The organism is Pengzhenrongella frigida (genome assembly GCF_004168625.1).
Classification (GTDB): domain Bacteria; phylum Actinomycetota; class Actinomycetes; order Actinomycetales; family Cellulomonadaceae; genus Pengzhenrongella; species Pengzhenrongella frigida.
Genome location: NZ_SDWW01000020.1, coordinates 1 through 57,671, shown reverse-complemented (window position 1 = coordinate 57,671; position 57,671 = coordinate 1). Strand labels below are relative to the sequence as shown.

At 71.1% G+C, this 57,671-nt stretch carries 47 protein-coding genes; 26 read left to right on the top strand and 21 right to left on the bottom strand.

The window, feature by feature from the left end; genetic code table 11:
- Window positions 1–105 precede the first annotated feature (105 nt).
- The 7 genes from EUA98_RS09860 to EUA98_RS09830 all read left to right on the top strand — a co-directional run bounded on the left by EUA98_RS09860 (window position 106) and on the right by EUA98_RS09830 (window position 7,706).
- Complete coding sequence (locus tag EUA98_RS09860; RefSeq protein WP_130102509.1) at window positions 106–777, top strand: DUF2291 family protein; 672 nt, start codon at window positions 106–108, stop codon at window positions 775–777.
- Window positions 774–2,366, top strand: coding sequence for a sugar ABC transporter ATP-binding protein (locus EUA98_RS09855; protein WP_242511378.1), 1,593 nt, complete (start codon window positions 774–776; stop codon window positions 2,364–2,366). Before EUA98_RS09860 ends, EUA98_RS09855 begins: the two co-directional genes overlap by 4 nt.
- Entirely contained in the window at window positions 2,363–3,484 is a 1,122-nt protein-coding gene (locus EUA98_RS09850) for an ABC transporter permease (RefSeq protein ID WP_130102508.1), read from the top strand. The genes EUA98_RS09855 and EUA98_RS09850 overlap by 4 nt, the downstream gene beginning before the upstream one ends.
- 122 nt (window positions 3,485–3,606) lie before the next feature.
- Window positions 3,607–4,599 carry a D-ribose ABC transporter substrate-binding protein gene (locus tag EUA98_RS09845; RefSeq protein ID WP_130102507.1) on the top strand — a complete coding sequence of 331 codons (993 nt, stop codon included), beginning with the start codon at window positions 3,607–3,609 and terminating at the stop codon, window positions 4,597–4,599.
- 214 nt (window positions 4,600–4,813) lie between these two features.
- Window positions 4,814–5,812, top strand: coding sequence for a sugar phosphate isomerase/epimerase family protein (locus tag EUA98_RS09840; RefSeq protein WP_130102506.1), 999 nt, complete (start codon window positions 4,814–4,816; stop codon window positions 5,810–5,812).
- On the top strand, window positions 5,809–6,741 hold the full coding sequence (locus tag EUA98_RS09835) for a transketolase (RefSeq protein WP_130102505.1): 933 nt from the start codon (window positions 5,809–5,811) through the stop codon (window positions 6,739–6,741). Before EUA98_RS09840 ends, EUA98_RS09835 begins: the two co-directional genes overlap by 4 nt.
- Window positions 6,738–7,706, top strand: coding sequence for a transketolase family protein (locus EUA98_RS09830; RefSeq protein WP_130102504.1), 969 nt, complete (start codon window positions 6,738–6,740; stop codon window positions 7,704–7,706). The genes EUA98_RS09835 and EUA98_RS09830 overlap by 4 nt, the downstream gene beginning before the upstream one ends.
- A 55-nt stretch (window positions 7,707–7,761) precedes the next feature.
- Here EUA98_RS09830 and EUA98_RS09825 read toward each other — a convergent pair whose 3' ends face one another.
- Complete coding sequence (locus EUA98_RS09825; RefSeq protein WP_130102503.1) at window positions 7,762–8,763, bottom strand: LacI family DNA-binding transcriptional regulator; 1,002 nt, start codon at window positions 8,761–8,763, stop codon at window positions 7,762–7,764.
- Window positions 8,764–9,046: 283 nt separating this feature from the next.
- On the opposite strand from EUA98_RS09825, the gene EUA98_RS09820 reads away from it, so the two are divergent.
- The 6 genes from EUA98_RS09820 to EUA98_RS09795 all read left to right on the top strand — a co-directional run bounded on the left by EUA98_RS09820 (window position 9,047) and on the right by EUA98_RS09795 (window position 15,593).
- Window positions 9,047–10,054 (top strand): nucleoside hydrolase, encoded by a 1,008-nt coding sequence (locus EUA98_RS09820; protein WP_165372785.1) that lies wholly within the window; start codon window positions 9,047–9,049, stop codon window positions 10,052–10,054.
- A 114-nt stretch (window positions 10,055–10,168) separates the two neighbouring features.
- A complete protein-coding gene (locus EUA98_RS09815; RefSeq protein ID WP_130102501.1) occupies window positions 10,169–11,440 on the top strand; it encodes an ABC transporter substrate-binding protein in 1,272 nt (423 codons plus the stop codon).
- An 83-nt stretch (window positions 11,441–11,523) separates the two neighbouring features.
- On the top strand, window positions 11,524–12,498 hold the full coding sequence (locus EUA98_RS09810) for a carbohydrate ABC transporter permease (protein WP_130102500.1): 975 nt from the start codon (window positions 11,524–11,526) through the stop codon (window positions 12,496–12,498).
- Entirely contained in the window at window positions 12,498–13,394 is an 897-nt protein-coding gene (locus EUA98_RS09805; protein ID WP_130102499.1) for a carbohydrate ABC transporter permease, read from the top strand. Before EUA98_RS09810 ends, EUA98_RS09805 begins: the two co-directional genes overlap by 1 nt.
- A gap of 68 nt (window positions 13,395–13,462) precedes the next feature.
- The gene (locus tag EUA98_RS09800) at window positions 13,463–14,455 is read left to right on the top strand and encodes a sugar-binding transcriptional regulator (RefSeq protein WP_242511377.1); all 993 of its coding nucleotides are present in this window, start codon (window positions 13,463–13,465) and stop codon (window positions 14,453–14,455) included.
- A gap of 37 nt (window positions 14,456–14,492) precedes the next feature.
- Window positions 14,493–15,593, top strand: coding sequence for a Gfo/Idh/MocA family protein (locus EUA98_RS09795; protein WP_130102498.1), 1,101 nt, complete (start codon window positions 14,493–14,495; stop codon window positions 15,591–15,593).
- A 24-nt stretch (window positions 15,594–15,617) separates the two neighbouring features.
- On the opposite strand, the gene EUA98_RS09790 is transcribed toward EUA98_RS09795, so the two are convergent.
- The 10 genes from EUA98_RS09790 to EUA98_RS09750 form a co-directional block, all read right to left on the bottom strand.
- Window positions 15,618–16,850, bottom strand: a complete 1,233-nt coding sequence (locus tag EUA98_RS09790; protein ID WP_130102497.1) for an alpha-hydroxy acid oxidase — start codon at window positions 16,848–16,850, stop codon at window positions 15,618–15,620.
- Between the two features lie 52 nt (window positions 16,851–16,902).
- A complete protein-coding gene (locus EUA98_RS09785) occupies window positions 16,903–18,942 on the bottom strand; it encodes a bifunctional aldolase/short-chain dehydrogenase (RefSeq protein ID WP_130102496.1) in 2,040 nt (679 codons plus the stop codon).
- A 98-nt stretch (window positions 18,943–19,040) separates the two neighbouring features.
- The gene (gene rhaI / locus EUA98_RS09780) at window positions 19,041–20,207 is read right to left on the bottom strand and encodes an L-rhamnose isomerase (protein ID WP_130102495.1); all 1,167 of its coding nucleotides are present in this window, start codon (window positions 20,205–20,207) and stop codon (window positions 19,041–19,043) included.
- Window positions 20,204–20,623 carry an L-rhamnose mutarotase gene (locus EUA98_RS09775; RefSeq protein ID WP_130102494.1) on the bottom strand — a complete coding sequence of 140 codons (420 nt, stop codon included), beginning with the start codon at window positions 20,621–20,623 and terminating at the stop codon, window positions 20,204–20,206. The genes rhaI (EUA98_RS09780) and EUA98_RS09775 overlap by 4 nt, the downstream gene beginning before the upstream one ends.
- The gene (locus EUA98_RS09770; RefSeq protein ID WP_130102493.1) at window positions 20,607–22,061 is read right to left on the bottom strand and encodes an L-fucose/L-arabinose isomerase family protein; all 1,455 of its coding nucleotides are present in this window, start codon (window positions 22,059–22,061) and stop codon (window positions 20,607–20,609) included. Before EUA98_RS09770 ends, EUA98_RS09775 begins: the two co-directional genes overlap by 17 nt.
- Before the next feature lie 105 nt (window positions 22,062–22,166).
- Window positions 22,167–23,234: a rhamnose ABC transporter substrate-binding protein gene (gene rhaS, locus EUA98_RS09765; protein ID WP_130102492.1), complete on the bottom strand. Its 1,068-nt coding sequence runs from the start codon at window positions 23,232–23,234 to the stop codon at window positions 22,167–22,169.
- A gap of 56 nt (window positions 23,235–23,290) precedes the next feature.
- Window positions 23,291–24,343 carry an ABC transporter permease gene (locus EUA98_RS09760; protein WP_242511376.1) on the bottom strand — a complete coding sequence of 351 codons (1,053 nt, stop codon included), beginning with the start codon at window positions 24,341–24,343 and terminating at the stop codon, window positions 23,291–23,293.
- A gap of 4 nt (window positions 24,344–24,347) precedes the next feature.
- Window positions 24,348–24,797, bottom strand: coding sequence for an ABC transporter permease (locus tag EUA98_RS20445; protein ID WP_350339494.1), 450 nt, complete (start codon window positions 24,795–24,797; stop codon window positions 24,348–24,350).
- Window positions 24,683–25,369 (bottom strand): ABC transporter permease, encoded by a 687-nt coding sequence (locus EUA98_RS20440; RefSeq protein ID WP_255424295.1) that lies wholly within the window; start codon window positions 25,367–25,369, stop codon window positions 24,683–24,685. The genes EUA98_RS20445 and EUA98_RS20440 overlap by 115 nt, the downstream gene beginning before the upstream one ends.
- Complete coding sequence (locus tag EUA98_RS09750) at window positions 25,366–26,898, bottom strand: sugar ABC transporter ATP-binding protein (protein ID WP_130102526.1); 1,533 nt, start codon at window positions 26,896–26,898, stop codon at window positions 25,366–25,368. Before EUA98_RS09750 ends, EUA98_RS20440 begins: the two co-directional genes overlap by 4 nt.
- A gap of 345 nt (window positions 26,899–27,243) precedes the next feature.
- On the opposite strand from EUA98_RS09750, the gene fucO reads away from it, so the two are divergent.
- The 4 genes from fucO (at window position 27,244) to EUA98_RS09730 (ending at window position 32,197) form a co-directional block, all read left to right on the top strand.
- Complete coding sequence (gene fucO / locus EUA98_RS09745; protein WP_130102490.1) at window positions 27,244–28,395, top strand: lactaldehyde reductase; 1,152 nt, start codon at window positions 27,244–27,246, stop codon at window positions 28,393–28,395.
- Between the two features lie 181 nt (window positions 28,396–28,576).
- The gene (gene rhaI / locus EUA98_RS09740; RefSeq protein ID WP_130102489.1) at window positions 28,577–29,743 is read left to right on the top strand and encodes an L-rhamnose isomerase; all 1,167 of its coding nucleotides are present in this window, start codon (window positions 28,577–28,579) and stop codon (window positions 29,741–29,743) included.
- Window positions 29,744–29,748: 5 nt separating this feature from the next.
- Complete coding sequence (locus EUA98_RS09735; RefSeq protein WP_130102488.1) at window positions 29,749–31,272, top strand: rhamnulokinase; 1,524 nt, start codon at window positions 29,749–29,751, stop codon at window positions 31,270–31,272.
- Between the two features lie 100 nt (window positions 31,273–31,372).
- On the top strand, window positions 31,373–32,197 hold the full coding sequence (locus EUA98_RS09730; RefSeq protein ID WP_130102487.1) for a class II aldolase/adducin family protein: 825 nt from the start codon (window positions 31,373–31,375) through the stop codon (window positions 32,195–32,197).
- 63 nt (window positions 32,198–32,260) lie between these two features.
- Here EUA98_RS09730 and EUA98_RS09725 read toward each other — a convergent pair whose 3' ends face one another.
- The 5 genes from EUA98_RS09725 to EUA98_RS09705 form a co-directional block, all read right to left on the bottom strand.
- Window positions 32,261–33,277, bottom strand: a complete 1,017-nt coding sequence (locus tag EUA98_RS09725; protein ID WP_130102486.1) for a LacI family DNA-binding transcriptional regulator — start codon at window positions 33,275–33,277, stop codon at window positions 32,261–32,263.
- A 137-nt stretch (window positions 33,278–33,414) separates the two neighbouring features.
- Window positions 33,415–34,074 (bottom strand): 3-oxoacid CoA-transferase subunit B, encoded by a 660-nt coding sequence (locus EUA98_RS09720; protein ID WP_130102485.1) that lies wholly within the window; start codon window positions 34,072–34,074, stop codon window positions 33,415–33,417.
- Between the two features lie 33 nt (window positions 34,075–34,107).
- Window positions 34,108–34,824, bottom strand: coding sequence for a CoA transferase subunit A (locus EUA98_RS09715; RefSeq protein WP_207219033.1), 717 nt, complete (start codon window positions 34,822–34,824; stop codon window positions 34,108–34,110).
- Between the two features lie 298 nt (window positions 34,825–35,122).
- On the bottom strand, window positions 35,123–36,199 hold the full coding sequence (locus tag EUA98_RS19740) for a hypothetical protein (protein WP_165372784.1): 1,077 nt from the start codon (window positions 36,197–36,199) through the stop codon (window positions 35,123–35,125).
- A gap of 152 nt (window positions 36,200–36,351) precedes the next feature.
- Window positions 36,352–37,113 carry an SDR family NAD(P)-dependent oxidoreductase gene (locus EUA98_RS09705; protein ID WP_130102484.1) on the bottom strand — a complete coding sequence of 254 codons (762 nt, stop codon included), beginning with the start codon at window positions 37,111–37,113 and terminating at the stop codon, window positions 36,352–36,354.
- Between the two features lie 191 nt (window positions 37,114–37,304).
- On the opposite strand from EUA98_RS09705, the gene EUA98_RS20530 reads away from it, so the two are divergent.
- The 7 genes from EUA98_RS20530 to EUA98_RS09670 all read left to right on the top strand — a co-directional run bounded on the left by EUA98_RS20530 (window position 37,305) and on the right by EUA98_RS09670 (window position 47,529).
- The gene (locus EUA98_RS20530; RefSeq protein WP_130102483.1) at window positions 37,305–37,892 is read left to right on the top strand and encodes a hypothetical protein; all 588 of its coding nucleotides are present in this window, start codon (window positions 37,305–37,307) and stop codon (window positions 37,890–37,892) included.
- Between the two features lie 109 nt (window positions 37,893–38,001).
- Window positions 38,002–39,813 (top strand): putative bifunctional diguanylate cyclase/phosphodiesterase, encoded by a 1,812-nt coding sequence (locus EUA98_RS09695; protein WP_130102482.1) that lies wholly within the window; start codon window positions 38,002–38,004, stop codon window positions 39,811–39,813.
- A gap of 88 nt (window positions 39,814–39,901) precedes the next feature.
- The gene (gene glp, locus EUA98_RS09690; RefSeq protein ID WP_130102481.1) at window positions 39,902–41,122 is read left to right on the top strand and encodes a molybdotransferase-like divisome protein Glp; all 1,221 of its coding nucleotides are present in this window, start codon (window positions 39,902–39,904) and stop codon (window positions 41,120–41,122) included.
- A gap of 44 nt (window positions 41,123–41,166) precedes the next feature.
- A complete protein-coding gene (locus tag EUA98_RS09685; protein ID WP_130102480.1) occupies window positions 41,167–41,697 on the top strand; it encodes a molybdenum cofactor biosynthesis protein MoaE in 531 nt (176 codons plus the stop codon).
- A gap of 179 nt (window positions 41,698–41,876) precedes the next feature.
- Window positions 41,877–43,019: a GTP 3',8-cyclase MoaA gene (gene moaA, locus EUA98_RS09680; protein ID WP_305038284.1), complete on the top strand. Its 1,143-nt coding sequence runs from the start codon at window positions 41,877–41,879 to the stop codon at window positions 43,017–43,019.
- A 36-nt stretch (window positions 43,020–43,055) separates the two neighbouring features.
- Complete coding sequence (locus EUA98_RS09675) at window positions 43,056–44,027, top strand: aldo/keto reductase (protein ID WP_130102479.1); 972 nt, start codon at window positions 43,056–43,058, stop codon at window positions 44,025–44,027.
- A 103-nt stretch (window positions 44,028–44,130) separates the two neighbouring features.
- The gene (locus tag EUA98_RS09670; RefSeq protein ID WP_130102478.1) at window positions 44,131–47,529 is read left to right on the top strand and encodes an EAL domain-containing protein; all 3,399 of its coding nucleotides are present in this window, start codon (window positions 44,131–44,133) and stop codon (window positions 47,527–47,529) included.
- Here the strand turns inward: EUA98_RS09670 and EUA98_RS09665 are convergent.
- Window positions 47,526–49,319 carry an ABC transporter ATP-binding protein gene (locus EUA98_RS09665; protein WP_130102477.1) on the bottom strand — a complete coding sequence of 598 codons (1,794 nt, stop codon included), beginning with the start codon at window positions 49,317–49,319 and terminating at the stop codon, window positions 47,526–47,528. The genes EUA98_RS09670 and EUA98_RS09665 overlap by 4 nt on opposite strands.
- Before the next feature lie 154 nt (window positions 49,320–49,473).
- Here EUA98_RS09665 and mmuM point away from each other — a divergent pair, with 154 nt between their 5' ends.
- Window positions 49,474–50,487, top strand: coding sequence for a homocysteine S-methyltransferase (gene mmuM, locus EUA98_RS09660; RefSeq protein ID WP_242511375.1), 1,014 nt, complete (start codon window positions 49,474–49,476; stop codon window positions 50,485–50,487).
- Between the two features lie 56 nt (window positions 50,488–50,543).
- Here mmuM and EUA98_RS09655 read toward each other — a convergent pair whose 3' ends face one another.
- The 4 genes from EUA98_RS09655 to EUA98_RS09640 all read right to left on the bottom strand — a co-directional run bounded on the left by EUA98_RS09655 (window position 50,544) and on the right by EUA98_RS09640 (window position 55,036).
- Entirely contained in the window at window positions 50,544–51,026 is a 483-nt protein-coding gene (locus EUA98_RS09655) for a DUF4395 domain-containing protein (protein WP_130102476.1), read from the bottom strand.
- Window positions 51,019–51,570: a thioredoxin family protein gene (locus EUA98_RS09650; RefSeq protein ID WP_130102475.1), complete on the bottom strand. Its 552-nt coding sequence runs from the start codon at window positions 51,568–51,570 to the stop codon at window positions 51,019–51,021. The genes EUA98_RS09655 and EUA98_RS09650 overlap by 8 nt, the downstream gene beginning before the upstream one ends.
- 361 nt (window positions 51,571–51,931) lie before the next feature.
- Entirely contained in the window at window positions 51,932–54,322 is a 2,391-nt protein-coding gene (locus EUA98_RS09645; RefSeq protein WP_130102474.1) for a putative bifunctional diguanylate cyclase/phosphodiesterase, read from the bottom strand.
- Window positions 54,323–54,397: 75 nt separating this feature from the next.
- Window positions 54,398–55,036, bottom strand: coding sequence for a nucleotidyltransferase family protein (locus EUA98_RS09640; RefSeq protein ID WP_130102473.1), 639 nt, complete (start codon window positions 55,034–55,036; stop codon window positions 54,398–54,400).
- Between the two features lie 149 nt (window positions 55,037–55,185).
- Here EUA98_RS09640 and EUA98_RS09635 point away from each other — a divergent pair, with 149 nt between their 5' ends.
- Window positions 55,186–57,645, top strand: coding sequence for a DMSO/selenate family reductase complex A subunit (locus EUA98_RS09635; protein WP_130102472.1), 2,460 nt, complete (start codon window positions 55,186–55,188; stop codon window positions 57,643–57,645).
- The last annotated feature ends 26 nt before the right edge of the window (window positions 57,646–57,671 follow it).

The window sequence follows — 57,671 nt, the reverse complement described above, 5'->3', positions numbered from 1 at the left end:
CCCGAACGACAGCGTGACCTGAACGACAGCTCGACCTGAACGACAGCTCGACCTGCACGTTCGACTGCGTGACCTGCACATTCATCCTCAAGGGAGAGGTACCCGATGGCGACCAATGTTCCGCCCCGGCACATTCCGGTGTGGCGGCGGCCTGTCGTGATCCGCGCGGTGATCGCGCTCGGGATCGTCGGCGCGATGGCGGCGACGACGACCACGATCTCCGCTGACGACACGGAGGCGGCCTCGGTGGGCCAGCACGTGTTCGATGCGGTCGAGTACGCGACCGCGAAGTACGACTCCGAGGTCGTACCGGCGATCACCGACAACGCGATCGAGATCACCGAGCTGGTGCCGCAGATCATCACCGACCCGCAGGCGGCCGGTGAGCAGTTCGGTCACCACGACGGGCCGACGTCACCGTTCGCCTACCCGGTGACGGGGACCGGTGTGGCGGGCCCGGTCGCCGGCACCCTCCTGCCGGTCACCATCGCCGGCATGCCGGCGGGCGTCACCGTGATGCTCCAGATCGGTCCGGCGATCAACGGGACGGCGCTGCGCGACGCGACCGGCCTGATCGACTTCGGCGACTTCCTCAACCAGATGGAGTACGCCAACGCCTCCACCGAGCTCAACACCCTGGTCAAGTCCGACGTCCTCGCCGGCTTCGACGCCGCCGCGGCCGAGGGCAAGACGGTCACCTTCACCGGTGCGTTCGCCTACGGGAGCAACCCGGCCGTGCTCCAGGTGACCCCGGTCGAGCTGGCGGTCACCCCGTGACCGCCCCCGCCGTCGCGACGGACACCCACCCGGTGGTGATGCGCGCACGCGACATCACCAAGGTGTACGGCGGCACGCACGCCCTGCGCGGGGTCGACTTCGCGATCCGGGCCGGCTGCGTGACCGCCCTGTTCGGGGAGAACGGCGCCGGCAAGTCGACGCTGATGAAGATCCTCGCGGGGGTCGAGACCCCCACCACGGGCACGCTCGAGCTGTTCGGTGAGGCCGCCGTCTTCGCCTCGCCGGTCGAGGCCGTGGACCGCGGCGTCGCGATCATCCACCAGGAGCTCAACCTCTGCCCGAACCTGTCGGTCACGGACAACCTGTTCATGGGACGTGAGCTGATCCGGGGCGGGCTCTTCGTGAACGAGGGGGCCCAGAAGCTCATCGTGGCGGACGTGCTGGCCCGGCTCGAGGAGAAGATCGACCCGAACGCGCTGGTCAGCGAGCTGCGCCTCGGGCAGCAGCAGGTGGTCGAGATCGCCCGGGCGATCTCCTTCGAGGCCCGCGTGCTGATCATGGACGAGCCGACGTCGGCCCTGTCGGCCGCCGAGGTCGAGGTGCTGTTTCGGGTCATCCGCGAGCTGACGGCCACCGGGGTGGCGATCGTCTACATCTCCCACCACCTCGAAGAGGCGCTGCTGATCGCCGACGACGTCGTCGTGCTGCGTGACGGTGCGCTGGTCGCGGTCGCGCCCGCGGACGAGGTCGACATCGCCTGGGTCGTCGCCAACATGGTGGGCCGCAACCCCGACGACCTGTACCCCGAGATGGGCGCGCCCGTCGGCGAGGCGTTGCTCGAGGTGCGCGGCCTGAGCGTGGCCGACCCGGCCAACCCGGGCCGGATGGCGGTCGCCGATCTCGACCTGACCGTCCGTGCGGGGGAGATCGTGTGCCTGTACGGGCTGATGGGCGCCGGACGCACCGAGCTGCTCGAGACCCTGGCCGGCCGGTTGCCGGTGCAGAAGGGGTCCGTGCACGTCGACGGCCGGGACGTCACCGCGGCGTCGATCGCGGACCGGATCGAGCTCGGGATGGCCCTCGTCCCCGAGGACCGGCAGCGCGACGGCCTGGTGCAGACCATGTCGGTCGGGGACAACCTGTCCCTCGCCTCGATCCGGTCGTTCCTCAGCGGGCCGTTCGTCTCCGGTCGTCGCGAGCAGGTCGCGGTGAAGCGGACCATCGTCGACGTCACCGTCAAGACCCTCGGACCCGGCGCCGCGATCGGGTCGCTGTCGGGCGGGAACCAGCAGAAGGTCGTCATCGGCAAGGTCCTGCTGACGGCGCCGCGGGTGCTGCTGCTGGACGAGCCGACGCGCGGCATCGACGTCGGCGCGAAGGCTGACATCTTCACCCTCATGGCGGAGCAGGCCCGATCGGGCCGCGCGGTGCTGTTCGCGACCTCCGAGCTCGGTGAGGCGTTGAACGCGGCCGACCGCGTTCTCGTGATGCACCGCGGCCGGGTGGTCCGCGAGCTGGACCCCCGCACCACGACCAAAGAAGACCTCATGGCGGCGTCGGACGACGCGGCATCGCCCCCAGAAACGACCAACGACGTCAGCGACGACGCGAACGGAGCCCTCGCATGAACCGCTCGGCACAGCAGCCGGCCCAGCGCCCGGCCTGGTCCCTCAGGGTCGGTGACGTCCTGCTCGAGCTGCGGGCGTTCATCGCCCTGGCGGTGATCATCGTGATCTTCGCGGCGCTGTCGGACAACTACCTCAACCCGTCGAACCTCATCACGATGTCCCGGCACGTCGCGATCAACGCGATCCTCGCCCTCGGCATGCTGCTCGTGATCCTCACCGGCGGGATCGACCTCTCCGTCGGATCGATCGTCGGTCTGTCCGGCATCGTGGCCGGCGTGCTCCTGCAGGGGTGGGAGATCACCTCGTTCAACGTGATCCTCTTCCCGCAGGTCTGGGCCGTCATCGTCATCTCGCTCGTGGTCGGCACGGTGGTCGGCGCCTTCAACGGGATCTTGATCACAAGATTCAAGGTCGCACCGTTCATCGCCACCCTCGGCATGCTCTACGTCGCCCGCGGCACCGCGCTGCTGATCTCCAACGGCGCGACCTTCCCCCGGCTGGGCGGCTCGCCCGAGCTCGGCAACACCGGGTTCAGCTTCCTCGGCACCGGCCGGATCGGGGGCATCCCCGTCTCGATCTGGCTGATGGTGCTGTTCGCGATCGTGATCTGGGTGCTGATCCGCAAGATGCCGTTCGGGCGCTGGCTGTACGCCACGGGCGGCAACGCGCGGGCGGCGGAGCTCTCCGGGGTGCCCGTGAAGAAGGTCACGACCCGCGTCTACATGGTCTCGGGCCTTTGCGCCGCGATGGTCGGGTTGATCATCGCCTCCGAGCTCACCTCGGCCGCTCCCCAGACCGGGGAGACGTTCGAGCTGAACGCGATCGCCGCCGTCGTGATCGGCGGGGCCTCGCTGGCCGGTGGCCGCGGGACCGTGCGCGGCGCCCTCGTCGGGGCGTTCGTGATCGGGTTCCTGTCCGACGGGCTCGTCATGGTCGGGGTCTCCACCTTCTGGCAGATCGTCATCAAGGGCGCGGTCATCGTGCTCGCCGTGATGCTCGACCAGGGCCAGCAGAGCCTCAAGCGCTCGCAGGCCGCGGCTGTCGCCGCAGCGAGCGTCCGCCATTCCGAGCCGCCGGCGTCCACGCCCGCCCCGCCCACTGCCCCCGTCGCCGTGTAAGTCACGGCCTCGGAGCGCACCGCACGACCTCGACCGCACGACCGCACCACCCGCACCACCCGCACCACCGATTCGCACGACCCACCTGTTCGACAACGATGTCTCTCTTGGAGGTCTGGTTCATGTTCCGTACTGCAACCCTGCGGCTGGCCACGGTGCTCGCCGCAAGTGCTCTCGTCCTCGCGGCCTGCTCCTCCGGTTCGGGCGACGACGCGTCCACCGATGCCGCAACGACCGCGGCGAGCGAGGCCGGCGGCCTGATCGCCGTCATCACGCCCTCGCACGACAACCCGTTCTTCAAGGCCGAGGCTGACGCCGCGGTCGCCAAGGCGGAGGAGCTCGGCTACACGACCACCTCCGCGTCGCACGACGACGACCCGAACAAGCAGTCCGAGCTCATCGACGCCGCGATCTCCGCCGGCGCCAAGGCGATCGTCCTCGACAACGCCGGTGCCGACGCCTCGATCGGTCCGGTACAGAAGGCCGTCGACGCCGGCATCAAGGTCTTCCTGATCGACCGGGAGATCAACCAGACCGGCGTGGCCACCGCGCAGATCGTCGCGAACAACTCGCAGGGCGCGGCCCTCGTGGGCGAGGAGTTCGTCAAGGCGCTCGGCGGTGCCGGTGACTACGTCGAGCTGACCGGCAAGGCGTCGGACACCAACGCCGGCGTGCGCTCCAGCGCGTACGCCAGCGTCATCTCGCAGTACCCCGACATGAAGCTCGTCGCGCAGGAGACGGCGAACTGGGACCAGCAGGAGGGCTTCACGAAGACCGAGACCATCCTCCAGAGCAACCCCGGGGTCAAGGGCATCATCGCCGGTAACGACACCATGGCGCTGGGGGCCGTCGCCGCAGTCGAGGCCGCCGGCCTCACCGGCCAGGTCATCGTCGCCGGCTTCGACGGCAGCCCGGACGCGGTTGCCGCGATCGTGGCGAACAAGCTGCTCGCCACGGGCCTGCAGCCGGCCGTCAGCATCGCGGAGCTCGCCGTCGAGCAGGCGGACGAGTTCCTCACCACGGGCAAGTCGTCGCAGCCCGAGAAGCAGTCCGTCGACTGCGTGCTCATCAACGCGGCCAACGCGTCGTCGTACACCCTGTTCGCCCTGAAGTAGCAGCGCCCAGAGGTACTCAGCACAGAGCACGAAGTGGAGCTCGGAGCGACTCGTCGTCGGGCCTCCGCCCGGACCGCTGGCACAGGGTCCGGGCGGGGTGCCCCGCCGGAGAGTGCGCCAGCCCGGTCTCCGGGCACCGAGCCAACCACCCCCTATCCAACTGCCGGGCCGTCTGTTATCGTTTAAGTGAATCTACGATCGGAGTTGACTGAATATGTCGAACAGCAACGAACCGCGCTTCGGAGCCGGGCTGTGGCACTTCGCGAGCTATGTGGACCGGTACGCCACCGACGGCTACGGTGCACCGCTGAGCACGATCGACACGATCGAGCTGGCCGGGTCGGTCGGTGACCTCTCGGTCGTCGACCTCAACTACCCCTTCACCCCGGGGGTCGGCCTGAGCGAGGTCAAAGACGCCCTCAAGGCGACGAACCTGACCGCGATCGGCATCACGCCGGAGATCTACACGCGGCAGTGGCGCAAGGGCGCGTTCACGAACCCGGACGTCAAGGAGCGCATCGCCGCGATCGACCTCATGCACGAGTCGGCCGGCGTCGTGCGCGAGCTGGGTGCCGACTACGTGAAGATCTGGCCCGGCCAGGACGGCTGGGACTACCCGTTCCAGGTCAACCACCACGACCTGTGGAAGCTGGCCGTGGACGGCATGCGCGAGCTCGCCGGGGGACACCCCGACCTGAAGTTCGCCATCGAGTACAAGCCGCGCGAGCCCCGCGTCAAGATGACCTGGGACTCCGCCGCGCGCTCGATCATCGGCATCCAGCAGATCGGTCTGGACAACGTCGGCGTGCTGCTCGACTTCGGTCACTCGCTGTACGGCGGGGAGTCCCCGGCCGACGCCGCCCAGCTGCTCATCGACCACGGCATGTTGTACGGCATGGATGTCAACGACAACCTGCGCGGCTGGGACGACGACCTCGTGGTGGGCACCGTGCACCTCACCGAGATCTTCGAGTTCTTCTACACGCTCAAGATCAACGGCTGGAACGGCGTGTGGCAGCTCGACCAGTTCCCGTTCCGCGAGGACGCCGTCGACGCCGCACGCACCTCGATCCGGTTCCTCAAGGCGCTGCACAAGGCGCTCGACGTGCTGGACATCCCGGCGCTCCAGGAGGCGCAGGAGCGTCAGGACGCGATGGCCGCCCAGCGGCTCGTCCAGGACGCGCTGCTCAGCTGCATGGCGACGGACAAATGACCACCGCACCCGCGCCGGTCACCGTCTCCGCGTCCGCCCCCGTCGCCGGCCTCGTGCCGGCGACGGGCGGCGGGCTGCCCGTCGGGCGGATCGGGGCCGACGCCGGCCGCGACGCCGTGATCGCGCACCTGCGCGAGGGCGCCCGCCTCATCCGCCGCAGCGACATCCAGATGGTGCACGCTGCTGGCCTGGGCCACATCGGTGGCGAGTTCTCGATCACCGACGTGCTCGCCACGCTGTACCTGCACGTCATGAAGGTCTCCCCGGACCAGGTCGCCGACCCCGAGCGGGACCGCCTCATCCTGTCCAAGGGGCACGCGGCCGGCGCGCTGTACACGACCCTGGCCGCCGCGGGCTTCATCCCGCCGGACCAGCTGGCCACCTTCATGCAGCCGATGTCCATGCTCAACGGCCACCCCGACCGCAAGAAGATCGCCGCCGTCGAGGCCAACACCGGTCCGCTCGGGCACGGCCTGCCGATCGCCGTCGGGACCGCCATCGCGGCGAAGCTCGACGGCTCGCCGCGGCGCACGTTCGTGCTGCTCGGCGACGGCGAGCTGCAGGAGGGCTCGAACTGGGAGGCCATGATGACGGCGTCGCAGTACGGCCTGGCAAACCTCACCGCCGTCGTGGACCGCAACCGCCTGCAGCAGGGGGCCCGGGTGGTCGACACCAACGACCTCGAGCCGCTCGCCGACAAGCTGCGGGCGTTCGGCTGGGAGGTCGTCGAGGTCGACGGCCACGACCACGGCGCCCTTCTCGACGTGTTCGCCGCGGTCCCGGCCGCCTCGGGCAAGCCGACCTTCGTCATCGCCCACACGTTCAAGGGCTACCCGATCTCGTTCATGCGCGACAACGTCGCGTGGCACCACAAGGTGCCGTCCGCCGAGCAGGTCGCCCTCGCCCTCGCCGAGCTGGAGACCTCATGACCGCCCTCACCGCGTCCGCGCCCCGCGCCGAGCGGGCCCTGCACGACTGCCGGGACGCCTACGCGGCGACGCTGATCGAGCTCGCCGCCGCGGACCCGCGCGTCGTCGTCGTCGTCAACGACTCCACCGGCTCCAGCAAGCTCGGTGAGTTCGGCAAGCAGTTCCCGGACCGCCTGATCAACGTCGGCATCGCCGAGCAGGACATGGTGGGCGTCGGGGCGGGGCTTGCGAACGGCGGCAAGATCCCGTTCGTCTCGGCGGCGTCGTGCTTCCTGACGGCGCGTGCGCTCGAGCAGATCAAGGTCGACGCGGCCTACTCGAACAACAACATCAAGCTCTGCGGCATGAGCCCGGGCATGGCGTATGGCGAGCTCGGTGCCACGCACCACTCGATCGAGGACCTCGCGTGGCTGCGCGTCATCCCGAACCTCACGGTGATCGTCCCGGCCGATCCGGTCGAGACCGCGCAGGCCCTGCGCTGGGCGGCCGAGCACACCGGCCCGGTGTTCGTGCGGGTCAGCCGCATGGGCGTGCCCGACGTCAACCCGGCCGGATACGAGTTCGTCCCCGGCCGCGCCGTCACGCTGCGCGAGGGCACCGATGTCACGATCATCGCGACCGGCACGGTCGTGTCGCGTGCGCTCGACGCCGCGGACGACCTGGCGCTGGCCGGCATCTCGGCCCGCGTGCTGTCGATGCCGACGATCAAGCCGATCGACACCGACGCCATCGTGGCCGCTGCGCGGGAGACCGGCGCCATCGTCACCGTCGAGGAGGCGCTGACTAGCGGCGGCCTCGGGGGAGCCGTCGCCGAGACCGTCGTGCGCCACCACCCGGTGCCGATGCGGTTCGTGGGCGTGCCCGACGCGTTCGCGCCCACCGGATCGACCTCGTGGCTGTTCGACCACTTCGGGATCTCGGCGGCCGGGATCGACGCCGCCGTCCGGGACGTGCTGGACCGCTGACCTCGCCGGTGCACCGGAGCCCTGCTCCGGTGCACCGCGCGGTGGGCGGCGCCGCCTACGCGACCGGCTGGCGGGCCGCCGTCGACTCCCGGGCGACGAGCACGGGAGCGATCACGCGCCGCTCTAGCCGCTCGCCGGTGCGGATGCGCTCATGGATCATCGCGAACGCCGTCGCCCCCAGGCTGGTGAAATCGAGGAAGACCGAGGACAGCGGCGGCGCGAAGTACTTGGCATCGGGCATGTCGTCGATGCCGATGATCGAGTAGTCCTGTGGAGCGTGCAGGCGTCGGTCCCGCAGGGCGCTCATGAACCCCAGTGCCATCTGGTCGTTGCCGGCGAACACGGCCGTGAAGTCGGCCGGGTCGACCGCTTGCCCCGCGGCGTGCCCGGACGCGGCCGTCCAGTCGCCGCGCACCAGCGGGAGCGCCTCGAGCCCCGCCTGGGCGAGGCCGTCGCGGTAGCCGCGGTCCCGATCGAGGGCTTCGATCCGGGTCTCCGGACCGGCCAGGTGCAGGATCCGGCGATGCCCGAGCCCGGTCAGGTGCTGCGTTGCCAGCAGGCCGGCGGCGTACGAGTCGGCGGTCGCCGAGTCCGCGCTCGACCAGGGTCGACCGGAGACGCTCACCACCGGGATCGTGTCCCAGATGTGGTCGAGAAGCTGCTCGGTGCCATGGAACGGGGTCGAGACGATGATGCCGTCCACGTGCGAGGACTGGAACCCGTCGAGGGTGTGGCGGACCACCTCGAAGGCGTTCGGGGCCTCGATGTCGATGTCGAGCTGGGCGATCAGCAGCGAGTAGTCGGCGAGCCGGGCCGACCGGCTCAGCCCGTCCAGGATCGACCAGAGTCCGTGGTTCGACTGCCCCATGGCGAGGACGCCCACGGTCTGGGTGCGGTTGGTCCGCAGGTTGCGGGCGGTGTGGTTCGGCCGGAAGTCGAGCTCGGCGATCGCCGCCTCGATCCGCAGCCGGGTGTCGGCCCTGACGTAGCCGGACCCCGTGAAGAACCTCGAGACGGTCTGGGCCGAGACGTCGGCGAGGCGGCCGACGTCGGACATGCTCGGCCGCGCTCGTGCACGGCGTCCTGGGGGGCTCGACACGTCGGCAGCCTTCGGGAGGTGAGGGTGGGTACGGGCGGCGTCGACGCGCAACGACGGTGCGTCGACCTGGCTGAACTCTACTGACGAACTGGTGTCGCTGGGGTCTTGCCACACCAACAAGTTATCGATAACCTAGTTCTCATTCGGCAACGAATAGGTATGCAGTGCACGATCACGTCCGCCGTCCGGTGCTCAGGTGCACGGACGCCGACCACGTCCGACTTCGATGGAGAAGACCGCAATGACGCAAGCGACCTGGGCCCTGGGCGAGACTCCGTGGCTCTTCGGCGACGGGGGCCATCCCGCTCCGCGAAGCCGCGTGATCATCGACAACGACTTCTCCGGGGACCCGGACGACCTGTACCAGGTGGTCCACCACGTGCTCTCGCCGTCGGTCGACATCCGCGCCATCATCGGCTCGCACCTGCGGCCCGACGACCCGTTCGACAGCGGCCCGGACACCGCAGCCAACGCCTGCCAGCGGCTCCGCGAGCTGTTCGCCGTGATGGGGCTGGACGCCGAGGACCGCATCTTCCAGGGGGCCGACGTCGCGCTGAAGGACCGGACCACCGCGCACGACACCCCGGCGGCGCGGGCCATCATCGCCGAGGCGATGCGCGACGACACCGACACCCCGCTGTTCGTCGTGTGCGGCGGCGGCCTGACCGACCTGGCCAGCGCGTGGCTGCTCGAGCCGCGCATCGCCGAGCGCCTCACTGTCGTGTGGATCGGCGGCCCGGAGTACCCCCAGCTCGCCGCGGAGCCGCCGGGCATCACGAACCCCGAGTACAACCTCGCTATCGACGTCGTCGCCGGTCAGGTGCTGTTCAACGACTCGCCGCTGGACCTGTGGCAGGTCCCGCGGAACATCTACCGGCAGTGCCTGGTCTCGGACATCGAGCTGCGCCTGCGCGTGGCTGGCCGTGGCCCGCTCGGCCGCTTCCTCTACGACTCGATCTCCGTGGTCGACCGCCACGTGTGGGCCACGGGCGCCTTGCGCGCGGAGACCTACGCGCTCGGCGACTCGCCGCTGGTCCTGCTCACGGCCCTGCAGTCGTACTTCCAGCCGGACTCGTCCTCGAGCGACCACGTCGTGCTGCCGGCGCCCCTGCTGGACGACACCGGCGCGGCGACCCCGCGGCCGGACGGGCGACCGATCCGCGTCTACACCCGGGTCGACACCCGCCTGATGTTCGAGGACATGTTCGGCAAGCTCCAGGCCTTCGCCGACTGGCGCACCGAGCGCTGACGCCGCCGGGCCCCTGACTTCCCCGGCGGTCAACACCGCCTCGGAGCGCACCACCGCACGACCCGGTAGTTCCCACCAGCAGGACCCGCACGTACCGAGATGATGGAGGCAAGGATGCGTTACACACGATCAACGGCGCTCGCGGCAACCGCGGCAGCGGCGCTCATGGCGCTCGCCGGTTGCAGCAGCAGTGGCGACGACTCGGACGGCGCGGGTGGCGGCGACGTCGACCTCAAGGTCTGGATGGCGACCCAGGAACCGACCCAGAAGGAAGCGATCGACACCGTCATCGCCGACTTCGAGGCTGCGAACCCCGGCATCACGGTCACGCTCGAGGAGCGGGCGGTCGACTCCCACAAGGACGCGCTGCGTCAGGTCGCCGGCACGGACTCCGGTCCGGACATCTACTGGTACTGGGAGGGCCCCGGGCTGGGCGGCGAGCTCGTCGAGAACGGGATGAGCCTGGACCTGACCGAGTACTACGACCAGTACAAGTGGGAGGACCGGTTCAGCGACGCCGCCCTGGCGGGCATCACGCAGTACGGCGGCTTCGACGGCATCCCGTGGACCATGCAAGGCGAGGCGATCTACTACAACAAGACGCTGTTCGAGCAGGCGGGGATCAGTGAGACCCCGGCCACCTACGAGGACCTCGTCGCCGCCGCCGACAAGCTGGTCGCGGCCGGCATCACGCCGATCCAGTTCGGCGGGACGGTCAACTGGCACGTCATGCGCCTGCTCGACGCGCTGATCGAGACCAAGTGCGGCGCGGACCTGGCCGACACGCTCAACACCACCCAGGCGGGGTGGGACACCGAGGAGTGCGTCACCGAGGCGTTCACGGAACTCAAGACCTGGGGCGACACGTACCTCAACGAGGGCTTCATGGGTATCAACAACGACGACTCCAGCCAGCTGTTCTACACGGGTGAGGCCGCCATGGCGTTCGAGGGCACCTGGTTCGACTCGAACGTCGCCGAGAACGGCATGAACCCCGACGAGGTCGGCATCTTCACATTCCCGACCGACACCGGCCGGCTCTACGGCTTCGGTGAGGGCTTCTACGTCAACGCCACCACCACGCACGCCGACGAAGCCGCGAAGTTCCTCGACTTCGGCACCGCCACGGCGTCGCAGGAGAAGGTCGTCGGGGCCTGGGCCGCGATGTCGGTCAACAACGAGGTCGACCCGTCCACGGACAACGCCCTGCACGGGCTGTGGCCGGACATCTTCAACGCGGCGACGGGTCTGTACGTGAACAACGACCAGAACCTCTCGCTCGACCAGACGACGGAGTACTGGCGCATCCAGAACTCGGTCCTCACCGGCGACATCGCCCCCGCGGACGCCGGCGCCGAGTTCCAGAAGTTCGTCGACGCGAACTGACGTCTGACGCATCGACGCGAGGGTGCGGGGGGCGTTCCCCCGACGGTCCCCGCACCCTCGACCAACCTCCCCGAAGGACGCACATGTCGGTCATCGAGCACAAGGAAGCGCCCGAAGGCAGCCCTCGCCGGGCCCTGGCGCGCCAGACCAAGCCGGGGCGCCGCCAGCGCGGGGCCCACCGGAACACGTTCATCGCGGCGCTGCCGTACCTGGTGCCGACCGCCCTGCTCTACGGGTACTTCCTGCTCTACCCCATGCTCGACTCGGTCCGGATCTCGTTCTACGAGTGGTCCGGGTTCCGCACCCAGGAGCCGACCTGGGTCGGGCTCGAGAACTACGTCCGCCTGTTCACCGGTGCGGACCCGGTCTTCTGGAAGGCGTTCCAGAACTCGGTGATCTGGGTGGCCCTGGCAGTCCTCATCCCGATGACGTTGAGCCTGCTGCTCGCGCTCGCGCTCAACCGCAAGATGATCGGGCGCAACCTGTTCCGCTCGGTGTTCTACATCCCGGCCGTGTTCGCCTCCATCACCGTCGCGGCGATGTGGCGCTGGATCTACAACCCCACCCTCGGCGCCGTGAACCAGGTGCTGGAAGGCATCGGGCTCGACTCCTGGACCCAGCAGTGGCTCGGCAACCCCAAGATCGCCCTGTACTCCATCTTCGTCGCAGCCGTGTGGCAGGGCGTCGGCTTCAACATGGTGCTCTTCCTCGCCGGCCTGCAGCAGGTCCCGCCCGAGCTCGTGGAGGCGGCCAAGCTCGACGGTGCCCGCGGCCCGCAGATTTTCCGCCACGTCACCGTCCCGGCCCTGCGCCCGACGTTCGTGGTGGTCCTGATCCTCACGATCATCAACTCGCTCAAGGTCTTCGACCTGGTCGTCGGCATGACCGGGGGTGGCCCGGCCCAGTCCACCCAGGTCCTGGCGCTGTGGTCGTACTCGCAGTCGTTCTCCAACCACAACTTCGGCCAGGGCGGCGCGGTGGCCACCGTGCTGCTCGTCATCTCCCTGTGCCTGGTCGTTCCGTATCTGATCTGGGCCCTGAAGGGAGAGGAGGACTGATGGCCGCCACGACCGTCACCACCGCACACGCCGCCCGTACGCACCTCGGTCGGGAGGCGGGCCGCCGCAAGCCCCGTGACTGGGTCGGCATCGGCCTGTGGATCGCCTTGCTGCTGTCCGCGCTCGCCTGGGCGATGCCCTTCATCTTCATGTTCCTCACCTCGGTCAAGAGCAAGGCCGACATCAACGCGCTGTCGACCTGGGACCTGCCGACCACCTTCCTGTGGGCGAACTACGCCGACGCGATCGACACCGGCAACCTGTGGGAGACCGGCGCGAACAGCCTGCTCATCGCCCTGGTCAAGGTCCCGCTCGGCCTGCTGCTCGCTTCCGGTGCGGCCTTCGCGCTGGCCCGGCTGCGGTTTCGGCACCACAAGGTGGTCCTCGGCCTGTTCGTGGTCGGCTCGATGGTGCCGATCCAGGTCGCTCTCGGGCCGCTGTTCAACACCATGCTCCGGCTGGACCTGCTCGACTCCCGGGCCGGCCTGATCCTGCCGTACCTCGCCTTCGGCATCCCGTACCAGGTGTTCATGCTCTACGGGTTCTTCAAGGCGATCCCGGACGAGCTCGACGAGTCGGCCCGGATCGACGGCGCCTCGACGTTCCGGGTCTTCTGGCAGATCTGCCTGCCGCTCGCCCGGCCGGCCCTGGCGGCGCTGTTCATCCTCGATTTCGTCGCGACCTGGAACGAGTACGCGATGGCCACGACGCTGCTGCAGAGCCAGTCGAACTGGACCATCCCGCTCGCCGTCCAGAGCTTCAGCTCCCAGCACGCGACCGATTACGGCTCGCTCAACGCCTTCATCATCATGTCGGCCGTCCCCGTGCTGATCGTCTACCTGATGTTCCAGCGCTACTTCGTCCAGGGCGCCTTCGCCGGCGCCGTCAAGGGGTAGGCAGGAGGAGGTTCATTGGCCATAGAATTGCAACGACGATTGAACATTCGCACAAGGGGGCGCTCCCAGTGGCCAACGACTTTGGCTCTCACCTCGCGGGGAACCGCTTCGGGCACTCCGAGGACCAGCTCCGGCTGATGGCGAAGATCGCGCGGATGTACCACGAGCGCGGCATGCGCCAGGCGGAGATCGCCGCCGAGCTGCACGTCTCCCAGCCGCGGGTGTCCCGGCTGCTCAAGCGCGCCGGCGAGGTCGGGATCGTGCGGACCACCGTGTCACTGCCGTCCGGGGTGCACACCGACCTCGAGGACGCCCTCGAGGCGCGCTTCGGGCTCACCGAGGCCGTCGTCGTCGATGCGGGCGGGGCCGACGACGACGTCACGCCCGCCCTGGGCGCGGCCGCGGCGGTCTACCTCGAGACCACCCTGACCGGCGGCGACACGGTCGGGATCTCCTCGTGGTCGGCGACCCTGCTCGCCGCCGTCGAGTCGATGCGGCCGTCCCGCACCCCGGTCGTGACCACGGTCGTGCAGGTCGTCGGCGGGGTGGGCGACCCCCGCGTGCAGATGCAGGCCACCCGGCTGATCGGGATGTTCGCCGAGAACACTGGCGCCGCCCCGGTGTTCATGCCCGCCCCCGGCATGCTCGGGACCGTCTCGGCGCGCGACTCCCTGGTCGCCGACCCCACGGTCCAGGCCGTGATGGACGTCTGGTCGAAGCTCACCATGGTGCTGGTCGGGATCGGCTCGCTCGAACCGTCGCCGCTGCTGCGGGCGAGCGGCAACGCCCTGGCCGACGCCGATCTCGCCGTCCTGCGCGACGCCGGCGCGGTCGGCGACATCTGCCTGCGGTTCTTCGACGGCGCCGGCGAGCCCGTGAAGTCCGCCGTCGACGACCGGGTCATCGGCATCACGGCCGACCAGCTCCACCAGGTCCAGCGCCGGGTCGCGGTGGCCGGCGGCGCGAACAAGCACTCGGCGATCCGCGCGGTCCTGGCCGGCGGCTGGATCACGGTGCTGATCACGGACGTCGACGAGGCCCGCCGGCTCCTCGCCGACTGATCGCGCCACACTGCACGTGACGCCAGGGAGGGATCTCATGACGACCAGGGCCGGGATCGGGATCGTCGGGGCCGGGGACATCAGCGGCCAGTACCTCTCGATGCTCACCCAAGCACCCGACGTCGAGGTGCGCTTCGTCGCGTCGCGCGACCTGGCACGAGCCAGGGCGAAGGCGGACGAGTTCGGCGTCGCCGGGTCGGGCTCCTACGCCGAGCTGCTGCGCGACCCTCGCGTCGACGTCGTCGTCAACCTCACCGTGCCGCAGGTCCACGCGGAGCTCACCGCCCAGGCGCTCGAGGCCGGCAAGCACGTCTGGAGCGAGAAGCCGCTCGCGCTCAGCGGCGCCGACGGTCGCGCGCTGCTGGACCTGGCCGAGTCCCGCGGGCTGCGCCTCGGGTGCGCGCCGGACACGTTCCTCGGCACCGGGCTGCAGTCCGCGCTGCAGATCGTGCGGTCCGGCCAGATCGGCACACCCCGGTCCGCGTTCGCGAGCTTCCAGTACGGCGGGCCGAACCTGTGGCACCCGAGCCCGGAGTTCTTCTTCACCCACGGCGGCGGGCCCCTGCTCGACATGGGCCCGTACTACCTCACGGCGCTGGTGCAGGTCTTCGGCTCCGTCCGGCGGGTGAGCGCGACGGCGGTCCAGGGCGCCTCCACCCGGGTCATCCAGGCCGGGCCGCGCGCCGGGCAGCGGTTCGCGGTCGACGTCCCGACCCATGTCACGGCGCTGTACGAGTTTGTCGGTGGCGGGGTCGCCGACGTGATCCTCAGCTTCGACACCCCGATCATGCGGGTCGCGCTCGAGGTCACCGGTACCGCCGGGGCGCTGCGGTTCCCGGACCCCAACCAGTTCGCCGGTGACAGCGAGGTCTTCGCCCCCGACGGGAGCTCGCAGAGGTTTGCGCCGATCGCCCCCGGTGGCCCCGGACGCGGGTCGGGCGTCGTCGACCTGGTCCGCGCGGTCCGCGCCGGGGTGCCCGAGCGGGCGTCCGGGGCGTTGGCCTTCCACGTGCTCGAGGCGATGCTCGCCACGCAGGAAGCCGCGCGCACCGGCCAGCCGGCCGAGGTGGTCAGCCGCGTGGAGCCGGCACCGCTGCTGCCCGCCGGCTGGGGGACCGAGACCGCCCTGACCGGGTGACCTGCGGGTGTGCTCCGGGACCCGTCAGGTGAGCGGCACCAGGCGCGCGAGCTGGGTGACGTGCGCCGGGGTGAGCTCCTCGAGGCTGGTGACGCCGAGCAGCCGCATCGTCCGGGCGATCTGCTCGGACAGGATGTCGATCGCACGGTTGACGCCCGCCTCGCCGCCGGCCATGAGCCCGTACAGGTACGCGCGCCCGATCAGGGTGAACCTGGCTCCCAGCGCGACCGCGGCGACGATGTCGGCGCCGGACATGATGCCGGTGTCCAGGTGCACCTCGAGATCGGCGCCGACCTCGCGCACGACCGACGGCAGCAGGTGGAACGGGATCGGTGCCCGGTCGAGCTGACGGCCGCCGTGGTTGGACAGGATGATCGCGTCGACACCCGCCGCGGCGAGCCGGCGGGCGTCGTCGAGGTTCTGGACGCCCTTGACGACGACCTTGCCGGGCCACTGCGTGCGGATCCAGGCGAGGTCCTCGTAGGTCACCGTCGGGTCGAACATCGTGTCCAGCAGCTCCGCGACGGTGCCGGACCAGCGGTCGATGCTCGCGAACGCGAGCGGCTCGGTGGTGAGGAAGTCGATCCACCAGGCCGGGCGCGGCAGCGCGTTGAGGACGGTGCCGGGGGTCAGCGCGGGCGGGATGGACATGCCGTTGCGCTTGTCGCGCAGCCGGGCCCCGGCCACGGGCACGTCCACGGTGACGATGAGGGTGTCGTAGCCGGCCTTGGCGGCGCGCTCGACCAGCGCCATGGACCGGTCGCGGTCCTTCCACATGTACAGCTGGAACCAGTTGCGCCCGAGGGGGTTGGCGGCTTTGACGTCCTCGATCGAGCAGGTGCCCATCGTGGACAGCGAGAACGGGATCCCCGCGCGGGCCGCGGCGTGCGCCCCGGCGATCTCGCCCTCGGTCTGCATCATCCGGGTGAACCCGGTCGGGGCGATCCCGAACGGCTGGGAGACGGGTGCCCCGAGCACGTCCCAGCCGGTGGTGACCTTGGAGACGTCGCGCAGGATCGAGGGGTGGAACTCGATGTCCTCGAACGCCTGCCGGGCGCGGGCCAGCGACAGCTCGGCCTCGGCGGCGCCCTCGGTGTAGTCGAACGCCGCCTTCGGGGTGCGCCGTCGGGCGATGGTGCGCAGGTCGGCGATCGTGAGCGCCGCGTCGAGCCGCCGCTTGCGCGCGTTGAGCTCGGGAGTCTTGAACTGCATCAGCGGGGCGAGGTCGCGGACCTTCGGGACGCGTCGTTGAGTCATGAGTTCAGTGTTTCCCTATCTGTGCCGTGTGCGGGGATCTTCGCGGGTGCCGTCATCGCAGGAACGCGGCCGCGACGCCGGCGTCGACCGGGATGTGCAGCCCGGTGGTGTGGCTGAGGTCCGCCGAGCACAGCACGAACACCGCGTTGGCCACGTTCTCGGGCAGCACCTCGCGCTTGAGCAGGGTGCGCTGCGCGTAGTACTTGCCCAGGTCCTCCTCGGCCACGCCGTACACGGCGGCGCGCTTGGCGCCCCAGCCGCCGGCGAAGATGCCCGAGCCGCGCACGACGCCGTCGGGGTTGATGCCGTTGACCTTGACGCCGTGCTCGCCGAGCTCGGCGGCCAGCAGCCGGACCTGGTGGGCCTGGTCGGCCTTGGTGGCGGAGTAGGCGATGTTGTTCGGCCCGGCGAAGATCGAGTTCTTCGAGGAGATGTACACGATGTCGCCGCCGAGCTTCTGGTCGATCAGCACGCGGGCCGCGGCCCGGGACACCAGGAACGAGCCCTTGGCCATCACGTTGTGCTGCAGGTCCCAGTCCGCGACGGTCGTCTCGAGCAGGGACTTGCTCAGCGAGAGCCCGGCGTTGTTGACCACGAGGTCGAGGCCGCCGAACGCGAGCACGCAGGCGTCGACGGCGGCCTGCACCTGGGCCTCATCGGTGACGTCTGCCTGGATGCCGATGGCGACGTCGGTCGTGCCGAGCGCCGCCGCGGCGTCCTGGGCCTTGGTGAGGTCGAGGTCGGCGATCACGACGCACGCGCCCTCGGCGGCGAGCCGGGTGGCGATGGCCTTGCCGATGCCCGACGCCGCGCCGGTCACGAGCGCGATCCGGGTCGCGAGCGGCTTCGGCTTCGGCAGGCGCGCGAGCTTCGCCTCCTCCAGCGCCCAGTACTCGATCCGGAACTTCTCCGCCTCGTCGATCGGGGCGTAGGTCGACAGGCCCTCGGCCCCCCGCATCACGTTGATCGCGTTGAGGTAGAACTCCCCGGCCACGCGCGCGGTCTGCTTGGTGGCGCCGTAGCTGAACATGCCCACGCCGGGGACCAGCACGATCAGCGGGTCCGCGCCGCGGATCGCGGGGGAGTCGGGCGTCGCGTGGCGGTCGTAGTACCCCTGGTAGTCGGCCCGGTAGGCGGCGTGCAGCTCGTGCAGGCGGGCGATCGAGTCCTCGACCGAGGTGTCGCCCGGGAGGTCGAGCAGCAGCGGCTTGACCTTGGTGCGCAGGAAGTGGTCGGGGCAGCTCGTACCGAGCGCGGCCAGGCGCGGGTGCTCGGCGCGGGTGAGGAAGTCGAGGACCTCGGGTGCGTCGGTGAAGTGGCCGACCTGAGCCCGGTCGGTGGAGACCAGGCCGCGGATCGTGGGCGCGAGCGCGGCGGCCTTGGCGCGGCGGATCGTCTCGGGCAGGGCCGCGAACCCGGCCAGCTCGGCACCGAACGGCTCGGGCGTGGAGTGCGCGGCGATGTACGCGGCGGCGGTGTCGATGATCCACAGCGAGCTCGCCTCCGCCTCCTCGCTCGTGGCGCCCCACGCGGTGATGCCGTGGCCGCCGAGGACGCAGCCGATCGCGGCCGGGTTCGCGGCCTTGATCGCCGCGATGTCCAGGCCGAGCTGGAAGCCGGGCCGGCGCCACGGCACCCAGGCGACGCGGTCGCCGAAGATGGTGGCGGTCAGCGCCTCGCCGTCGGCGGCCGTGGCGATCGCGATGCCGGAGTCGGGGTGCAGGTGGTCGACGTGCGCGGCGTCGACCAGGGCGTGCATCGCGGTGTCGATCGAGGGCGCGGCCCCGCCCTTGCCGTGCAGGGTGTAGTCGAATGCGGCGACCATCTCGTCCTCGCGGTCCAGCCCGGGGTACACGTCCACGAGCGCACGCAGGCGATCCAGGCGCAGCACCGCGAGCCCGGCCTCGGTCAGCGTGCCGAGGTCACCGCCGGAGCCCTTCACCCAGAGCAGCTCGACCGGTTCGCCCGTGACCGGGTCGGTCTCGGTGCCCTTGGCTGAGGTGTTGCCACCGGCGTAGTTGGTGTTCTTCGGATCGGCGCCGAGGCGGTTGGACCGCGCGACGAGGGCGGCGGCGGTGGGGTTCGTGGTCATGGACTGCTCCTGGGGGCTGACGAGATCGGGGCGTCGGGCCGTGACGGCTCGACAGCGAAAGGCGGGGTCGGACGCTGGGGTGATCGGGACAAGGCTCGTCAGGCGCCCCAGCCAGCCTGGGTGCCACCCACCCGGTCGCGGGTCACCTGCTGGTGGTAGCCCGAGGCGGCGAACGCCGCCATGGGGTCGGCGGGCAGCCCGCGAGACTCGCGCCAGGCGGCAAGGTCGGGCCGGACGTCGGTGTAGAACGCGTCCATGAGGATGCCGTTGGCGCCGAGGACGTCGTGGGTGTCCTGGGCGCGGGTGAGGGCCTCGGTGTCGACGGACAGGACCCGCGCGGTCATCTCCTGGACGTTGAGCACGGAGCGGATCTGGCCCGGGATCTTGTCCTCGACGTTGTGGCACTGGTCGAGCATGAAGGCGACCCCGCTGTCGGGGTCGAGGCCGCCGCCGCGGACGACCTCGTACAGGATGCGGAACAGCTGGAACGGGTCGGCGGCGCCCACGATGAGGTCGTCGTCGGCGTAGAAGCGGGAGTTGAAGTCGAACGAGCCGAGCTTCCCGAGGCGCAGCAGCTGGGCGACGATGAACTCGATGTTGGTGCCCGGCGCGTGGTGGCCGGTGTCGAGGCAGACCAGCGCCCGGTCGCCCAGTGCGGTGACCTGGGCGTAGGAGGTGCCCCAGTCGGGGACGTCCGTGTGGTAGAACGCCGGCTCGAAGAACTTGTACTCCAGCACGAGGCGCTGGTCGGCGCCGAGGCGGGCGTAGATGGTCGCGAGGGAGTCCGCGAGGCGGTCCTGGCGGCCACGGAGGTCGCCCTGGCCGGGATAGTTGGTGCCGTCGGCCAGCCAGATCTTCAGGTCCCGAGATCCGGTGGTGTCCATGATCTCGAGGCATTCGAAGTGATGGTCGATGGCCTTGCGGCGCACGGCGGGGTCGATGTGCGTCAGGGACCCGAACTTGTAGGCCTCGTCCTGGAAGGTGTTGGAGTTCACCGTGCCCAGGGTCAGGCCCTGGTCCTGCGCGAAGCGGGCCAGCGCGGCGTAGTCGTCGACCCGGTCCCACGGGATGTGCAGGGCGACCGACGGCGCGAGCCCGGTGACGGCGTGCACCTGGGCGGCATCGGCGATCTTCTCCTCGATCGTGCGCGGCGTGCCCGGCGTGGTGAAGACCCGGAACCGGGTGCCGGAGTTCCCGAACGCCCACGAGGGCAGCTCGATGGTCTGGGCCTCGAGCTGGGCGAGGACCTGCGGGGTGAGGGTCATGAGCGGTGTCCTTCCGTCGGACCGGGGTCGGGAGAGTCGGCCACGTCGAGGGCGGCGAGCTGGTCTTCGAGGTGGAACACCTCGGTGAGCTCGACGAACCCGGCGTCGGGCGTCGTGTCGAGGTCGGCGAAGAAGCCGGCCATCTGGGCCTGCCACCGGGCGTTGACGTCAGTGGCGGCCATCGCGGCCTGCGCGGCGGCCAGGTCCGCGGTCTCGAGGTAGCCGATCAGCAGCCCGTCGTCGCGCAGGAACAGCGAGTAGTTGTGCCACCCGGTCGCCTTCAGCGCGCGGAGCATCTCCGGCCACACCGCCGCGTGCCGCTCGCGGTATTCCGCCATCCGGTCGGGGCGGACCTGGAGCTGGAAGCACACCCGATGGTTCGACGGCCCGGCCGGGACGCTAGACGAGGGCGACATGGCGGTGCTCGATTCCGAGGAGGTGGGCGGCGGCCTTCAGGTCGGCGGCGCGGTGGCCGAGGCACAGGGCCCAGTGGTGGCCGGTCCCGGTCTGGCTCCACTCGTCGACCCAGACCCCGGGGTCCCCGCCGAAGTCGACGCGGGACGTGGTGTTGCCGATCGCCAGGAGCGGGCCGGGCACGACGGTTCCTTCGGAGGTGACGAACACGTAGCTGCCGTCGGGGTCCTGGCCGATCCCGAAGGTGGTGACCGGCCCGGGCCGGACGTCGAACTCGACCGAGACCCCCCACCCGCGCTTGCCATGGAAGACTCCGAGGCCGCGCAGGAGCGGGTGCTGCGCGCTGACCGCCAGGTGCGCGGGGCCGTCGTGGCCCATCTCCACGACGCCGTCGTGGAAGTTCAGCGCCTGGATCTCGGTGAACGACCCGCCCGCGCCGATCGCGCCGGCGGCGAGCATCGCGATCGACGTGCGCAGCTCGTACTCGCCGGCCGCCGGGATGCCGCGCGCGGTGAGGATGGAGGCACCGAGGATCATGCCGGCGCCGAGGCGTTCGTGCTGCTCGCCGGCGAGGCCGCGGTGGTAGTAGGCGAGGGTGTCGAGCTCGAAGTCGGCCACGAGCCGGTCCAGGCCGACCGAGACCCGCGCACCCCACGCGAAGTCGTCGTCGACCACGGAGCCGTCCAGGGTGAACAGCGCCCGGGCGAGGTCCATCCGCTCGGCGACCTGGGCGTCGGTGACCTCCTCGACGCGCACCCGCAGGTCGTCGAACTCGAGGACCTCGACGTGCGAGCCGAACGTGGTGGAGACCGTGGTGAGGTCGGTGGAGACGTCGAGCATGCCCGGGTAGAGGTGGCCCATGAGGCCGTGGCGGGCGGTGCGCAGGGTGGCGCGCACGTGCGCGGCCTGGACCCACCGGCCGATCCGGTCCCAGGCGGACTCCTGGCGGAGGTAGCCGGACACGGACCGGAAGGGGATGCCGGCACGGCGGAACACGTTGGCGACCTCGGGCACGGGGCACTGCCCGCAGTACGCGAGCCACCGGCCGGTGTCGAACGTGGCGTGGTCCATGGCCTCGGTGGGTTGCAGGTCGATCACGAGGACCGGGGTCTTGGCCCGCTGGGCGATCGGCAGCACCATCGAGGACGTGAGGTAGGTGGCGAGGAAGATGACGATGAGGTCGCAGTCGGCGGCGCGCAGCGTCTCGGCGGCGACCCCCGCCTCCCGGGCGTCGGAGACGAACCCGGCGTCGACCACGTCGGCATCGAGGGCGTCGAGCCGGGCGGTGACGTACCGGGCGGACTCCTGCAGCTGGGGGAGCAGGTCGGGGAACTGCGGCCAGTACGCGCCGAGGCCGCCCGAGACCAGGCCGATCCGCGTGCGCCGACGCGCCTTCGGCTTGAGCAGGTCGCTCGCCGAACGGTGGATCTCGGCAGTCATTCGTTCTCACCTCGAGAGACGGTCGATGCGGGTGGAGGGGTCGATGCGGGTGGAGGGCTGGGGCGGGTGCACCGGCACCCGCCCCACCCTCGAAGCCCTACCGGCTCAGAAGTCGTACTCGTCGATGTTGTCGGCGGTGAAGACCGTCGGGGGGCCGACGATCACGATGCCGTCCGGGCCGACCGTGCGCTCGCCCAGGTCACCGGCCTCGAACGTGTCGCCCTCGGCGCCGGTGATGGTGCCGTCCGCCAGCGCCTTGCCGGCGAACGCGGCGACGTACCCGAGCTGGGCCGGGTCCCAGAGCGCGAACGCGGTGACGGTCCCGTCCTTGACGAACGGGCGCATCTCGTTCGGGAGGCCGAGCCCGGTCAGCGCGACCTTGCCCTTGTACTCCGAGGTCGACAGGTACCGGCCGGCGGCGGCGATGCCGACCGTGGTGGGCGAGATGATGCCCTTGAGGTTCGGGTAGGCCTGCAGCAGGCCCTGGGCCTCCTGGAACGACTTGGTGTCGTCGTCGTCGCCGTACACCTTCGCCACGAGCGTGATGTCGGGGTAGTTGGCGGCGAGGTCCTCCTCCATGAACTTGATCCACTCGTTCTGGTTGGTCGCGTTCGCCGTCGCCGAGAGGATGGCGATCTCGCCCGCGCCGCCGATCTGCTCGGAGATGAGCTTGGTCTGGATCAGCGCCACCTCCTTGGCGACGACCTGGCTGATGAACACGTCGCGGTACTTCGGGTTGGTGTCCGAGTCGAACGCGACGATCTTGGCGCCGGCCGTCCGTGCCTCTTCGAGCGCGGGCCCGACGGCGTCGGGGTCGTTCGCGGCGATGACGATGACGTTGGTGCCCGCCTGCGTCTCGGCGTTGATGAAGGAGACCTGGCTGGAGGCGCTGGCCTCGAGCGGGCCGACCACCTGGGTGTCGGCGAAGCCGGCCGCGGTGGCGCCCTCTTCGCCGCCGCCGAGGACGACGTCGGTGTACGGGTTGTTGAGCTGCTTGGGGATGAAGGTGATGGTGAGGTCTTCACCGCCCCCGCCGCCCGAGCCGCTGGTCTCGTCGGAGTCGCCGCCGGACGAGCAGGCAGCCAGCAGGGCGAGGGCTGCCGCGATGGCGGCGACCGACGTGACGCGACGGGTGGCCTTGCCTCTGCGAGCAAGAGGACGAAGTGACTGCATTGTCATTTCCTTTCTTGGACGCCCAGTGAGGCGTGCTGACTCCCGAGGCCTGTTGCCTAGGGAAGGGTGGGGAGGGCCTTGCGGACCCTGCGGTCGTGCCGCCACTGCTGGATCGCTCCGAAGATGCTCGGTCCGACGACCGAGACGATCAGGAGCGTGCCGGTGACGATGATGAGGATGACGTCCGAGACGCGGGTCAGGCGCAGGGAGAAGTTGATCGTGCCGATCAGCATCACGCCGGCGAGCACGCCCGGGATCGAGCCCTTCCCGCCGAAGATCGACACGCCCCCGAGCAGGACGGCGGCGATCACGGTGAGCTCGAGCCCGCTGGCGTTGTCGCTGCGCGCGCTCGAGTAGCGCAGGGTCCAGAAGATCCCGGCGAGCGCGGAGATGGTGCCGGTGCCGACGTACAGCCAGAACTTGGACCGGGCGACCTTGATGCCGACGAACCTGGCCGCCTCCTTGCTGAAGCCGAGCGCATACAGGCCGCGGCCGAATGGCGTGAAGTGCAGCAGGACGCCGAAGAAGAGCGCGACCACCACCACGCCGATCATCACGGTCGGGATCCCCGTCGCGCCGAGCTTCGAGGTGAAGAACGTGGTCAGGCCGGGCGGGAAGTTGGCCACGGCGTTGTCCCCGATGACCACCAGGGCGAGCCCCCGGAACAGCGCGAGGGTGCCGATGGTCACGGCGAGCGAGGGCAGGCCGACGACCGCGACGAGGAAGCCGTTGAACGCGCCGGCGAGCATGCCGGCCAGCAGCCCGATGATCAGCACGAGGGCGATGTCGAGACCGTCGGCCCAGAGCACCCCCATCAGTGCGCTGGTCAGACCGGCGATGCTGGCCACCGACAGGTCGATCTCGCCGGTGATGATGACCAGGGTCATCGGCATGGCGATGAGCAGCACGGGGACGACGTCGAGCAGCAGGAAGCCGACCGTGACCGGGGTTGCGAACCGCGGGATCGTGAGGCTGGCGTAGAGGATGAAGGCCAGGACGAGGTAGATCATGATGGCGTCGCGCCCGAGCAGGATCCGGGCGAGCCCGGTCCGGCCGGTGGCCTCCTCGGTCAGGGTCTTCGTGGTGTCGAAGGCGGGGGCCGTGGTCATGGCGTCAGACATTGCGAGCCTCGCTTACTCGGAGCTTCTTCGCGGTGCGCAGGCTCGCGACCCGGTCGATGATGATGGCGGCGAGGATCAGCAGGCCGACGATCGCCTGCTGCCAGAACTTGTCGACCCGCAGTGCGGTCAGGGCGCTGGTGATCGTGGTCAGCAGCACGGCGCCGATCGCGGCGCCGACCACCGAGCCGCTGCCCCCGAAGATGGCCACACCGCCGACGACGGCGGCCGCGACGATGTCGAGCTCGAGACCGGTCCCGGTGGTGGCGCCGACCGAGTTGAACCGGCTCGCGTAGAGCACCCCGGCAAGCCCGGCGAGGACCCCGTTGGTCACGAACGCGAGGAAGACGCGGCGTCCGACCGGGATGCCGAAGAGGTGCGCGGCGTCGGGGTCGGAACCGATCGCGTAGAGGTCACGACCGGGCCGGGTGCCGCGCATGTACACGGCCACGACGGCCACGACCACGATCGCCAGGAGGGTGATGACCGGGAACCCGAGCACGGTGTCGTCGACAGGGCACCGAAGGCGGCGGGCCGGTCGTCGGCGAAGTACTGCTTTCCGCCCGCCCATGCGTTGTTCAGCCCGCGGTAGATGTAGAGCGTGCCGAGGGTGATCACGAGCGCGGGGACCTTCGCCGCCGTCACCAGCAGGCCGTTGATCGCCCCCAGCGCGGCGCCGAGCGCCATGCCGGCGAGGAAGACGACCACGATCGGGATGCCCGACACCGTGGCGAAGAGGGTGCCGGTGGCGAAGGCGACGAGGCCCAGGATCGAGCCGACCGACAGGTCGACGTTGCGGGTGATGATCACCAGGGCCTGGCCGACGGCGAGGATCACGATGATCGTCGAGTTGAGCAGGAGGTCCTTGATGCCCTGGGCGCTGAGGAAGCGGGAGTTGTTCAGGTAGGTGAACAGCACGAGCGCGATGAGCGCCAGCGCGACCGGCATCTCCCGGGTCCGGAGCAGGCCGGGCGGTCCCGACCGGCTCGGCTCGGTCTGGACGGTGGTCGCAGTCACTGTGACGCCTCCAATGCCGCGGTCGCGGCGTGCATGACGCTCTCGGGGGTGGCCTCGTCGCGGACGAGGTCGGCGGTGATGCGCCCTTCGCGCATGACGAGCACGCGATCGGCCATGCCGAGGACCTCGGGGAGCTCGGAGGAGATCATGAGGATGGCGATCCCGCGCCCGGCCAGATCCGAGAGCAGGCGATGGACCTCGGACTTGGTGCCGATGTCGATCCCGCGGGTCGGTTCGTCGACGATGAGGAACGTCGGTTCGGTCGCGAGCCACTTGGCCAGCACGAGCTTCTGCTGGTTGCCGCCCGAGAGCGTCGAGGCGGCGTACTCCTGCGACCCGACCTTCACGTGCAGGCGCTTCGTCCACTCCTCGGCCGCCGCGCGTTCCCGCGAGCCGCTGATGAGGCCGAACCGGGCCAGGGCGTTGCGCAGGGTCAGGGTGGCGTTGCCGGCCACGGACAGCTCCATCACCAGGCCCTGCTTGCGGCGGTCCTCCGGGACGAAGCCCATGCCGGCGTCGATCGAGGCCTGGGGGTCGTGCGGGCGCAGGCGGTGCCCGAGGAGCTCGACCGAGCCGGTGTCGTACGGATCGATGCCGAACACCGCGCGCGCCACCTCCGTCCGGCCGGCTCCGACCAGGCCGGCAAGGGCCACGATCTCGCCCGAGCGGACCTCGAAGTCGATGCCGGTGAAGACTCCCGCGCGTCCCAGCCCCGCGACACGGAGCACCACCGGGCCGATCTGGGCCGCCACCTTCGGGAACAGCTGGGCGACGTCGCGCCCGACCATCTCGCGGACGATCTCCGAGACGGTGACGTCGGCGGTCGTGTGCGTGGCGATGTACCGCCCGTCCCGCATGACGGTGATGCGATCGGTGAGGTCGAAGACCTCGTCGAAGCGGTGCGAGATGAACAGGATCCCGGCGCCCTTGTCGCGAAGCCCCCGTGCGACGGTGAACAGCCGGTCCACCTCGACGCCGCTCAGGGCCGCGGTGGGTTCGTCCATGACGAGCACGCGTGCGTCGAGCGAGATCGCCTTGGCGATCTCGATGATCTGCTGGTCCGCGATCGACAGCCCCTCCGCGAGGCGGTCCGGATCGATCGGCACGCCGAGCTGGGCGAACAGGTTCCGTGCCTCCTGCCGCATCCGCGTGCGGCTGATCAGACCGAGCGAGCCGGTGGGCTGCCGGCCGATGAAGATGTTCTCCGCGACGGTCAGGTCCGGGAAGAGGGTGGGCTCCTGATAGATGACCGAGATCCCCGCCGCCTTGCTGTCGGCCACGCTGCGGAACGCCACCGGCGCGCCCCCGACGCTGAACTGGCCCGCGTCGGGGTGGTACACGCCGGCGAGGATCTTGACGAGCGTCGACTTGCCGGCGCCGTTCTCCCCGACGAGCGCGTGGATCTCACCGGCGCGGAGCTCGATCGTCCCGTCCGCCAGGGCCACGACCGGTCCGAAGGTCTTGGCCGCGCCGGTCAGCGACAGGGCGGGCACTACGTCTGGACCGGGGTCCTGGTCGTCGGTCACCATCGGGACATTCCTCTCCATTGAGGCATGAATCGTTTCAAGCGTCTGAGGCGATCCTAAGAGGCGACTGCTGGGGAAGTCAACAGTTGAACGGGGGCATCTGCGTCGTCGAGCCAGGGACTTCGGTCCTGAGTTTCGCGGGCCTTGTTCCGTGTCTAGCGCCTGGGTGGCGGTGCCGCGAACGGTTGCGCGGATCGGTACCGGATCGTGATGTCCGACGGCCGGCCGGTGCTGCCCGAGGCCGGCCCGCTCGGCCGGGGACCTTGGTCCGATGGCGGCGCACCGGATGGCGTGAAACGATTCACCTGGCGGCAACGACGTCGCCCTGGACACGAGGAGAGTGGCGACGTGGCACAGCGGATGATCTGGAACCAGACGGCGTACTTCGGCGCGGGATCCATCTCGGTGATCCCCGACGAGCTCGCGCGACGTGGCTTCACCAAGGCGCTGGTCGTCTCCGACGCCGTGCTCGTCTCCTCGGGCGTGACCGCGCGGGTCACCGACCTGCTCGACGCGGCCGGCTTTGCCTACGAGGTCTACTCGGACGTGCTGCCCAACCCGCCGATCGCCAACGTGCAGGCCGGCGTGAAGGCGTTCGAGGCGAGCGGCGCCGACGTGCTCATCGCCGTGGGTGGTGGTTCCCCGCAGGACACCTGCAAGGCCGTCGGCATCATCGTGGCCAACCCGGAGTTCGCCGACGTGCGCTCGCTCGAGGGCGGTGCGGCCACCAAGAACCCGTCCGTGCCGATCATCGCGGTGCCCACGACGGCCGGAACGGCCTCGGAGACGACGATCAACTACGTCATCACCGACGTCGAGCGGCAGCGCAAGTTCGTCTGCTTCGACCCGCACGACATCCCGGTGATGGCCGTGGTCGACTCCGAGATGATGTCCAGCGCGCCGCGCTCCCTCAAGGTCGCCACCGGGCTGGACGCGCTCACGCACGCGATCGAGGGCTACACCACCGCCGGGGCGTGGGAGCTGTCGGACCTGTTCCACCTCAAGGCGATCCAGGTCATCGCCGCGTCCCTCAAGGCCTCGGCCGACGGCGACCCGGCGGCGGCCGACCGGATGGCGCTGGCCCAGTACGTCGCGGGGATGGGCTACTCCAACGTGGGGCTCGGTCTGGTCCACGCGATGGCGCACCCGCTGGGCGCGTTCTACTCCGCGCCGCACGGGGTGGCCAACGGCATCCTGCTGGCACCCGTGATGGCGTTCAACGCCGAGTCGACGGGGGAGCGGTTCCGCGACATCGCCGCGGCGTTCGGCGTCGAGGGTGCGGCCACGGCCCCGCTGGCGGAGGTCCGCGCGGCCGCGGTCGAGGCCGTCGCCACCTTGACCCGGGAGCTCGGCAACCCGACCACGCTGCGCGAGGTCGGCGCCACCGAGGCGGACCTGCCTGCCCTGGCGCAGTCGGCGTTCGACGACGTCTGCGCGGGCGGCAACCCCCGCCCGGCGAGCGTCGCCGAGATCGAGGCGCTGTACCGCTCGGTGTTCTAGCCGTCCCCGGCCCGGATCCCGGCGAGGTGTGCCCCCTGGTGGGCGGCCTCGACGGGGTTCGGTGCTGCGCGGGGTCTCGCGTCGGCGCGGGGCCTCGCGCCGACGCAGGGGCTTGCGGCGCCGAGGCCAGGTGCTACTCTGATCAGACCGTGAATCGATTCAATGCCGAAGGGTTTCCGCTGTGAGCCTTCCTGACCGGGCGCTGGCCCGTCTCGACTCCCTGTCCATCGAGGTCCCGTCGTGGGCCTATGGCAACTCCGGGACACGGTTCCGGGTCTTCTCCACGCCGGGCACGCCGCGCACCGTGCAGGAGAAGATCGCCGACGCCGCCCAGGTGCACGCCTTCACCGGGCTCGCCCCGAGCGTCGCGCTGCACATCCCGTGGGACACGACGGACGACTACGCCGCGCTGGCCCGCTTCGCCGGCGACCTCGGCCTGGCCCTGGGCACCGTGAACTCCAACACCTTCCAGGACGAGGCGTACAAGTTCGGCTCGCTCGCCTCGCTCGACGCCGGCGTCCGGCGCAAGGCGATCGACCATCACTTCGAGTGCCTCGACGTCATGGACGCGACCGGGTCGCGGGACCTGAAGATCTGGCTCGCCGACGGCACCAACTACCCGGGGCAGTCGGACATGCGCCGTCGCCAGGACCACCTGGCGCAGTCGCTGCGGGAGATCTACGACCGGCTCGGGGCGCAGCAGCGGATGGTGCTGGAGTACAAGTTCTTCGAGCCGTCCTTCTATCACATGGACGTCCCGGACTGGGGCACCTCGTACGCGCACGTGAGCGCGCTGGGGGAGCGGGCGCTGGTGTGCCTGGACACCGGCCACCACGCGCCGGGCACCAACATCGAGTTCATCGTCGCCCAGCTGCTGCGGCTCGGGAAGCTCGGCTCGTTCGACTTCAACTCCCGGTTCTATGCCGACGACGACCTCATCGTGGGGGCCGCAGACCCGTTCCAGCTGTTCCGGATCATCGTCGAGGTGGTCCGTGGCGGCGGCCTGGACCCGGCCGGCGGCGTCGCGCTGATGCTCGACCAGTGCCACAACGTCGAGGACAAGATCCCCGGGCAGATCCGCTCGGTGCTCAACGTCCAGGAGATGGTCGCCCGCGCGCTGCTGATCGACTCGGACGCCCTGGTCGCCGCGCAGGAGGCCAACGACGTGCTCGGCGCGAACGCCGTGTTCATGGACGCGTTCTACACCGACGTGCGCCCGATGCTCGCGGCGTATCGCGAGGACCGCGGCCTGCCGGCCGACCCGATGGCGGCGTTCGCGGCCAGCGGCTACCTGGGCACGATCGCCGACGAGCGCGTCGGGGGCACCCAGGCCGGCTGGGGCGCCTGACCGCGATGTCCCCGAAATCCGCGTCCCCGACATCCGCGCCGACGACCGAGAGCTTCGCCGCCGTCGACCTCGGGGCGTCCAGCGGGCGGGTGCTCGTCGGGCACCTGGCCGACGGACGGCTGCACACGGTCGAGGCGTCCCGGTTCGCCAACCGGCCCGTGAGCGTGCCGGCGGGCGATCGGACGGCGCTGCGCTGGGACGTGCTGCGCCTGTGGCGCGGGGTGCTGGCCGGGCTGCGGGTCGCTGGGCACGAGCACGGTCCGGTGCGCTCGGTGGGCATCGACACCTGGGCGGTCGACCACGGCCTGCTGGACGCCGACGGCGCCCTGCTCGGCAACCCGGTCCACTACCGCGACGAGCGCACGAGCGGAGTGCCCGAGCGGGTCTTCGCGGAGCTGCCCCCGGCCGAGCTCTACGCCCTGACCGGGGTGCAGTTCCAGCCGTTCAACACGATCTTCCAGCTCGGGGCGACGGCCGGCACCGCCCAGCTCGCCGCGGCCCGGCGGATGCTGCTCATGCCGGACCTGCTCGGGTACTGGCTCGCCGGGGTGGAGGTCACCGAGCTGACGAACGCCTCGACCACCGGCCTGCTGGACGCCACGACCCGCACCTGGAGCGCGCGCGCCGTGGCCGCCCTGTCCGCGGCGACCGGGGTCGACGCCGGCCCGCTGCTCGCACCGCTCGTCGCGCCCGGCCACGTGCTCGGTCCGCTGCGCCCGCACCTGGCTGCCGAGCTCGCCCTGGCCGGCACCGAGCTGGTCGCGGTCGGTTCGCACGACACCGCCTCGGCCGTCGCCGCGGTGCCGATGGACCCCGCCCGGGCCGCGTACATCTCCTCGGGCACGTGGTCGCTGGTGGGCGTCGAGCTTGCCGCCCCGGTGCTCAGCGAGGCCAGTCGGGCGGCGAACTTCACCAACGAGCTGGGCGTGGACGGCACGGTGCGCTACCTGCGCAACGTCGCGGGGCTGTGGCTGCTGTCCGAGTCGCTGCGGACCTGGGCAGCCCAGGGACGACCGGCCGACCTCGTCGCGCTGCTCGCGGCCGCGGCGCACGTGTCGCCGCTGGCGTGCGTGGTCGACGTCGACGACCCGGCGTTCACCCCGCCGGGGGACATGCCCGCCCGGATCGCCGCCGCCGCCCGGCGCACCGGCCAGCGCCCGCCGGCCGACGAGGCCGCCACGGTCCGCTGCATCCTGGACTCCCTGGCCCTGGGCTACCGGCGCGCGATCCGCCAGGCCGCCGACCTGTCGGGACGCCAGATCGACGTCGTGCATGTGGTCGGTGGCGGGGCACGCAACCGTCTGCTCTGCCAGCTGACCGCCGACGCGACGGGGCTGCCCGTGGTCGCCGGGCCCGTCGAGGGCACCGCGATGGGCAACCTGCTGGTCCAGGCCTGGGCGACCGGGGCACTGCCCGGCGGCCTGCCTGCCATCCGCGAGGTCGTCGCAGCCTCGTCCGACCTGACCCGGTGGGAACCCACCGGGAGCGAGGCCGCGTGGGACGCGGCCGAGCGCACCCTGTGGCACTGACGACCGCACCAGCCTTCACGACCGCACCAGCACCGATCACACCGCACCAGCACCGATCACACCGCACCAGCACCGATCACCGCACAAAGGAGAGAGAACAATGCCCCTGCACGAGCCCTTTCCCGAGCTTGACGAGCTCCTCGAATCGATGGGCGCCGGTGGCTCCCGGATCAGCGAGATCGACGCCTCCGAGGCCGGCGCCGGCAACATCTCGGTCTACATCGGCTGGGACATCGAGCTGCGCCGCCGCTTTCCGATCGAGTCCGAGATCACCCTGCCGCTGGCCGCTCCGGCCCTGGCGGGCAAGAGCATGCTCGTGACCGGCTCCGGTCGGCGGCTGCGCCAGATCCACGACGACCCGCTGGCCGCCGTCGGCGCGCTGCGGATCAGCTCCGACGGGCTCACCGCGACCCTGTACACCTCGCCGCGGCGCCAGTTCGAGAAGCTGACCAGCGAGTTCAACTCCCACCTGGCCGTCCACCAGGACCAGGTCTCCCGGCGCGGCGTGGACTTCCAGGCCGTGGTGCACGCACAGCCGCCGCACCTGACCTACCTGTCGCACATCCCGGCGTACCGAGACACCGCGGCCCTCAACGCCAAGATCCTGCGCTGGGAGCCCGAGAGCATCGTGGCGCTGTCCCAGGGTGTGGGCGTGCTGCCGTTCTTCGTCCCGGGCTCGGAGGGCATGATGGCCGCCAACGTCGAGGGCCTGCGCGACTTCGAGATCGTCGTGTGGTCCAAGCACGGCGTCATGTCCCGCTCGGACCTGTCGGTGACGCGCGCGGTGGACCGCATCGAGTACGCCGAGACGGGGGCCAAGTACGAGTACATGGACATCGTCGCCGGTGGCCGGGCCGAGGGGCTGACCCGCGCGGAGATCAAGTCCGTCGCCGACGAGTTCGAGATCGACTCTCCCTGGGTCTGACGGACCACGCCTTCTCGTCAGCCCGTCCCGCCCGTCCCGTCACGATCCGGGGCGGGCGGGGTGCTAGGCGGACGAGAGTCGGACGACCAGCTCCGGCTTGAAGCGGACGTGCTGGTGCTTGACCTTGCGTCCGGACTCGAGCGCCGCGAGCTCCTCGAAGAGCAGCTCGGCGCCGCGGCGACCGAGCTCGACGCGCGGCTGGCGCACCGAGGACAGCGGAACGGCCGCAGCCGCCGCGAACTCGATGTCGTCGTACCCGACGATGGCCAGGTCGCGGGGAACCTGCAGCCCCAGGGCCAGCGCCCCCTGCAGCAGGCCGATCGCAATCAGGTCGTTCGCCGCGAACACGGCCGTGGGACGCACCTCGGCGGGCATGGCCACCAGGTCGTCCGCCGCCTGCCGACCGGAAGCCACGGTGAGGCCACGGGTGGAGATGGCGAGCAGGCTCGCGTCGGCGGTCCCGGCGACGACCTCTTCGGCCCCCTGCCGCCGATCACGGACCTGGCGCAACGTGGATGGCCCGCCGACGAACGCGACCCGCCGGTGGCCCTGGGCGATCAGGTGCTCCGTGGCGATCCGCCCGCCGGCGACGTCATCGACGGAGACCGACGAATGTGCGAGGTCCTCGGCGTTCCGGTCGAGGAAGACCACGGGGATCCCCAGCCGCGCGAGCGCGCCCAGTGGTGGGGCGACATCGGTCAGCGGAGCGATCAGCACGCCCCGCACCCGCTGCTCCTCGAAGTGCTCCAGGTAGCGGCGTTCGCGGGCCTCCTCGCCGCCGCTGTTGCCGAGCAGGACCACGCCGCCGACGTCGTCCACGCAGTCCTCGACGCCTCGGGCGACATCGGCGAAGAACGGGTTCGCCGCATCGATCACCACGAGCCCGATCGCCCGGCTGGACCCGGCGCGCAGCTGGCGAGCCGATTCGTTTCGGACGAAGCCCAGGCTCTCGATCGCCGCGGTGACGCGGTCGCGGGTGTTGGCCGTGACCAGGTGGGGCCGGTTGAGCACGTTCGAGACGGTGCCCACCGAGACCCCGGCCGCGGTCGCGACGTCGGAGATCCGGGTCGTGGCGGCCATGGTCCTCCTCGCGGCTCCGGGCCCGATCTGCGGACCACTGCTCAAAGGTACGCACCGCGGAGCACGCGTGAATCGATCTAGAGCCTCGTGTCGAGGCAGGCTTCGGGCTCAGCGTGCCGCCGGCACGACCCTCGGCCTCAGACCTGGTAGGCGCAGAGCTGGTCGGAGACGGTGAAGTCGGCCTCGGTGATGGCGCGGATGTCGTCGACCGTGACGCCGTCGACGATCTCGATCAGCACCATGCCGGCCGGGCTCACCTCGAACACCGCCTTCTCGGTGACGATCAGGTCGACCACGCCCGCACCGGTGATCGGCAGGGTGCACTTCTTGAGCACCTTCGACCCGGTCTTGCTGGAGTGCTGCAGGGTCACGATGACCCGGCGCGCCCCGGCCAGGAGGTCCATGGCGCCGCCCATCCCCGGGGTGTACTTCCCGGGCGCGATCGGCCGGGCCCAGTTCGCGATGTTGCCCTCCTGGTCGACCTCGAGCCCGCCAAGGATGGTCGCATCGACGAACCCGCCGCGGATGATCCCGAACGAGGCCGCCAGATCGAAGACCGCAGCCCCCGGCAGCAGGGTGATCGGCTGCCCGCCCGCGTTGGCGAAGTCCGGGTCCTGGGCGCCGAGCCGCGGGGTCGGGCCGAACATCAGCGCGCCGTTCTCGGACTGCAGGATCAGTTCCACGCCTTCCGGGAGATAGTTCGCCACGGCGGTCGGGATGCCGATTCCCAGATTGACCACCTGGCCATCACGGAGTTCTTTGGCGGCGCGTCGAGCGATGAGTTCTCTTGCTTCCATGACTGCAATACCTCCTGAGCTGATGGTCGGGGTCTACTTGAGCAGCTTCGCGCGCACCCATTGATCGGTATAGGCGCGCTGGTGCTCTTCGAAAGTGTTCCCCTGGACCACTGCCTGAACAAAAATTCCGGGTGTTCCGACGCATTCCGGTGTGATCACGCCGACCTCGACGATCTCGTTGACCTCAGCCACGGTGTAGTCCGCCGCGGTGGCCATGACCGGGTTGGAGTTCGCGGACACGCCGCGGTACTGGATGTTGCCGAACCGGTCGCCCCGGTAGCCCTTGATGAACGCGAACTCCGCCTTGAGGGGGAGCTCGAGCAGGTATTCCTTGCCCTCGATGGTGAGCTTGCGCTTGCCCTCCTCGACCAGCGTGCCCAGCCCGGTCGCCGTGAGCACGCCGCCGAGCCCGGAACCCGCGGCACGCATCTTCTCGACCATCGTGCCCATCGGAAAGTACTCGATCTCGGTCTCGCCGGCGGCCCACTGGTCCAGTGCGATCTGGCAGGTCCCGGAGTGCGAGGTGATCAGCTTCTTCACCTGCTTGTGCCGGTACAGGATCTCCATGTCGAAGTTGCCGGCGGGGTGCGCGTTGACGATGGAGATGATCGTCAGGTCCTTGACGCCCCGCTCCGCCAGCTTGTCGATCGCGCGCAGGGGGGATCCGACGCCGAGAAACCCACCGAGCATGATCGTCGCCCCGTCGTGGATCTTCTCCATCGCCGCGTCCAGATCCATGACCTTGTCCACAAAGACCCCTTCAAAGTAGTTCGCTCACCAGGCAATAATCGTTGCCCGAGGGCTGGCTATCAACGTTCATCAAGTAGGTGGATCCGCAAGAAGTCTGGGGATGCGTGCACGGTCGTCATTGATCCCCGCGAACTCGTTTCAGAAGCCTCACCTGAATACCGAGCATCGCTTCCGGCGTCTGTCTCTGCAGCAATAGTAGTGCGCCACAGGCGAATGACCAGGGACCAACCGCCTAGGCGCCGAGAGCCGGAATCCACCGACCTAGACCCTGCGCCTATTGGTAGCACCAGCGTGGCCGCTAGGTGGCCCCTGGGCGAGCGGTCTCGGGGTGAGCGGCATCGGAGTACGGAGCCTCGGGGTGGGAAGCCTCGGGGTGGGAAGCAGCGGTACGGGGACCAGCGGTAGGCATAACCCCGCCGAGCAGGACCTGCTCGGCCTCCGACCCGGTCGGTACCGGCAGGTCGACGCTCGCGGCGCCCGCGTGGAGGGTCACGATGCGCACCCCCAGGTACTGCGGGTGGTCCCGGACGGTGACTGCCTCGAGCCGGTGCGCCGGCACGACGAGCCGGGCGAGCGAGTGCACGGGGCGGTTGCCCCGGATCAGCCGGTCCCGGCGGCCGAGCACCACCAGATCGAGCCCGTCGCTGCACACGATCGCGCCCTGAAGGTTCATCGGGCGGGCGAGGTGCAGCGCGCGGGTGAGCGCACCGCCCCGGGGGACGAGCCCGCGCCGTCCGTGGGCGGCGAGCAGGCGCATGGCCGGCTCCTCGCGGAGCAGGTCACGCACGGACGTCACCAGGGCGATGTCGCTCCGCCCCAGGTCGGGCAGGGCAGGGGCGGGGGACTGCGCCGCGGGCGGGGGAGCGTCGCACCCCGCCGACAGTTCGCGCAGCAGACGCACGAGCCGGGCGACGACCGGCTGGGACGAGCCGTTGTACGGGATCGACACGGTGCCGGCGGTGCCGGCGGTGCCGGCGGTGCCAGCGGTGCCAGCGGTGCCGGCGGTGAGGGTGTGGATGGTCAGCCGACCGTCCAGCAGGTTCACGCTGTCGTCGAATGCGGCGATCTGGTCGTGGGACACCAGGGCCTCGGCGTACCCGCCGGCCTGCCGCGTCAGCACCGTCATCCGGGTCGGTCCGACCGCGAGGAGGTGGTCGTACAGGTCCATGTCGGGGGTCGCGTCCCGGCGGGCGATGTTCCGCGGGACCTTGAGGACGAGGCGCTGCGCACCGAGATCCAGCGGATGGTCGCGGAACAGCCGGGGGACGTCGTCGAGGGTGCGGATCTCGGCGATCCACGGACCGAAGGCGTCGTACTCGGCGGACCGCACCTCGCTCGCCCCGGCGCCACCCTGCGCGACCCTGACAGCCGCCATCCGGTCCTCGATCCCTCGATGCCGCCGCCCCGTCGACCACGGGTCCTCGTCGACACACTCTGCCCGGTCCCACCCGCCCCCACGTGGGACCCGAGACGGGCGTGACTGCCGGGTGCCGCGGGCCGGAGCCGGGCTCCGGCCCGCGCCGTCCGTCAGATCGCCGACCACCCGCCGTCGGAGCTGAGCAGGGCGCCGGTGACGTTGCGCGCGTCGGGGCTCGCGAGCCAGCAGATCGCGGCCGCCAGCTCCTCCGGCTGGGCGACCGGCGGGATGATCGCCATGAGCGGCCCCAGGACGGACATCGCGTAGTCCGACTTCGGGGCCGCCGTCGCTCCGATGTTGGTCGCGACCGCGCCCGGCAGCACCGCGTTGCACCGGATCCCGGCGGCGCGGTAGAGCACCGCCGTCGACCGCGTCAGACCGATCACGCCGTGCTTCGAGGCGGCATACGCCGTTCCCGACGCGCCCCCGTGCTGGGCGGCCGCCGACGCGACGTTCACGATCGCGCCCGCCCCGGCCGCCGTCATGAGCGGCAGGACCGCGCGGGTGGTGCGCATGGGCGAGGTGAGGTTGACGTCGAGGACCCGCTCCCAGGTGGCGTCGTCGAGCTCGCCGACCGGCAGGAAGCCGTCCATGATCCCGGCGCAGTTCACCAGCACGTCCACCCGCCCGCCCGCGTCCGCCACGATCGCGTCGATGTGCTGCTGGTCGGTGATGTCCCCGACGGCACCGACCCCGACGCCCGCGCCTTCCGCCGCGATCAGTGCGATCGTCTCCGCGACGCGCTCGGGCATGAGGTCGCAGGCCACGACCCGCGCTCCTTCGGCGGCCAGCCTCAGGGCGGTCGCCCGTCCGATGCCGGACCCGGCGCCGGTCACGATGGCGGTGAGTCCTGCGAAGCGTCCTGCGTCCATGTCGCACTCCCTTGTGCACGGGGCAGCGCCCGCGCCCCAGCGGGCGATCCGCGGCCCTGCGGATCTGCTCTGACCTTGGCCTGCCGTGCGCGCGGGCACAAGAGGTCGAGGCCCCGGTCTGAACCCGTCATACCCGGGCGCGGTCGGACGATGGGGAGGGCAGACCTTTTGACGTCGAGGACGGGACACTCGTGGACGGAATTGCCGCGATCTCGGGCCGCATCGCCGCGATCCAGCACACCCTCGCGGCGCTGTCCGCGACCGCCCCGGTGGCGACCGCCCCGGCCACGACGGGAGCGGCGTCGTCGGGGGCCGGGACGTTCTCCGCCGTGCTCGCCACGGAGGTCGCGGGACAGGCCGGGGCTGCCGCACCGGTCGCCGTCGGCTCCTATCGCCCCGAGCAGGTGGCGAACGCGGCGGCGATCGTCCGGGCCGGGCGGGCGATGGGGTTGTCGGTCCGTGACCAGACGATCGGCGTCATGACCGCGCTCGGTGAGTCGTCCCTGACCGTCGCCGACCACGGCGACGTGGCCGGACCGGACAGCCGCGGGCTGTTCCAGCAGCGAGCGAACGGCGCGTGGGGCAGCATGGCGGACCGGATGGACCCCACGGTGAGCGCGACGAACTTCTTCACCGCCCTCACCGCGGTCGAGGGCCGCGACGGGATGGCGCCGACGCTCGTCGCGCACGCGGTGCAGCGCAACGCGGACCCCCAGCACTACGCGAAGTACTGGGACGACGCCGTCGCCCTGGTCGGACGGCTGTCCGCCGTCGCCTGACCGGGGCCGCAACCCCGTCGGAGGGGGTGGGTGAATAGCGTAGATTCGTCGGGTTCGAGGCAGTCCCCGGACGCTCCGCCCGGGTTCCTCGTCCGAGGAAGGAGTCGTCGTGCGCGCGGAGCCGTTGGCGGCCGTGCTCGGTGACCTGGCCCAGACCATGCTGACCGACGCTCCCGTCCAGGTGATGCTCGACGGCCTCGTGGAGCGGATAGCGAAGGCCCTGCCCGTCACCGGGGTGGGGGTCACGCTCCTGGCGCCGGGGAGGTCCCGGCAGTACGTCGCAGCCTGGGGACGGGACGCGCTCGCGTTCGAGATGATGCAGGCCGGGATCCCGTCCGGGCCGGGTCTGACGGCGTTCGACACCGCGGTCGCGGTCTCAGTTCCCGAGGTCGCCGCCGACGAGCGGTACCCGGACCTCCGGCGGTCGGCGGCGCCCGCGGGGCCGGTCGCGCTGTTCAGCTTTCCGCTGCGCCAGGGCGAGGCCCGGCTCGGGGTCCTGACCCTGTACCGAGACGTCCCCGGTCCGCTCGAGGCATCGGTCCGGGACGCCGCCCAGCTGCTGGGGGACGTCGCGGCGGCGTACCTGACCAACGCCCACGCGCGGCGACAGGTGCGGCTGGCAGCGGGCTGGCTCCACGACCGGACGGTGCGCGATGCGCTCACCGGGCTCCCGAACCGGGTGCTGCTGCGCGAACGCCTTGCGCACGCGTCGGCGCGCAGCCAGCGCTCGCAGACCGCGGTGGCGGTGCTGTTCGTCGACCTCGACAGCTTCACCCAGATCAACGACACCTATGGGCACCGGCTCGGCGACGACCTGCTCACGGCGGTGGCCGCCCGGCTGTCGGCGCTGGTGCGGCCGGGGGACACCCTGGCCCGGGTGTCCGGAGACGAGTTCGTGTTCCTGTGCGAGGAGCTGGCGCACGCCTCCGACGTCGAGGGTCTGGTGGGCCGGATCGACGATGCGTTCCGGGAGCCGTTCGTCCTGGCGGGCCTCGAGCTGGCGGTCACGGCCAGCGTCGGGATCGCCTACTCCGGTCCGGGTGAGGCGGTCACCGACGACCTGCTGCTCGAGGCCGACACGGCGATGCTCCAGGCGAAGAGCCAGGGCGGCGCGACGCACCAGGTGATCGATCTGCCGCTGGCCGAGGAGGCGCTCGACCGTCGCAACCTCGAGCGTGACCTGCACGGAGCGCTGACCGGCGCGGAGCTCGAGGTCGCCTATCAGCCCATCGTGCGGCCCCGCGACGGCATGGTCACCGGGGTCGAGTCGTTGCTGCGGTGGACCCACCCTGACCGAGGCCCCATCCCCGCGGCGATGGCGGTCACGCTCGCGGAGGGCAGCGGCCTGATCGCCGAGATCGGGACCTGGGTGCTCGAGCGCAGCTGTCGGGACTGGGTGCGGTGGCGCGCCGAGCGACCCGATCGGGTGCTCGACCTGTCGGTCAACGTCTCGGCCCGGCAGCTGATGGCCCCCGGCTTCGACGCCACGGTGGCCACGATCCTGCACGAGACCGGGATGGATCCGGCAGCGCTGGTGCTCGAGGTGACGGAGGGCATCTTCGTGGAGGACGGCGATCGCGCGCTGAGCGTGCTGAGCGAGCTGCGCAGGATCGGCACGCGGCTGGCGCTGGACGACTTCGGGACCGGGTACAGCTCGCTGAGCTACCTACGGCGGTTCCCCGTCGACATCGTCAAGATCGACCAGAGCTTCGTGGCCGACCTCGGCCAGGACCTCGAGGCGCTCACCATGGTCGCGGCCGTCACCCACCTCGCGCACGACCTCGGCAAGACCGTCACCGCCGAGGGCGTCGAGACCCAGGCGCAGCGCGACGAGGTGGTGCGGGTCGGCTGCGAGCGCGCCCAGGGCTACTACTTCGCCCGCCCGATGACGGCGGCGGAGTTCTCGGCTCGTTTCAACTGACCCGACCGGCCGAGTGCCGACCAGTACCCTCGCCCGAGAGGACAGAGCACGGGCGCGAGGCGCGCCGCGAACCAGTGGGAGTCGCACGATGAAATCCGTTGACCGTCATCTGGAGGATCTGCTGGCCGGGGTCGCTCCGCTCGAGGCGGTCGCCGTCGACTTCCTGGAGGCCCTGGGCGCCGTGCTGGCGCAGGACGTGGTCTCCCAGGTCGACCTGCCGGTCTTCGACAACTCGGCGATGGACGGCTATGCCGTGCAGCGCGCCGACCTCGAGGGTGCGACCGAGCTGGATCCGGTCGTCCTGGCCGTGGTGGGCGACGTCGCCGCCGGTGCGGTCGCCCCGCCCGCCACCCCGGGCGCCGTCGTGCGCGTGATGACCGGGGCCCCGGTGCCGGTGGGGGCGGACGCCGTCGTCCCGGTCGAGTGGACGGACGGCGGTACCGATCGGGTCAGCATCACCCGCCAGCCCGCGGCCCGGGCGAACATCCGCCCGCGGGCCGACGACGTCACGCGGGGCGAGGTGGTGCTCCGGCGCGGAACCGAGGTGGACCCGACCGGGATCGGGCTCATCTCCTCGGTCGGGCCGGGCGTCGCGACGGTGCACCGGCGTCCGCACGTCCTGGTCCTGTCCACGGGTTCCGAGCTCGTCCCGCCCGGCTCGCAGCTCGGTCCGGCCCAGATCTTCGACTCGAACTCGCTGATGCTCGCCGCGGCGGTCCGCCAGGCCGGCGGCACGGTCCGGCGACTGGCCGCCGTGCACGACGACCCCGCGGTGCTGCTGCAGGTCCTGGCCGACGCCCTGCCCGGCGTCGACCTCGTGATCACGAGCGGTGGCATCAGCGTCGGCGCGTACGACGTGGTCAAGGCGGCCCTCGGCGGGCTCGGGACGGTCACCTTCGAGCAGGTCGCCATGCAGCCGGGCAAGCCCCAGGGCCACGGCGTCCTCGGGCCGGACCGCACCCGCGTCATCACGCTGCCCGGCAACCCCGTGAGCGCCTACGTGTCGTTCCAGGTGTTCGTGCGGCCCGTGCTGCGCCGGATGCTCGGGCACGACGAGGTCGAGCGGCCCATCGTGCCCGCGCGCCTGCTCGCGGCGATGACGTCACCGGTCGGCCGACGGCAGTTCGTCCGCGCCCACGTCGAGATCGTGGCCGGCGAGCGGGTGGTGCGGCCGGTCGGCGGTGCCGGCTCGCACCTCGTGGGCGCCCTCGCCCGGTCGAACGCACTGATTGTCGTGCCGGAGCTGACGGGCCGGGTGGAGACCGGTGAGCAGGTTGCGGTGATGATCACCGAGGCGGGCAGCTGGTGACGGCGCCCGTCGGGCGCGGCGAGCCGGGGCCATACGCTGACCCGATGCCGACTCCCCGCCCCGCACCGTCCTCCGGTGCCGATCCAGGTGCCGTTCCCGGTGCCGGTGCCCGACCGGTCGGCTCGCGCGACACCTCCCGGATCCTGCCGCCGGCGCGGGTCGTCGTGCGTGCGTCGGTCACGTCCGACGTGATCGACCCGGCGGAGCACGCGGTGGAGGTCGCCCGGTCCACCGCCGGCGCCGTGGTGACGTTCTCCGGTGCGGTGCGCGACCACGACGGGGGTCGTGGAGTGCTGCGGATCGAGTACGTGGCCCACCCGAGCGCCGGGGAGATCCTGGCGCGCGTCGCGGGCGAGGTCGCGGCACGCACGGAGGTGGACGCGCTCGCGGTCTCCCATCGCCTCGGGGAGCTCGCGATCGGGGACTGCGCGCTCGCCGTCGCCGTGTCGGCCGCGCACCGGGCCGAGGCATTCGCGGCGGCCGCGCTGCTGGTCGACGAGGTCAAGCGCCAGCTGCCGGTGTGGAAGCGTCAGGTGTTCGCCGACGGTACGGACGAGTGGGTCGACTGTCCGTAGCCTGCTCAACCTCGCCGCGCCCGCTCGACCTCTGCGTGACCTCCGCTCGACCCGCGCTCGACCTGTGCGCGGTCATCGCCTAAGTTTGCGCGGTGGGTTCGCGGCGCGCGCAGCGCAGCGGTGCACCCGCATGGTCGGCCTGGGATCAGGTCGGCGCTGCATCGAACGGAAGGATCGGCGTGCCGGACCCGCAGGATCCCGCCCGGTCGGATGCCGTCGCCGAGCCGCCGACCGCCACGGTCGCGCCTCCCGGGCAGGCCCGTCCCGTGCCAGCACCTCCCGCGCTCGCGGTCCGTCGCCTCGACGACCAGCTCGGGCGTCCGCTGCGGGACCTGCGCATCTCGGTCACCGACCGGTGCAACTTCCGGTGCGTGTACTGCATGCCCAAGGAGGTGTTCGGTCGCGACCACGCGTTCCTGCCGCGGACCGAGCTGCTCACGTTCGAGGAGATCACCCGGGTGGCCCGGGTCGCGGTGGCCCACGGGGTCGAGAAGATCCGCCTGACCGGCGGTGAGCCGCTGCTGCGCAAGGACCTGCACCTGCTGATCGGCTCGCTGGGGGGGCTTCGGACCCCGCAGGGTGCCGTCCCCGACGTGGCCCTCACCACCAACGGCTCCCTGCTCGCCCGGACGGCGCCCGCGCTGCGTGCCGCCGGGCTGCAGCGGGTCACGGTCTCCCTCGACTCCCTCGACGACGCGACCTTCATGGCCATGAACGACGTGGCGTACCCCGTGGCGAAGGTGTTGGACGGGATCGACGCGGCCCAGCGCGCGGGGCTGGCGGTCAAGGTCAACATGGTCGTCAAACGCGGCCACAACGATCACGACATCGTGCCGATGGCACGCCACTTCCAGGGCACCCCGGTCATCCTGCGGTTCATCGAGTACATGGATGTCGGCGCGACGAACGGGTGGCGGATGGACGAGGTCGTCCCGTCCGCCGAGGTCCTCGCGCGCATCGGGGCCGAGCTGCCGGTCGAGCAGGTCCCGGCGAACTATCGCGGTGAGACCTCGACGCGGTGGCGATACCGGGACGGCAGTGGCGAGATCGGGATGATCTCGTCGGTCACCGGCGCGTTCTGCCACTCGTGCAGCCGCGCCCGGGTCTCCACCGACGGCAAGCTGTTCACCTGCCTGTTCGCCACCAGCGGGCACGATCTGCGCACCATGATCCGGACCGGCTGCACCGACGACGCGCTCGCGGAGACGATGGCCGGGATCTGGCGCCAGCGCACCGATCGGTACTCCGAGGAGCGCGGCCGGTCCGTGCGGACACCGCCGGCACCCGGCGAACGGGTCGAGATGTCCTACATCGGCGGGTAGCCGACGTGACCAGCGCGTTGACGTGAGGGAGTGGCCATGAGGTTGACCAAGCTGGGCCGGACGGGTCTCGAGGTCTCACCCCTCGCCCTGGGGTGCATGAGCTTCGGCGACCCGGCGGCGGGGAACCACGACTGGACGCTGGGCGAGGCGGCCTCCCGGCCGCTCATCAAGCAGGCGCTCGAGGCCGGGATCAACTTCTTCGACACCGCCAACGTGTACTCGGCCGGTACGAGCGAGGAGATCCTCGGTCGGGCGCTGGCCGACATGGCCGACCGCGACGAGGTCGTGATCGCCACCAAGGTCCACGGCCGGATGCGGCCCGGGCCGAACGGTGCGGGATTGTCGCGCAAGGCGATCCTCACGGAGATCGACCAGAGCCTGCGCCGGCTCGGCACGGACTATGTCGACCTCTACCAGATCCATCGGTGGGACCCCGGAACACCGATCGAGGAGACGATGGAGGCGCTGCACGACGTCGTGCGGGCGGGCAAGGCCCGGTACATCGGGGCGTCCTCCATGTACGCCTGGCAGTTCGCCACCGCGCAGCACACCGCCGACCTCCACGGCTGGACCCGGTTCTCGACCATGCAGCCCCACTACAACCTGCTCAACCGCGAGGAGGAACGGGAGATGCTGCCGTTCTGCCTCGACCAGGGCGTGGGCGTGCTCCCGTGGAGCCCGCTCGCGCGGGGGCGGCTGACCCGGCCGTGGGGTGCGCAGACCAACCGGAGCGGGTCCGACGAGTTCGGCAAGAACCTGTACACCCTTGAGGACGAGGCGATCGTCGACGCGGTCATGGCCGTGGCCGCCGGTCGCGGCGTGGCGCCCGCCCAGGTGGCGCTCGCCTGGGTGATCGCCCAGCCGGCGGTCAGCGCGCCGATCGTCGGGGCGACGAAGCCGGCGCACCTGACCGACGCCGTGGCCGCCCTCGACCTCACCCTGTCCGGTGACGAGCTCGACGCGCTCGCGGGCGCCTACACGGTGCGCGCCGTGGCGGGCTTCAGCTGATCGTCGGCGACGGCCTCGCTCAGAACTGCGACGCACGCGCCGATCAGTTGGGCACGGGCCTCGTTGAGGTGTGTGTGCGCGGCCAGCCTGAAAGAGACCAACGATGACGCAGCCGATGACGGTTCTGGCGCTGACGCCGAGCGTCGGTGGGCAGTACTTCGGGGAGCTGCTGGCCGGCCTGACCCGCGAGGTGGCCGGCGCGCGCGGACGGCTCGTGGTCGTCGAGACCCTGCCGGCCGGCGCAGTCCTGGACGAGCCGGGGGAGCCCGGCGACTTCGCCACCCCGGTGGGCTGGAACCAGGTGGACGGGGTCGTCTCGATCACGACGGCGGTCACCGCGGCGTATCTCCAGCGGCTGCGTGACCGCGGGATGCCGGTGGTGCTCTCGAGCACCCATCTGGACGGCTTCGCCGCGCCGATCGCCATGCCGGACAACCACGGCGGTACCTTCGCCGCGGTCGAGCACCTCATCGGTCACGGCCACACCCGCATCGGGTTCGTCGGCAACCTCGGGCAGCCGGACGTCCGGGACCGACTGGCCGCCTACCGGCAGGCGCTGGCGACCTACGACCTCGTGGCCGACCCCGCTCTGGTCTTCAGCGCCTCCGACAACGCCGAGACCGGCGGCGTGCGGGCCGCCCGCGACCTGCTCGCCGGCCCGCACCGCCCGAGCGCGCTGATGATCGCCACCGACCGCAACGCGGTCGGGGTCATGAGCACGCTCGCCCGGGGTGGTCTGGTCGTCCCCCGGGACATCGCCGTGGTGGCGTTCGACAACATCGAAGTGGGCGCGTTCAGCGATCCCGCACTGTCGAGCGTCAACCAGCGGTTCGACGAGGTCGGTGCGCTCGCCGGCCGGCTGATCCTCGCGAAGATCCGCGGCGAGGACGTCCCGTCCGCGGTGTTCACCTCGCCCTCCGTCGTGGTGGCGGTGCGCGAGTCCTGCGGCTGCGTCGCCGACTCGCCCCACGGCGTGCTGGGCGGGGCACCCTGGTTGCTCGACTCCGCACCGGAGATCCTGCGCGACGAGCTCCAGGACGTGCTCAGCGGCGCGCTGCTCGCGGGCGACGGGATGGTCGACGGCGCGATGCGCGACGCGGTCCTCGCCGCGGTGCGCGAGGCCGAGCGGCTCCTGCGGCCCGGGATGACGGTGACCTCGGCGGACATCAGGGCGCTGGCCGACTCGTTGCGCCGGCTCACCGACCGCCCCGACACGCTGCGCCGGATCACGGACGCGATGACGGAGTACGTCGAGCGGGTCGGAGCGTCCTCCGGCGGGCCGACCGTGGCCTCGGCCCGGATCGTCGCCATGCTGTGGAAGTCGCAGGCCGGTGCCCTTCTGCGCCGGGCCGAGTCGACCGAGACCGCGATCCAGGAGCAGTACGTGGTCGACGGCGGCCTGCTCGACGCCGGCAGCGTCGACCCCCGCGACCTGCGCTGGCTCACGGGGACCCATGTGAGCGCCGGTGCGCTCGCGCTGTGGACCTCCGGGCCGTCGACGGATCGGCTCGAGATCGTCGGGGTGTTCGACCCGGCCGCGGTCCTGGCGCCGGTGATGGGCGACGTGGTGACCGCGGAGGGCTTCCCCCCGCAGTCCCTGATCGCCCAGGGTGCCCCCGGGGAGGGCCGGGTCTGCGTCGTCGTCCCGGTTCGCACGGTCGATCGTGACTGGGGGCTGCTCGCCGTCGTCGGCGGGATCGACACGATCTCCGTGCGCGAGACCTACCAGCACTGGGCCGCCCTGCTGTGCGCGTCGCTCGAGTCGCAGCAGCTGCAGGAGGACGTCCGCGAGAGCGAGGAGCGGTACGCGCTCGCGGCGCGCGCGACCAAGGAAGGGCACTGGGAGCTGAACGTGCGCGAGAGCACGGTGTTCATCTCCGATCGCTGCTGCGCCCTGCTCGGGCTCGAGCCGGGGCTGCGCACGGAGGACCGCCGCGCGGAGTGGACAGCGGTGCTTCATCCGGACGACCTGGCCCAGCTGCGCGGGCTGCTCGAGCGGGTGTCCCTGGCCCCCGAGGAGACCGTCGACACCGAGTACCGCGTCCGGGCCGCGGACGGCACCTACCGGTGGATGCTCTCCTGCGCGGTCGGGGTGCTGGCCGCAGACGGCACGATCGCGCGGATCGTCGGGTCGCTCGCCGACATCGACACCCGGCGGTCGCTCGAGGACCAGCTGCGGCACACCTCGATGTACGACCCGCTGACCGGGCTCCCGAACCGCCGCTTCTTCCTCGACCGGCTCGAGCTGGCCGTCGCGCAGTGGCAGCGGTCCGGGACGCCCTTCGCGGTCCTCTTCCTCGATCTGGACGGCTTCAAGGCGATCAACGACGCGTTGGGCCACCCCGCGGGTGACCGGCTGCTGACCGTGGTCGGTGCCCGCCTCGCGCGCGAGCTGCGGGCGGTGGACACCGGCGCCAGGTTCGGGGGCGACGAGTTCGCGATCCTGCTGCACGACGCGCTGCCCGACGACGTCCTGGTCGTCGCCCGGCGGATCCAGGCCGACCTCGCCGAGCTCATCGACCTCGACGGGCACGAGATCACGATCCAGGCGAGCGTGGGCATCGCGACGAGTGCGCTCGAGTACTCCTCGGCCGAGGACATCCTGCGCGACGCCGATACCGCGATGTACCACGCGAAGGCGATCGGCTGGGGCACCGTGACCTTCTTCGACGCCCAGATGCATGCGCACGCCGTGCACCAGCAGCTGCTGCAGGTCGACCTCTACAAGGCTGTCGAGGAGGACCAGTTCGAGGTCCACTACCAGCCGATCGTCGACCTCGCGACGGGGCGATCTGACCGGTTCGAGGCGCTGGTCCGCTGGCGCCACCCCGAGCGCGGGCTGGTCCCGCCCGGCGAGTTCCTGCCGCTCCTGGAGGAGACGGGTCTGATCGTCCCGCTCGGCCGCTGGATCCGGGACGAGGTGTGCCGCCGGCTTGCCGAGTGGGGACCGGGCGTGGCCAACGTGGCCGTCAACGTCGCCAACCGCGAGTTCTGGCACAAGGACCTGCTCACGGGTGTGCTCGACAGCCTGCACCGGCACGGGCTGACCACCGACCGGCTCACCCTCGAGATCACCGAGGGCGTGATCATGCGGCGCCCCGAGGTCGCGCTGGCCCGCATGCGCGAGATGCACGACGTCGGTCTCGCCCTCCACATCGACGACTTCGGCACCGGGTACTCGTCGCTCGAGACGCTGCACCGGTTCCCGGTCGAGGCGTTCAAGATCGACCGAGCCTTCATCCACGACCTGACGACGGGCGAACGCACGGCCGACCTGGTGCGTGCGATCGTCGCGATGGGCAAGGCGCTCGGGCTCGCGGTGATCGCCGAGGGCATCGAGACGGATCAGCACCTGACCTTCCTGCGCGACGTCGGCTGCGTGAGCGGCCAGGGCTACCTGTTCACCCCGGCGGTCACCGCCGACCAGGTGCCCGGCGTGCTCGGCCGGGTCCTGCACGAGACCCGCGCGGAGCTCGAGGCACCGCAGGAGCAGGCCGGCTAGGCGCGGATGTCGAACAGCTGCAGCCGCTTGCGGTCCTTCTTGGTCGCGGAGGCCTGCAGGGCGAGCAGCTCCGCGTAGATGCCGCCGGTCGTGGCGAGCTCCTCGGGGGTGCCGATCTCGTCGACCCGTCCGTCCTTCAGCGTGATGATGCGGTCGACGGTGGAGATCGTCGACAGGCGGTGCGCGATGATCAGTGTGGTCCGATCGGTCATCAGGTGCTCGAGCCCCTCCTGCACCAACCGCTCCGACTTGGAGTCCAGCGAGCTGGTCGCCTCGTCCAGGATCAGGATCGGGGCGTTCTTGAGGATCGCCCGGGCCACGGCGATGCGCTGCTTCTGGCCGCCGGAGAGCTTCAGCCCCCGCTCGCCGATCTGCGCCTCGTAACGGTGGGTGAACCGCGCGATGAAGTCGTGGGCGTTGGCAGACCGGGACGCCGCGATGACCTGGTCGGTCGTCGCGTGCGGGGTGGCGTAGGCGATGTTCTCGTGGATGGACCCGGAGAACAGCGACGGGTCCTGGAAGACGACCCCGATGTCGGCCCGCAGCTCCTCGAGGGGGACGCTGGCGGTGTCCGCGCCGGCGACCCGGATGGTCCCGGCCGACGGCGTGTACAGCCGCAGGAGCAGGCTGACGAGCGTCGTCTTGCCTCCGCCGCTCTCGCCGACGAACGCGACGTGCTCGCCCTGGCGGATCGAGAAGCTGACGTCGGTCAGCACGTCGGCGCCGCCGGGGTAGCCGAACGAGACGGAGTCGAACTCGATCTCCGCGGGTGCCGGGGATCCGGGGGCGACCCGGGCGGGCAGGGTCGGGAGCGCCTCGGCCTCGGCGATCTCCGCCATCACGGCGAAGTAGTCTCGGCTCCCGGCCACGGCGCGCTGGGAGGCATCGACGAGGTAGCTCATGGAGAACACCGGCTGGCGGGCCATGTTGACCAGCTGGATGAGCAGGAACATCACGCCGATCGTGAAGTCGCCGTTGACCGTCTGGACGAAGATGATCGCGAAGACACCGAAGAAGATCACGTTCAGCGCCGCCCGCCGGGTCGCGTCCATCTCGTGCCAGTAGCGCGACTGGCGTCGGGTGGTGGCGACCGTCCGGTCGTAGTGCCCGTTGAAGGAGGCGAGCTCGCGGCGTTCCTGGACGAAGCTCTTGACGACCCGGATCTGGCCGATGACCTCGGCGAACCGGCCGCCGGCGACGTCGAACTCGTGGTTCTTCTCCGCCTCGAGGACCTGCCACTTGGCACTGGTGATCGTCGTCAGCCACATGAAGATCGGGTAGATCACCGCGAGCAGCAGGGCGATCGGCCAGGAGTAGAACGCCGTGATCGCGAGGATGGCGACCACCGTGAGCACCATCTGGAAGAAGTTGTTGGCGAACATGTTGAGGAAGCCGGTGGTCTCGGTGATCGACCGGGAGAGCCGGTTGATCACCGTCCCGGTGAGCTCGCCGTCGAAGTACCGCTGCGGCAGGGACAGGAGCTTGGCGAAGTAGGTGCCCGACAGGCGCGCCCGCAGCTTGGCCGCCATCGTGTCGCCGAGGTAGCCGCCGATGTTGCTCAAGACCGTGTTGGTCAGGTCGGCGACCAGCAGGGCGGCAGCGAGCCAGATCACCGTCGCGATCCCGCCGGCCTCGCCCTGGGTGGTCGCGACCACGTAGTCGGTCGCTGCCTTGATGATGAACGGGGTGAGCAGGCTGGTCGCGGCCACCGCGAGCGAGCACGCGACGATCCCCGCGTAGTACGGCCAGAGCTCCTTGGCCGAGCCGAGGATCCGGATGATGCTGCGCACGGGTGGGAGCTCCTGAGGACGACGGTGAGGATGACGTTCGGGAGGCAACCATGCCACAAGACATCGAAGATCGTCGATATGAGCTCCTGGCGGCCGTGACGGCGTCCGGCGGACGAACCGGCCCGCCGAGCGAACACAGCGGATACTCGCTGACGTGACCCGACCCGCTGACCTGACCGCACCGGCCGCGGGGAAGACGTCCGCGGCGTCGGGTCTCGCCGCGGCGATCGCGCGCGGGGTGGTGCCCCTCGACGGCGGGCTGTCGAACGAGCTCGAGCGGGCGGGGTTCGACCTGTCCGACGACCTGTGGTCGGCCCACGTCCTGCGCACGGCTCCGGCGGCGATCACGGCGGCGCACGTCGGGTACTTCGAGGCGGGCGCGCGGGTGGCGATCACGGCGAGCTACCAGGCCTCGTTCGAGGGCTTCGCCGCGCGCGGGGTCGCGCCCGCCGAGGCCGCCGCGCTGCTGGGCCGATCCGTCGCGCTGGCGCGGGACGCCGTCGACCGCTGCGGGCTCGCCGGCCGGGCCTGGGTGGCGGCCTCGGTCGGCCCGTACGGCGCCGTCCTCGCCGGTGGGCAGGAGTACACGGGGGCGTATGCGGCCCCGGGCTGGACGGGGCGCGCGGGGGGCGGGCTCACGGTCCGCGAGCTGCGGGAGTTCCATCGTCGTCGCATCGACGCGTTGCTCATGGGGGCGCCGGACCTGCTGGCGATCGAGACGATCCCCGCCGCGGCCGAGGCGGAGGCGCTCCTGCACGAGGTCGCCGAGCTCGGGGTGCCGGCCTGGCTCTGCCTGACCACGGTCACGGGGGCCGACGGCACGGTCCGCACCCGCCTGGGGGAGGACGCCGCCGAGGTCTTCGCGATGGCGAAGGATCTCGAAGCCGTGATCGCGGTGGGGGTGAACTGCGTCGACCCCGCCGGCGCGGCGCGGGCGGTGAGCGTCGCGGCGGCGGCGTCCGGCAAGCCGGTCGTGGTCTATCCGAACGCGGGCGGGACCTGGAACAGCGGCGAGCGCCGCTGGACGGGCGCGGCCGGGTTCTCCGCGGACCTGGTGGCGTCGTGGGTGGACGCCGGTGCGCGGGTGATCGGCGGCTGCTGCCGCGTCGGTCCGGCCGAGATCAGCCAGCTGGTCGCCACCCTGGCGGATCGTTCACCGGGCGCCTGAGCGCCGCGCGCCAGCGAGCGTGCGCGGTGCCGGGGGTGCACGGCTCCCGTGCGGGCTCAGTGCTGCGGTGCCCAGCGTCGCAGCACGAGGTAGAGCTCGCAGCCGAGGCACAGCCCGAACGCGGCGTTGAGGAAGGCCGCCACGAGCGCCACCGCGGCCGCGACCGGGACGGCCGACGCGACGCCGACTGCCGCCAGGACGAGGCCGGTGCCGACCACGATCAGGCCGATCAGCTGCGCGAAGCGCGGGGGGCGGGGGTCCTCGAGCTCGACCGGCGGGGCGAGCCGGGGCCGGATCCAGGCGCGAAATGCCAGGCCCTGCAGCGTGCCCTGGACGCCGCGCGCGACGCCGAGGAGGAACAGCAGGGCGATCACCGTGAGCAGGGCGGTGGCGGCCGGCCCGGTGCCGAGCAGCAGGGTGAGGACGAGGAGCACCGCCGTGACGGCGGCCCCGAAGCGGGGACCGCGCGGATCGATACCAGCCGGGGGAGCGGGGACCCCCGCCGGTCGGGCGGTGAGGTCGGGGGTGGAGTCAGACATGGGTGCTCCTGAGGGCGGGCGCGGGAAGAGGTGCCAGGGCGGCCAGTGCGCGATCGAGGGTGAGGGGGCCGGACGTCCGGGCCCGGACGGCTCCGTCGGCGTCGAGCAGCAGGACGGTGGGGGTGCGGAACACCGAGAACCTCCGCACGAGGTCCATGTGGGCCTCGGCGTCGAGGTCGATGTGCACCACACCGGGCTCGGACTCAGCCAGCGACGTGAGCACCCGGCGTACCTGCGGGCAGGAGGCGCACGTCTGGGCCGAGAACTGCACGAAGGTCGCTCGGCTCCCGAGCGGGGCGCCGAGCTCGGTGCCGGTCAGCGTGGCGTCGGACCGGTCCGGCCCGGGTGCGCCGGCGGCGCCGCGCGGGGTCCTGGTCGGCCGGAACCGGGCCGCGCGGCGTCGGGCGATCCACCATGCGGCGCTCGCGGTCGCGAGCAGGATGAGCACGAGCCCGGCCCGACCGGCCACCCCGGAGGTCGCGGCGTCGAAGATCGGCAGTGCGCTGTCGGCGAGCGTCGACGCGGCGTGCGGAGCGATTGTCATGAGGTCCTTCGGAACGACTGCGGGCCGTCGGCGCGGGGGGCACCGGGTGGTGGTGCGCGGCGCGGACGGAACTACCTGGCGGCCGGCGTCGTGCCGGCGTGCGAGCTGGTCAGCTGGGCTGACAACAGGCGGTGCAGGTACGCATGAGGTCGACGAAGGCCCGTCGGGTGAGTCGATCCGGACCCGTGGTCGGCGAGGTCGCGATGGTGGTGCTCGTCATCATCGCCTCGCTTCCGACTGGTCTGGTCATCCGATGACACACTCCCGTGCGCGCAGAGTCAAGGCGCAGACCCCGGGGTCTCGCATCGTGAACCTCTGCGCGTCGGGTCCGGATGCGTCCGGCGCGCTCGCCGCACGAGTCTCAGGCGGTTGGCGCGGGCTCCCGCGCGGCGCCAGTCTGCTCGTTGATCAGCGACTCGACGGCGGCGGCGGACAGCGGCCGGCCGAAGAGATACCCCTGGCCGCTGTCGCAGCCCTCGTCCTGCAGGCACCGGAGCTGGTGCCGGTCCTCGATGCCCTCGGCCCACGTCTCGAGGCCGAAGGACCGGCCGAGCTCGACGAAGGCATGGACCAGGGCGCGGGTGCCGCCGGCGGTCGCCACGTCCCGGATGAACGACCGGTCGATCTTGAGCACATCGACCGGGAACTGCTGCAGGTAGGCGAGGCTGCTGTAGCCCGTGCCGAAGTCGTCGATCGCGAGCCGCAGCCCCAGCCCCTTGAGGTCGAGCAGCTGGGCCGCGCTCCGGTCGGCGTCGCGCATCAGGATCGTCTCGGTGATCTCGAGGGTGAGCAGGCCCGGATCGAGACCGCTGTCGTCGAGGGCAGCGAGCACCACCGCGAGCAGGTCGCCGTGGCGGTCGAACTGCCGACCGCTGACGTTCACGGCCATCGAGATCCGGTGCCCCTGGCGCTGCCAGCTGGCCGCCTGCCGGCAGGCCTCGCCCAGGATCGCGCGACCGATCGACACGATCAGGCCGGACTCCTCCGCGATCGCGATGAACTCCTCGGGCATGACGACGCCCCGGGTCGGGTGGTTCCAGCGCACGAGGGCCTCCACCCCGGTGATCTGCTCCGTGCGCAGGTCGACGGCGGGCTGGTAGTCGAGGAAGAACTCGCCGGCGCCGACCGCGCGACCGAGGTCCATCTCGACCTCCAGCCGCTCCTGAACGGCGCGCTGCATCTGCGGCTGGAACACGACATGGCAGTCCTTGCCGGCCGCCTTCGCCTCGTAGAGCGCGACATCGGCATCCCGGAGGAGGTCGGACCCGATCGCCCGGGCGCCGACGGCGATGCCGATGCTCGCGTGGGCGCGCAGGGCGACCCCCTGGGTGCCGTCGAGCTCGAACGGTGCGGCGAGAACCGCTTTCAGGCGTTCGGCGATGGACTCCGGGCTCGCCCCGAGGGTGGGCCCCTCCGTGAGCACCACGAACTCGTCGCCGCCGAGGCGTCCGACCGTGTCGGTGGCCCGCAGCACGCTGCTGAGCCGACGTCCCACGGCGCGCAGCAGCTGGTCGCCGACGGCGTGGCCGTAGGTGTCGTTGACGCCCTTGAAACCGTCGAGGTCGACGAACATCACCGCGAGCGCGCTGTCTCCCCGGCGGGCCCGGACCACGGCCTGCTCGACGCGTTCCAGGACCAGCGCCCGGTTCGGCAGCCCGGTGAGCGAGTCGTGCATCGCCTGGTGACGCAGCTCGGCGGTCCGCTGCCTGAGGATGCCTAGCGCGCGGGACAGGCCGAGGGTGAGCAGCAGGAGCAGCGCTGCCAGCACGGCGAGGACCTCGGTGACGTTCCGGCTGTCCTGGCGGAGGTCGGCGATCCGGCCGGCGACCAGCCGGTCGAGCTGCTCGACGCATGCGGTGTCCAGGGTGCGCATCGCGGCGACGGCGGCGGCGACATCGAGGGTCGCGGTCCGCCCGTCGAGCACCTCGACGAGGGCTGTCGAGGTCGTCGCGACCGTCCGGGCGAGGGCCGCGCTCGGGGGTGCGATCGCCGCCTCCAGCGGGGCATCGGCGGTGCCGGCGCGCGTCGTGGCGAGGTCGACGGCGATCGTGGCCGCGGTGCGGTCGAGGGTGGACCGCGCGATGACGAGCAGGTCACGATCCGCGACGGTCCGGTCGACGAGCGTTGCCAGGCGCTCGGCCTGCACGAGCTCGTCGAGCAGGATCGGCTGGCTGACGACCAGGACGTGCACCAGGTAGTACGAGTCGGTGTGGGGATCGAGGACGAGGTTCGACGCGTTGGCGACCTGGAGGAGCAGCCCGGCGAGCCCGGTGGCGAGCTCGCCGACGTCGTCGCCGGTCGCCGGCCGGGAGTCCGGCACCCGGTCGAACCGGCGCTTCCAGGCGGACCACCGGGCGGAGGTCGCTAGCACGGTGCCGTACTCCCGATCGGCCGCGTCGACCGCGGCGACCGCGGCGTCGACCACCGCGTCGACCGCGCCGTCGGGATCGCCGTCGGCCCCGATCTGCTCTCGGACCGCGGTCTGCTCCTGGACGACGAGGCCGAGCAGGGTCGTGACGGGCCGGAGGTACAGGACCCCGATGCGCTCGCGCTCGTGGAACGCGATCTGGGCCCGCACGTGCTGGGTGAGGTAGGCGTTGGCGCCGACCATGACGGGCAGGAGCGCGAGGCAGCAGACGACGACGAACGCGCGCGGGCCGAGCAGGTGGCGGATCCGGTCCGCAGGCGACGCCGGGACCGGTGCCGCCCCGTCCGGCCCGCCGTCCGACAGCCGTCGGGCCCGATGCGTCATGTCCCCCCTATCGGTCTGCGTCCACGGGATCTGAGCGCAACGAGACCGGCCGCACGGGGCGCGGTACCGCCGGGATCAGCCCTCGCCCGACATGGTCCGCGCGACGGCGAGGTCGGCGGGATCGTCCACGTCGACGGACTCGGGGGCAGTGAGGCGGACCCGCACGAGCTGCATCGCCGCGATGACCTGGCGCATCGCGAGGCCGTCGACCGGACCGGCGAGCCGGGCCCGCAGCGCGGCAGCGCGGTACGCGGCGAGCAGCGGCTGCACGCGGTCGGCGTCGTCGAGCCCGAGGGCCGCGTCGGCGGTCGGGTCGGCGGCGAGCGATCGCACCAGTCGAGGCACCGCGGACGCGGCGAACGGCTGATCGCCCGCGATGGCGACGATCACGTCGACGTCGGGCAGGGCACGGACCCCGGCGGCGAGCGCGGCGGCCGGCCCGCCGCCGGGCGGGTCCTCCGTGCACCAGACGACCCCGGGCCACTCGGCACCCTCCGGGCGGGGCCCGACCACCACGACGGGCAGCGGCCGGAGGTCCGCGACGAGGCGAGCGAGGATCGAACGGCCGCCGACCTCGAGGGACGGCTTGTCGGTGCCGCCCAGTCGCCGGGCCGTTCCGCCCGCGGGGATGACCACGCCGACCCGCGGCAAGGTCGAGGTCGGGGGACGCGCACCCCGGTCTGGCTCGTCGGCTGCGCTCTCGCCCGTGGTCATCGCGACAGTGTGGCAGTCCGCGCGCCCCACCGGCCGGCCGGCCCCCCTGGAACGGCCCGTTGGTAGGACCAACGACCCAGGAGGGTGCGGTGCGGACGGCGAGCATGGAAGCAGATTCAGACACCTGCAGGGTCCCGAAAGGACGAATGATGACAGCTTCCACCACGGAGGTCCCGCAGACCGCTGGCCTTCCCCGCAGGTCGTTCCTGAAGTGGTCGGGGGTGGCGGGCGGAGCGGCTGCGCTCGTGACCACCGGAGCGCACTTCGGTGGCGTCCCCGGCGTCGGGGCGGCCCACGCCGCGGTGGCTGCCGGTGGGTTCGACGTGGATCGCACCGTCTGGTCCTCGTGCAACGTCAACTGCGGGTCGCGCTGCCCGCTGCGGATGCAGGTCAAGGACGGGCAGATCGTTCGGGTCCTGCCGGACAACACCGGCGACGACGAGATCGGGACCCAGCAGATCCGGGCCTGCGTGCGCGGCCGCTCGATCCGGCAGCGGATCTACAACCCGGACCGCCTGAAGGCGCCGATGAAGCGCGTCGGCAAGCGCGGCTCGGGCGAGTTCGAGGAGATCAGCTGGGAGCAGGCGTTCGACGAGATCTCCGGCACCATCACCCGGCTCATCAAGGACTACGGCAACGAGTCCATCTACCTGAACTACGGCACCGGGACCCTCGGGGGGACCGTGACCCGGAGCTGGCCGCCGAGCGACACCCCCGTCGCCCGCCTGATGAACTGCGTCGGCGGGTACCTCAACCACTACGGCGACTACAGCTCGGCGCAGATCGCCGGCGCGGCCACCTACCAGTACGGCGGCTGGATCGGCTCGAACAGCTTCGACGACGCCAAGAACGCCACGCTGCAGATCCTGTTCGGCAACAACCCGCTCGAGACCCGCATGAGCGGGGGCGGCGAGACCTTCGTGACGCAGCAGACCAAGAAGCTCCACAACGTGCGCACGCTCGTCATCGACCCGCGCTACTCCGAGACCGCGCTCGGACTGGCCGACGAGTGGGTGGCCCTGCGGCCCGGCACCGATGCCGCGCTCGTGGCCGGGCTGGCGTACGTGATGGTCACCGAGGACCTGCACGACCAGGCGTTCCTGGACACCTACTGCGTCGGCTTCGACGAGGCGCACATGCCTGCCGGCATCCCGGCCGGCAGCTCGTACAAGAGCTACCTCCTGGGCGACGGGCCCGACGGCGTCGCGAAGACCGCACAGTGGGCGGCCGGCATCACCGGCATCCCCGCCGGGTCGATCATTCGCCTCGCGCGGGAGATCGGCACGGCCCACCCCGTGCACATCACGCAGGGCTGGGGCCCGCAGCGGCACGCCAACGGGGAGAACCAGGCGCGCGCCATCTTCACCCTCGCCGCCCTGACCGGCAGCATCGGCGTCGCCGGCGGTGGCACCGGTGAGCGGGAGAGCTCCTACGGCCTGGCGATGGCCAACCCGTTCGTGATGGCGAACCCCGTCGAGACCTCGATCTCGGTGTTCTCGTGGACCGACGGGATCGAGCGGGGCGCGGAGATGACCGCGCTGGCCGACGGCGTCCGTGGCAAGGACAAGCTCGACGTCCCCATCAAGATGGTGTGGCAGTACGCGGGCAACGCGCTGACCAACCAGCACGGGGACATCAACCGCACCGCCAAGCTCCTCGAGGACGACTCGCTGTGCGAGATGATCGTCGTGATCGACAACCAGATGACCGTCTCGGCGCGCTACGCCGACATCCTGCTCCCGGACGTGTCCAACGCCGAGCAGCTGGACATCATCCAGCAGGGCAGCGCGGGCAACATGGGCTACACGATCATCGCCGACCAGGTCATCGAGCCCCTGTACGACTGCAAGACCATCTACGAGATGTGCACCGAGCTCGCCAAGCGGCTCGGCGTCGAGCAGCAGTTCACCGAGGGCAAGAGCCAGGAGGACTGGGTTCGCCAGACCGTCGAGGAGTCCCAGCCGGACGTCCCGGGGCTGCCCGGCTTCGACGAGCTCCGCGAGCTGGGCGTGTGGAAGACGCCGAACCCGGCCGGGAGCGGCAACATCGCGCTGGCCGACTTCCGGGCCGACCCGGTGGCGAACCCGCTGGACACGCCGTCGGGCAAGATCGAGATCTTCTCCGAGCTGCTCTGGGACATGTCGAAGACCTGGACCCTTCCGGAGGGCGACAAGATCACTGCCCTGCCGGAGTACATCGCCACCTGGGAGGGCGCCGAGGCGGCGCGCACCGACTCCAAGCACCCGTTGCAGGTGATCGGGCACCACTACAAGCAGCGCACGCACTCCACCTACGGGAACGTCGCCTGGATGAAGGAGGCGCACCCGCAGACGGTGTGGATCAACACCCTCGATGCGGCGGCGCGCGGGATCGCCAACGACGACGTGGTCGAGGTCTTCAACGACCGCGGCCGGATCCGGCTGCCCGCCCGCGTCACCACGCGCATCGCGCCCGGGGTGATGTCGGTCCCGCAGGGTGCCTGGTACGACCCGAACGCTGACGGTGTCGATGTCGGCGGCTCGATGAACACGCTCACGAGCTGGCACCCGTCGCCCATCAGCAAGGGCAACGCCCAGCACACCACGCTCGCTCAGGTTGAGAAGGTTTGACGGTCATGGCGGACAAGCTGGGTTTC

Excerpts from the sequence above, each read along its gene's own strand:
- EUA98_RS09655 (WP_130102476.1), bottom strand. The coding sequence starts at position 51,026 with ATGTCTGACTCCACCCCCGACCTCACCGCCCGACCGGCGGGGGTCCCC.
- EUA98_RS09820 (WP_165372785.1), top strand. The coding sequence starts at position 9,047 with ATGACGCAAGCGACCTGGGCCCTGGGCGAGACTCCGTGGCTCTTCGGC.
- EUA98_RS09720 (WP_130102485.1), bottom strand. The coding sequence starts at position 34,074 with ATGGAAGCAAGAGAACTCATCGCTCGACGCGCCGCCAAAGAACTCCGT.
- EUA98_RS09640 (WP_130102473.1), bottom strand. The coding sequence starts at position 55,036 with ATGACCACGGGCGAGAGCGCAGCCGACGAGCCAGACCGGGGTGCGCGT.
- EUA98_RS19740 (WP_165372784.1), bottom strand. The coding sequence starts at position 36,199 with ATGGCGGCTGTCAGGGTCGCGCAGGGTGGCGCCGGGGCGAGCGAGGTG.
- EUA98_RS09840 (WP_130102506.1), top strand. The coding sequence starts at position 4,814 with ATGTCGAACAGCAACGAACCGCGCTTCGGAGCCGGGCTGTGGCACTTC.
- EUA98_RS09860 (WP_130102509.1), top strand. The coding sequence starts at position 106 with ATGGCGACCAATGTTCCGCCCCGGCACATTCCGGTGTGGCGGCGGCCT.
- rhaS (WP_130102492.1), bottom strand. The coding sequence starts at position 23,234 with ATGCAGTCACTTCGTCCTCTTGCTCGCAGAGGCAAGGCCACCCGTCGC.
- EUA98_RS09735 (WP_130102488.1), top strand. The coding sequence starts at position 29,749 with ATGTCCCCGAAATCCGCGTCCCCGACATCCGCGCCGACGACCGAGAGC.
- EUA98_RS09670 (WP_130102478.1), top strand. The coding sequence starts at position 44,131 with ATGACGCAGCCGATGACGGTTCTGGCGCTGACGCCGAGCGTCGGTGGG.
- EUA98_RS09790 (WP_130102497.1), bottom strand. The coding sequence starts at position 16,850 with ATGACTCAACGACGCGTCCCGAAGGTCCGCGACCTCGCCCCGCTGATG.
- EUA98_RS09830 (WP_130102504.1), top strand. The coding sequence starts at position 6,738 with ATGACCGCCCTCACCGCGTCCGCGCCCCGCGCCGAGCGGGCCCTGCAC.
- EUA98_RS09825 (WP_130102503.1), bottom strand. The coding sequence starts at position 8,763 with ATGTCCGACGTCGGCCGCCTCGCCGACGTCTCGGCCCAGACCGTCTCG.
- EUA98_RS09705 (WP_130102484.1), bottom strand. The coding sequence starts at position 37,113 with ATGGACGCAGGACGCTTCGCAGGACTCACCGCCATCGTGACCGGCGCC.
- EUA98_RS09775 (WP_130102494.1), bottom strand. The coding sequence starts at position 20,623 with ATGTCGCCCTCGTCTAGCGTCCCGGCCGGGCCGTCGAACCATCGGGTG.
- EUA98_RS09850 (WP_130102508.1), top strand. The coding sequence starts at position 2,363 with ATGAACCGCTCGGCACAGCAGCCGGCCCAGCGCCCGGCCTGGTCCCTC.
- EUA98_RS09635 (WP_130102472.1), top strand. The coding sequence starts at position 55,186 with ATGACAGCTTCCACCACGGAGGTCCCGCAGACCGCTGGCCTTCCCCGC.
- EUA98_RS09835 (WP_130102505.1), top strand. The coding sequence starts at position 5,809 with ATGACCACCGCACCCGCGCCGGTCACCGTCTCCGCGTCCGCCCCCGTC.
- EUA98_RS09760 (WP_242511376.1), bottom strand. The coding sequence starts at position 24,343 with ATGACCACGGCCCCCGCCTTCGACACCACGAAGACCCTGACCGAGGAG.
- EUA98_RS09845 (WP_130102507.1), top strand. The coding sequence starts at position 3,607 with ATGTTCCGTACTGCAACCCTGCGGCTGGCCACGGTGCTCGCCGCAAGT.
- EUA98_RS09750 (WP_130102526.1), bottom strand. The coding sequence starts at position 26,898 with ATGGTGACCGACGACCAGGACCCCGGTCCAGACGTAGTGCCCGCCCTG.
- glp (WP_130102481.1), top strand. The coding sequence starts at position 39,902 with ATGAAATCCGTTGACCGTCATCTGGAGGATCTGCTGGCCGGGGTCGCT.
- EUA98_RS09815 (WP_130102501.1), top strand. The coding sequence starts at position 10,169 with ATGCGTTACACACGATCAACGGCGCTCGCGGCAACCGCGGCAGCGGCG.
- EUA98_RS09805 (WP_130102499.1), top strand. The coding sequence starts at position 12,498 with ATGGCCGCCACGACCGTCACCACCGCACACGCCGCCCGTACGCACCTC.
- EUA98_RS09770 (WP_130102493.1), bottom strand. The coding sequence starts at position 22,061 with ATGACTGCCGAGATCCACCGTTCGGCGAGCGACCTGCTCAAGCCGAAG.
- EUA98_RS09725 (WP_130102486.1), bottom strand. The coding sequence starts at position 33,277 with ATGGCCGCCACGACCCGGATCTCCGACGTCGCGACCGCGGCCGGGGTC.
- EUA98_RS09650 (WP_130102475.1), bottom strand. The coding sequence starts at position 51,570 with ATGACAATCGCTCCGCACGCCGCGTCGACGCTCGCCGACAGCGCACTG.
- EUA98_RS09730 (WP_130102487.1), top strand. The coding sequence starts at position 31,373 with ATGCCCCTGCACGAGCCCTTTCCCGAGCTTGACGAGCTCCTCGAATCG.
- EUA98_RS09645 (WP_130102474.1), bottom strand. The coding sequence starts at position 54,322 with ATGACGCATCGGGCCCGACGGCTGTCGGACGGCGGGCCGGACGGGGCG.
- rhaI (WP_130102495.1), bottom strand. The coding sequence starts at position 20,207 with ATGACCCTCACCCCGCAGGTCCTCGCCCAGCTCGAGGCCCAGACCATC.
- EUA98_RS09810 (WP_130102500.1), top strand. The coding sequence starts at position 11,524 with ATGTCGGTCATCGAGCACAAGGAAGCGCCCGAAGGCAGCCCTCGCCGG.
- EUA98_RS09785 (WP_130102496.1), bottom strand. The coding sequence starts at position 18,942 with ATGACCACGAACCCCACCGCCGCCGCCCTCGTCGCGCGGTCCAACCGC.
- EUA98_RS09685 (WP_130102480.1), top strand. The coding sequence starts at position 41,167 with ATGCCGACTCCCCGCCCCGCACCGTCCTCCGGTGCCGATCCAGGTGCC.
- EUA98_RS09795 (WP_130102498.1), top strand. The coding sequence starts at position 14,493 with ATGACGACCAGGGCCGGGATCGGGATCGTCGGGGCCGGGGACATCAGC.
- EUA98_RS09675 (WP_130102479.1), top strand. The coding sequence starts at position 43,056 with ATGAGGTTGACCAAGCTGGGCCGGACGGGTCTCGAGGTCTCACCCCTC.